This window comes from Actinomadura oligospora ATCC 43269, assembly GCF_000518265.1.
Classification (GTDB): Bacteria; Actinomycetota; Actinomycetes; order Streptosporangiales; family Streptosporangiaceae; genus Spirillospora; species Spirillospora oligospora.
Map to the genome: position 1 here is coordinate 496,790 of NZ_KI912411.1, position 56,468 is coordinate 553,257.

Below are 56,468 nucleotides of genomic sequence, written 5' to 3' on the forward strand. Positions count from 1 at the left end.
CGACGCTGCGGTTCAGCATCGTGCTGTAGTTGATGCCCGGGACGATCAGCGCGGACCGCCGCCAGTCGGTGGCGAGGGCGGTGAGCGCCGCCCCCTGGATGCCGCCCTGGCTCGCGCCCGCGTACGCCAGCCCGCCGCCGATGAGCGGACGGCCGCCGTCCGGCGAGCGGAACGCGGCGTTCGCCGTGAAGCCCTGCGGGTGGACGAGCTCGCGTCCGAGGAACAGGAAGTCCAGGTAGCTCTGCTGCTGCCGGTCCGGGACGGTGTTGAACCGCGTGACGTTCAGCAGCACGCTCGCGACGTTCGCGATGTCGCCCTGGGACATCCCGATCCAGTCGGTGGCGCACAGCATGATGTCGTGCTGCTGCGCCGCGCGCCGCAGCTTCTCGCTGTCGATCTCGGACGCGCTGCCCATGAGCCCGTGCCCGTACAGAACCGGCTGGGCCGGCTTGGTCAGCGCGCTGCGCGGGATGTTGCAGCGGAAGTTCGCCTTCTGCACGTTGCCGGGGATCTGCGCGGGCAGGCCGTCGCGTCCGTAGTGCATCGAGGAGCCGGGCGGGCCGCCGGGCAGGTCGAGGTAGCTGGGGACGTCGACGGTGCCCTCGACGCGCCGGGCCAGGTACGGGTCCTGGTCGGTGGTGAAGTCGGTGACCTTGCCGACCGTGAACGTGGGCGCGCGCTTGCCGAGCCCGCGGAACGCGTCGTCCCGCATGTGGACGGCCCGTTCGGTGAGGTTCCGCGTGGACGCGACGGTGAAGTCCCAGGCCAGGTAGAGCCCCGCGGTGGAGACGTGGTGGCCGTTCAGCTCCCGCGCGGTCTGGCGGAGGGCGGCGCCGCGCTCCTTCTCGGTGCCGCCGATCGGGTGGCCCGCCAGCATGCGCCGGACGGCGGGCGTCGCCTGGATCGTCTTCCCGTCCGCGTCCTTGAGGTCGCGCAGGAGCACCAGGTAGCGGTGGCCCTCGCGGAGGTTGCGGGCGGGACGGACCAGGAGCAGCCGCCGGGACTCGGGCGCGTTGGCGTCCAGTTCGGCGAAGTACGGCCGGCGTTCGCCGGTCGCGGCGTCCATGAGGACGATCGGCGCGTCCGGGGCGAGCGAACGGGCCATGTCGGTGATCGGGGCCGCGCCGGTCCGGGCCGGGTCCAGACCCGGCACGCGGGTGAGCAGCGCCGAGCCCGGGGAGAAACCGTCGTTGCGGTTCCATTCCCTCGGGTCGGCGGGGAGCACTCCCCCGGCGCGCGGGGTCGCGAGCGGCGACAGGTTCACGCGGCGTCCGGTCGCGGTGGCGCGGTCGGGCACGGTGAACCAGTTGTTCGGGAACGGCAGCATGCACGCGGCGGTGTCGGCCGGGTCGCACACGTGCGCCGCCGCCACCGAGGTCCCCGCCTCGGCCGCGGTGGCGGGGACCACCACGGCCGGGGCCGCCGCCGTGAGCAGCGCGACCAGCGCGGCCCCGATCCTCATCGGGCCGCCTGGATCCGACCGGCGATGATGCGGGCGTAGTTCGCCTCGCCCTGCCTGTTCGGATGCAGCGGCGCCGCCGCCGACGTCGGCACGAACCCCTCCAGCCACTTGGCGGACGCCGACTGGCAGGCGTCGTGGCCCGCGCTCGGCGTGACCAGGTCGACGTAGGTCACGCCGTGCGCGGCGGTCTGCCGCGCGATCACGCCGTTCATCCGGTTGACGCCGCCCTGGAGCCAGTCGGCGTCCACGGGCAGGACGGGCACGACGGGCCAGCAGCCGCCGGGCTTGATGTACAGGCCGTAACCGGTGACCACGACGCGGGCCTGCGGCGACCGCTGGCGGATGCCGTCCAGGACGGCCGAGAGCTTCGGTTCGAACGCGTCGATGCGCGCGGCGACCTGGTCGACGCCGCCCTGCGTGTACTTGGTCTTGCAGGGCGTCCCGGTCGGGAGCAGGTTGACGCAGTCCTGCGCGACGCCGACGAGGCCGGCGTCGTTGCCGCCGATCGTCAGCGTGACGAGCCTGGTGTCGGCGGTCAGCGCGTCGAACTGCGGCGGGGCGGTGCCCGCGGGCTGCCCGAGCACGCTGAGGTTCTGCGGCTCGGTCATGTGCTTGGACGCGGCGCCGCTGCACGTCACGTCGGTCAGTCCGGCGACGCCCAGCGTGGACGCGAGCTCGTGCGCGTAGTTGTGCGTCGAGCGCGCGCAGGCCAGGGGGCCGGTGATGTCGGGGATCAGCGGCCCGGACGCCATCGAGTCGCCGAGCGCGACGTACTCGGGCGCGGCCGCGCGGGCGGCGGGCGCGAGCGCGAGCGCCGCGAGCGCGGCGGGGACGAGGGTGACGAAGGTCCGGCGGAGCAGGGGACGGGCTCTGAGTGGCACGGGGTCCTCCTTGGGGGGCGATGCAATACTCAGCCCGCCGGACCCGATGACCATCAGGGAAATATCCAGAGATGGGCGGGAGATCCTGTGACGGAGACCAAACCGGCCGGTAACCCCGCGTCACCCGGCGGACGGACCCCGGCGTCATCCGGCGGGGAAGGCGCCGCGCCGTCGGGCGGAAGGAGCGCCGCGCCGTCGGGCGGAAGGAGCGCCGCGCCAAGGCTCGGCGGGGTTCCGGCGGACTCGCTGCTCGGCGCTCAGGTGCCCGCGCTGGCGCGCCGGATGGTGGCGACGTTCGCCGACCGGTTCCCGACCTACTCGGCGCTGCCGCGCGAGGAGCTCGCCGGGGACATCACCCGGGTCGTCGAGGGCAACCTGCGGGTGTTCGTGCGGACGCTGCGGACCGGGCGGCTTCCCGCCTCCGCCGACCTGGTGGAGATGACGCGGTCGGCGGCCCGCCGGGCCGAGGAGGGCGTGCCGCTGGGCGCGGTCCTGTCGGCGTACCACCTCGGCTGGCGGATGGGCCTGGACGCACTGGTCGCCCGCGCCGGACCCGCCGACCTGGACGCCATCGTCGAGGTTCAGCGGATCCTGTTGGACGTCCTGCAGCTGGTGTCGGCGGCCGTCGCGGACGCCTACGTCGAGGAGCACCAGGCCCTGCACGGCCAGGACCAGGCGGCCCGGCACGAGGTGCTGTCCGCGCTGCTGGACGGCCAGGACCCGCGCGAGGCGGCCCGCCGCGCGGGCGTGCGCCCGGCCCCCGCGTACGCCGTGCTCACCCTGGCCCTCGGCGCCCACCCGGACGAGACCGACTCCGGCGTGAGCAGCAGCGTCGCCGCGCGCCGCAAGCTCCGGCGCATCCAGGCGGAGATCGACCACCACGGCCGGGACCGGGCGCTGCACGCGCTCAACGCGCACGGCGGGACGGCGCTGCTGCCCGTGGACGACCCGGAGACGGCGCTCGCCGACGGCTGGGAGCGGCTGACCAGGCTCGTCGCCCGCATCTCCGACCGCGCGGGGACGGCCGTCCACGCCGGGGTCGCCGCCACGGCCGCCGCGTCCGTCGCCGACGCCGCGCGGCAGTCGGCGGACATCCTGGAGATCGTCCGGATCACCGGGCGGGCGCCGGGCGCGTACCGGATCACCGACGTGCTGCTCGACTACCAGCTGTCGCGTCCCGGGCCCGCCCGCACGCACCTGGCCGGGCTGCTCGCCGTCCTGGACGGCCATCCGGTCCTGCTCGAGACGCTGCGCGCGTACGTGGCCAGCCAGTTCAGCAGGCGGCGGGCCGCGCCGCTGTTGCACGTCCACCCGAACACCGTGGACTACCGGCTGCGGCGCGTCGCCGTCCTGACCGGCCTGGATCCGACCTGTCCGGGGGATCTTCCGCAGCTGCGGGCGGCGCTCGTCGCCCACGACTTCACGCCGTCCTGACCACCTTCCCCGGGACGATCGCCGCGACGGTCACCAGGACGCAGACGCCCGCGATCGCCGTGACGACCGTGACCACCCCGGTGCGCGGGGCCGCCAGCGGCAGGAGCAGGATCGCGGCGGCGCCGGTCAGCGCCACCGGCGGGCGCAGCACCGGCTCGTCCAGGAGCGGCGTGTGGACCGTCCAGAGCAGCAGGACGAGCCCGGCCGCGGCGACCATGATCAGCGGACGGCCCACCGCTCCCCCGTCGAGCGCGCCCCCCGACCCCGTCGGACGCCGCGAGCACGCTCTCTCGCCGAACAGGATGATCGCGAACAGGCCGTACCGCTCGGCGATGTGGTGCGGATGCCAGGCGGTCGGCGCCGCCCGCTCCGCCCAGGCGGGCACCGCCAGCTCCAGGACGACCAGGGCGGCGAAGCAGGGCAGCCGCGCCCATGACGGCAGGACGTCCGTCCGGCCCAGGACGAGCCAGAGGATCCAGCCCGCCTGCGCGGACGTGATTCCGGACGCGTAGCGGAACGCCGTTCGCCGACCGTCCGGATCCTCGACGCCGGCCCGGATCCACTGCGCGACCAGGGCCAGGCGCATGACGAGGTACCCGATCGCGACGGCGCGGTAGTCGGAGTGCCCGGCCGCCGCCGGGACGCCCGCCGCGAGCACCAGAACACCGGCCATCTGCACCATGGTCAGCGCCCGGTAGGCGGCGTCGTCGGTGTCGTACGACGACGCGAACCAGGTGAAGTTCATCCAGGCCCACCACAGGGCAAGAAGACCTGCAGGAACGGGACGATTCCCGCCCCGGCGCGTCCGTCCGCGACGTGGCCCGCGAGCTGCGCGGTGACCGCCGCGACCGCCATCACGAACGTGAGATCGAACAGCAGTTCGAGCTGGCTGGACGCGCGGTGCGGTTCGTCGACGGCCCGCGCGGCCATCCGGACCCGGATCCGGTCCACCGGCTCCGCCCGTGTCCGGGGCTCTGTCGGGATCTGGCGTTCCGGCGATGTCAGGGGCCCTGTCGGCGGCGCGCTCTCTGTCGGCGGCACGGTCTCTCCCGTCGGTCATACGTCCGTCCTGCTGACAAAGACCGGGCAGGGGGCCCGTCTGTGACGGCCGGACGCGGATCTCCCGGATCCCGTCCGGATCTCGAAGATCTTCCGGCGGAGTTGTCACAGGGCCCGGGGCCGTCCGGTCATAGCTGACGACCGGGCGGCGGAGACCGCCCGGAACCGAAAGGGGCAGTCATGAAGATCGTGGTCATCGGGGGCACCGGCCTCATCGGCGGCAAGCTCGTGGCCAGGCTCGGCGAGCACGGCCACCAGGCGGTCGCGGCCTCGCCGAACACCGGCGTGAACACGCTCACCGGCGAGGGCCTGGCCGACGCGCTGGCCGGCGCGTCGGTGGTGATCGACGTGTCCAACTCGCCGTCCTTCGAGGACGCGGCGGTGCTGGAGTTCTTCGAGACCTCCACCCGCAACCTGCTCGCCGCCGAGAGGGGCGCGGGCGTCGGCCACCACGTCGCGCTGTCGGTGGTCGGCACCGGGCGGCGGCCCGACGTCGGTTACTTCCGGGCCAAGCTCGCCCAGGAGAAGCTGATCGAGGACTCCGGCATCCCGTTCTCGGTCGTCCACGCGACGCAGTTCTTCGAGTTCGCGCACCGGATCGCCGACGAGGCGACCGTCGACGGCTCGGTCCGGATCCCGCCGGTGCGGTTCCAGCCGATCGCGGGCGACGAGGTCGCGCAGGCCGTCGGCCGGACCGCGGTCGGCGCGCCGCTCAACAAGGGCGTCGAGATCGCCGGGCCCGAGCAGTACCGGATGGACGAGTTCTTCCGGAAGGCCCTCGCCGCCTGGGGCGACCCGCGCGAGGTCGTCACCGACCCGAAGGCGCGCTACTTCGGCGCCGAGATGCGCGACCGGGACCTGGTCCCCCTCGACGGCGCGACCCTCGGCGAGATCACCTACGCAGGGTGGCTGCCGGACAACCCGGCCAAGTGACCCGTCCCGCACCCGATCAAGGAGGTTCCCCCATGTCCCATGAAACCGCCCAGCCCGCATGGATGACCGCGCTCACCGTGGTCCAGGACGTCGCCCCGCCGCCGGTCCCGGCGGGCGCGCACGCGATGACCGTGACCATCGAGTACCCGCCCGGTGACGCGGGCGCCCGCCGCACCGGCATCCCGGGCCCGCGTTCGGGTATGTACTGGAAGGCGAGATGCGGTTCGAGCTCGAAGGACAGGGCGAGCGGGTCGTCAGGGCCGGTGAGGCTTTCTGGGAGCCCGGCGGAGACGTCATCCACTACCAGGACGGCAACGCCCGCGACGACGTTCCGGTCCGCTTCCTGGTGACGATGTTCTGCGACCCCGAGAAGCCCATGGTCGTGCTGGTGGACGAGGCCGAACTAGCCCAGCGCGCGCACCTGAGGGGTCCGCGCGGCGCCTGAACGCCGTGACCGCCACCCACCGACGGGACGTCCGTCCGGACGAGATCCCGCGGCGCGTGGGTCGCACCGGATCGGGGAGGTCCACTTGTCCACGTCTGCGTCCATGTCCGCGTCTGCGTCCGGGCCTGCGACTGTGTCCGCGCTGACGGCGGAGTTCGACGACGTGGCCGGATGGACGGCCGACGCCGTGGAGCAGCTCGGTCCGGCCTACGCGATCCCGGCCGCGTGCCGGGGCAGCGCGAACCCGGCCGCGCTGGCATGGCTGGCCGAGGCGTGCGAGCTGTCCCCCGGGACGCGGCTGCTGGACGTCGGGGCGGGCGTCGGCGGCCCGGCCGCCTGGGCCGCCGAGCGGTTCGGCGTCCGGCCGATCCTGCTGGAGCCGATGCCCGCCGCCGGACGGGCCGCCGCGCGGCTGTTCGGCCTGCCGGTCATCGCGGCGGACGGCACCCGCGTCCCGCTCCGGGACGGGTCGGTCGACGCCGCCTGGTGCCTGGGCGTGCTGGACGTCGTCCGGGACAAGGCGGCCCTGCTCCGCGAGGTCCACCGCGTCCTGCGTCCGGGCGGGTCGCTCGGCCTGCTGGTCGTCGTGGCGCGGGGCCGCCTCGTCCTGCCCGCGCCGGAGGGCAACGTCTTCCCGACCCGGCGCGAGCTCGGCGGGCTGCTCGCCGCGACGGGGTTCGCCCCGGTGCAGGAGATCGACCGGCCGGACGCGCCGCCCTCCTGGAAACGCCGGGCCGACCGGGTCGCCGCGGTCGTCGCGTCCCAGCACCGGGCCGACCCGGCGATGGCGCTCGCCGACCGGCAGGGCGAGCGGCTCGGCCGGCTGTTCGCCGCCGGGCAGATCGCCGTCCGGCTGGTGCACGTCGTCCGGCGGCCCGCGCCCCGCCCGGTGCCGCCCGAGTCCCGTCCGGCGCCCCCCGGCCCGGAGGCCCTCGTCCGAACCATCTGTGGAGGAGAGAGATGAGCCGTCCGAGCGGCGACAACGAGTTCGTGGCCGCCGCCCGCGCCGGGGACCTCTCCGGGCTGGAGAAGATCCTCGCCGAGGACGCGGTCAGCCACTCCGACGGCGGCGGGGCCGTCCGGGCGTCCCGGTTCCCGGTGGTGGGCGCCGGACGCGTCGCGCGGTACGTCCGGGCGTTCGCCCATCACTTCTGGACGGGCGTGGACGTGCGCGTGACCAGTGTGAACGGGCAGCCCGCGGCGCTGCTGTTCGGAACGGCGAGCCGTTCGCCGTCCTCGCCCTCGGTGTCTCCGAGGACGGCGTCCACCAGGTCCTCTGGCAGATGAACCCCGCGAAGATCGCGTCGGTGGCGGGCCGCGCCTGACGGGCCGCGGCCCGGTCCCCGGCCGGAGCGTGGCCGGGGACCGGACCGGCTTCAGTGGACGTGCGGGCCGCCGGTCATCTCGGGCTTCCCCGGAGGGACGAGCCACAGGGCCAGGACGGCGGCCACGCCCGCGGTGATCGCGAACACGGTGTACGCGCGGGTGAAGCCGCCGACGGACGGCGCCGCGCCGATGCCGGAGGCGGCGATCGTGGAGGCGAGCGCCACGCCGATCGCCGCGCCCAGTTCGTGGAAGGTGTTGATGACGCCGGAGACCAGCCCGGCCTCGGAGTGCGTGATGTGCGCGAGGGCCGAGGTGGTGGCGGTGACGAACACCGGGCCCACGCCCGCGGCGGCGATCGTGATGCCGGGCAGGAAGTGCAGGGTGACGCTCCCGGACGACGGGAGGAGGGTCAGGAGGCCGGTGCCGATCGCCACCAGGCCGAGCCCGGTGACCGCGACCGGACGGCGTCCGACCGTCCCGACGAGGCGTCCGGCGAGGTGGGCGCCGACGCCGGTGGCGAACGCGGCGGGCAGGAACAGCAGGCCGGTCCTCAGCGCGCCGATCCCCCGCAGGTGCTGCAGGTAGAGCGAGCCCAGGAAGAACATCGAGATCAGCAGGCCGGACGCGATCAGCATCAGGAATCCCCCGACGGCGACCGGGCGGCGGCCGAGCATGCGGACGTTCATCAGCGGGTTCCGGACGTGCCGTTCGACCAGGGCGAAGACCGCGTAGAGCAGGACGGCGGCGGCGAGCGGCAGCAGCGTCCCGGCGGTGGACCATCCGGCGTCGCCCGCGTGGACCATGCCGTAGATGAACGAGCCGGTGGCGGCCGTGACGGTCGCCGCGCCGAGCAGGTCGAGGTCGCGCGTGGCGGCGGAGCGCGCGGCGCCGAGCGTGGCGGGCAGGACGGCGAGCAGGACCAGCCCGACCGGGACGTTCACGAAGAACACCCAGCGCCAGCCGGGCCCGGCGGTCAGCGCGCCGCCGAACAGGACGCCCGCGGCGAAGCCGATCCCGCCGAGGGACGCCCAGACGCCGAGGGCCCTGTTCCGCTCGGGCCCGTGGAAGGCGGTGGTGACGGTGGACAGCGCCGCCGGGGACAGCAGCGCCGCGCCGATGCCCTGGACGACGCGTCCGCCGATGAGCAGGGCGGAGTTCCCGGCGAGGCCGGTGGCGAGCGAGGCGGCGGTGAACAGCGCGAGCCCGGTCAGCAGGACGCGGCGGGCGCCGAACGCGTCGGCGACCCGTCCGCCGAGCGCCATCAGGCCGCCGAAGAACAGCGTGTAGGCGGTCACGGCCCAGGTCAGGGCGGTGCGGCCGAGGTGCAGGTCGGCGCCGATGTCGGGCAGCGCGACGTTGATGACCGTGACGTCCAGGATGAGCATGAACTGGGCGATGCTCAGCAGCGCCAGCGCCCGCCAGCGGCGCGGGTCGGGCGCGTGACCGTGCGCCGGGTGGCCACCGTGCTCATCGCCATGGGCCGCGTGGGCCGCGTGGGCAGCGTGCTCCGTGTGCGCGCCGTGCGGCAGGTGCGGATCGGAATGGGCGTGCGGGTCGGGGGTGGCGTGGGGGTGAGCCACGGACTTCTCCTCAGGACGGGACGAACATAAGCCGAACAGCGCTGTTCGACTTAACGTACCCCGTCCCGAGGACGAACTCCAACAGTGTTGTTCGACTTACGGGTAGGCTGGGCGCATGCCGAGTGCGGGAACCACGCGCCGCCGCGCGGACGCCGAACGCAACATCGCCGCGATCCTGGACGCCGCGGCCGACCTGCTCACCCGCGCGCCGGACGCGAGCGTCGGCGAGATCGCCAAGGCCGCGGGCGTCGGGCGCGTCACCGTGTACGCGCACTTCCCGTCGCGCGAGGACCTCGTCCGGGCCGTCCTCGCGCGGGCCATCGAGGAGAGCATGGCGGCGGTGACCGGGGCCGCCGACCCCGGCGGCGACGGGCCGCCGGAGGAGGCGTTCGCGCGGCTGGTCCGCGAGAGCTGGCCCGCGCTCAGCCGGTACGGGCGCCTGCACGAGGCGGCGCGCCGCGCGCTGCCCGCCGAGGAGGTCCGCGAGCACCACGACCAGCCGATGGAGGCCGTCCGCGCGCTGGTCGAGCGCGGACGCTCCACCGGCGCGTTCCGGACCGACCTGACCACGGGCTGGCTCGTCACGACCGTCTACGCGCTGCTCCACGCCGCCGCGGACGACGTCGCCGCGGGCGCCCTCGACCGGGACCGGGCCGCCGGCGTCCTCCAGACGACGCTGCTGTCAGTCCTGCGCCCCGCTCCCCCGGAGACCGGCCCGCGCGGAACCTGACCCGCCCCTCCGGGCCGACTGGACCAGGACGGCGGCGATCCCGGCGGCCAGCCCCACGCCGAAGGTGAAGGCGAACAGGGTCGGCACGGACGTCAGCGGTCGGGCGCCGGGCCACAGCGCGTTCCGGAACGCGACGGCGAGGTGGGTCGCGACGGCCCCGACGACCAGCGACGACTCGGACACGCACCGCCCGCGCGACCGGGCCGGACGGGCGAGGAACCCGGCGACCGCGTTGGTCAGCAGGCAGAACGCCAGGAAGCCGACCAGCTCCACGGCGAACATCCAGAGGACGAGCAGCGGGCTCGTCCACGCCTCGCCGATCGCCTGTGAGGCCGTGATCCCGGCGGCGGCCAGCGCGCTCGCCGCCACGAACACCGTCAGAGCGTGCCGCCGCACCCGGTCGGCGACCTCCGGACGAACGGCCCAGCGCGGCGCCCGCACGCGGTCCCCCAGGAGGAGGACGTCGCCGAGCCAGTCGTGCCGCCACCGGCCGGACGAGCCGCGCGGCGCGCGCCCCCGCCACAGCAGCGCCAGTGCAAGCCCGGTGACCAGCGAGTTCGCCACGAGGCCGCCGATGAGGAACGACGTCCGGCCGTTCCAGTCCGCATGGCCGACGCGGCCGATGACGGCGGCCCATTCGGCGACGAGGGTCAACGCGACGAGCGTGAGCATCGCCCCGGCCGCACGGGCCGTCTGCTGCGCGCGGTCGGGCCCGCCCGGCGCGCGCCAGACGGGCAGCCGCAGCAGGACGACCGCCGCGAGCATCGGCACCGCGAACACGCAGAACGACACGACCGCGTCGTACGGATCGTCCTGCCAGGGGCTCACCGCCCTGACCGTCTTGTCCTGGGTCGCGACCACCGACAACGCCTCGAACAGGCCCGCCGCCACCAGGCTCAGCCCGATCACGGCCACGCTCACGGGCGCGGTCGGCCGCGCCCTCTCACCGGAGGATTCCATGGCGCCATAGTACGCGCCTCGTAGTACGCGTTGTGTAGTAACTCCGCGCGGGATCCGCCGGACTGGCGGGACGGGCGGCCGGTGGGTGATACTTGGCGCGTAGTAACAGCCGTCGGAGGGGAATCCGTGCAGGTCAACGACTCGCAGACGCTCGTGCTGTGCGTGCTGGCGGACGGCCCGATGCACGGCTACGCCATCAACAGCGCGATCGAGCGGCTCACCGGGAACCGGCTCGGGCCGGGCAGCCTGTACGGGGCGCTGACCCGGCTCGAGGCCAAGGGCTTCGTCGAGCACCTGGAGGGCGAGGGCCGCCAGCGGCCCGTCCGGCTCACCGCCGGGGGGCGGCGCGCCCTCGAGGAGGAGCTGCGGGCGATGGCCCATGTCGCCGCCGTCGGCCTGCGCAGCCTCGGGGTGTCCCCGGCATGACCGCCGCGCGCGTCCTGGCGCGCCTGTACCCGGAGGCGTTCCGCGAGCAGTGGGGGCCGGACCTGGAGGCCGAGATCGCCGCCGCCGGGTGGCGGTCCTGGCCGGACACCCTGCTCGGCATCGCGGACATGTGGCTCCACCCCGGGCTCTGGCCCGCCGACTCGCGGGCGGAACGGCGGCTGCGCACGACCACGCTCGCCATCTCCCTCACCGCGCTGTGCTGGTTCGTCGCCCACGTCGGCGTCGAGACCGACGACTCGCTGGCACGCGGCGCGGGCCACTCGACGGCGCTGTCGGCGGGGATCGCGGTCATGCTCGCCGGGCTCGTCCTGATCGCCCCGCTGCCGAGGCCGAGCGTGGCGCTCGTGCGCGCGCTGGTCCGCGCCGCCGTCCTCCGGTTCACGCTTCCGGTGGCGCTGGCCGGGGCCGTCGTCGCCGTCGTGCGGCTCGGCGGCGCGCACCATCCGCCGCTGCTGCTGCGCGGTGTCGCGCTCGCCGCCTGGTGGACGGCCCTGGCCGTCGGCGCGGCCCGCGCGAGCCTGGTCGCGGCCGACCTCGGCGCGCGGTTCGTCGTTCCGCCGCGTCCGGGACGGCTCCGGCTCGGCGTCTGGGTCCTCGTCGCCGGTGCGGCGACCGAGGCGGGCGCGCTGCTCGGCGGTGCCCTCGGTTCGCGGGCCGACCCGGCGGCGCTCGGCGTCTCCGCGCTGTCGCTCGCGTTGCTCCCGGCGTTCGTCCCTGTGGTGCGCGCCTGCCGTCCGGAAGGGTAGCGCCAGCACTACCGCCGGACGGAAACAGGAGCTACCGACAGCCGCGTCGCGCACCCCGATGCTGGAAGCACAAGCTGCTGAAGGCGAGGTTCGGGGATGTCGGTCATGGAGTTGGAATCCACGCGGTCAACGCGGTCAACGGCGGACGGGCTCGACGCGCTCGGCTCCGACCGGTGCCGGGTGCGCCTGGCCCGGGGGACGCGGGGCCGCGCCGCGCTGGAGGTCTACGTCCACGGAGGCCTGTACGACGTGACCGTGGCGGACGGGTTCGCCCCGTCGCTGCTGCGCGGCGCGGTGCGGGGACGGGGGTGGGCGGTCGCGTGGGGCCAGCTCCCACCGGGCGGCGCGCCGGTGCGGGTGACGTTCACCGGCCGCCGCGTGGACCTGCCCGCGGACGTCCGGGTGTTCGGGGACCGGTTCTGGGTCGCCGTGGCGGACGTCCGGGCGCGGTCGGTGGTCGTCTCGGCGGCGTCCGAGCGGGTGACCTCGCGGCTGCGGACCGTCCGCCGGAGGTCACCGCGCCCGTGAAGGCTCAGTCGCGCAACCCGGCCCCGGTGACGCGGGAGCGCGACGGCCCGATGACCGGCACGAGCGTGGCCAGCAGCGCGATGAGCGCGCAGACTCCCGTGGCGGCGGCGAGCGGCTGCCAGGGCACGACGAGTGAGGCCGCGCCGGTCACGCGCCTCAGCGCCACCCACGTTCCGGCGAGGCTGACCGCCGAGACCGCCAGGGCCGACACCACGCCCACGCACACCACCACAACGGCCTCACCGGCCGCCACCAGCGCCACCTGGAGCGGCGTCGCGCCGGACAGCCGCAGGACGGCCTGGTCACGCGACCGGTCGGCCGCCGCCATGGCCAGGGTGTTCGCCACCGCGATCCCGCAGTAGGCGAGGGCGATGCCCAGCGTCACCAGGATGCCGAGCCTGCTGCTCCGGCCCTTGCCGGACGTCCCGTCGTCGGCTGCCCACGCGGGGACGGTCTCGACGCCGAGCCCTCGAGTCACGGCGCGAAGCTCGCGGGCCACCGCGGAGCGATCCGCGTCCGACTGGACGATCACGTCGACGCGTCCGATCGGGGACGGGCCGCCGTGCGCGGACGTCAGGTAGGTCGTCCCGTCGTCCAGCCCGCTCTTCAGGGCCGCCGCCACGCGCACGGACGTCCGCGTGCCGTCGGCGAGCCACAGGTCCACCCGGTCGCCGGGCCTCCGACCCCATTCCCTGTCCACGACCAGCGCGTCGTCGCCGAGGTTCGTGATCGTGCCGCTGCTCACCTCCAGCCGTTCGGTCCTGCCGAGATCGCCCGCCCGGACGACCTGCGCGTCGAACCGCCGGAGCCCTCCGCCGTCGCCGATCGCGTACACCGGCGTCCGCCCGATGGGCACCGCCTCGACTCCCGGGACGGAACGCACCCGGTTCAGCACCGCGTCACTGACCCCGCCGCCTCCGCTGGGCCTGACGACGAGGTCCGCGCGGACGTGCTGCCGGGCCTCGGCGGCCTTGGTCGCGTCCACCGAGGAGCCCGTGCCGAGCAGGGCACCGGAGAGCCCGACCGTGATCAGGACGGGCGCGGCGACCGACGCCGTCCGGCGGGCCGATGCGAGGGTGTTCTCCCGCACCAGCAGCCCGGTGGCGCCGGCGGATCGGGTCAGGGGCCAGGTGAGCAGCCGTGTCAGCCGGGGCACGACGACGGGCGCGAGCAGCGCCGCGCCGATGATCAACAGCATGATCGCCGGGGTGTGGCCCTTCCGGTTGGCGGCCGAGGCCGGGTCGTTCACGGCGGTCGTGGCCATGGTCGCGACGCCGGAGCCCAACGCGGCCAGCCCGAGCAGCCACCGGGCGGGCGTCATCGCGCGTCCCTCGACGCTCGCTTCCCGCAACGCCTCCGCCGGACGTATCCGTCCCGCCCGCCGCGAGGCCGCCGTCACGCCGAGCAGCGACACCGTGAGGCCGGTCAGGAACGCGATCACGAGCGGCCAGGCCGTCACCGGGACGTCGAACCACGACGGCGCGAGCCCGCACCGCACGAGCCAGCGCCCGAGGAGCCGCGCGGCCACCGGCGCCAGGGCGCAGCCCGCTGCCGAGGCGAGCAGGCCGACGAGCAGCGACTCCGCCGTCAGCAGCCGCCGGACCTGCCGCGGTGTCGCCCCGATGACCCGGAGCAGCGCCAGCTCGCGCCGCCTCCGCGTCACGGCCAGCGCGAACGTGGACGCGACGACGAACACCGCGACGAACCCGGCGATGCCCGCGGCGATGCCGAGCAGCACGTCGGTGTCGTTCAGCGCGCGGCGCTCGCGGTCCGGGTCGGGGTCGGCGTCGTGCCGGGACGCGCCGGTGAGCACCTCGGCGGACGTCGCGGCGGCGCGCCGCGCGGCGTCCGCCGGACCCGTGACCGCCAGGCCGTCCACGCGTGGGGACAGCCTCGCCGCCTCGCGGTCGGCGAAGAACACCGCGTGCTCGAACCCGACCGGCGCCGTGACCCCGGAGACCGTGTACGTCCGGACGGCGGAGCCGGTCATGACGCCGACGCGATCGCCTGGCCGCGCGCCCTCACCGGCGAGCACGATCTCTCCGGACGTGCGCGGACCGGTCCCCGCCACGAGCCGGTACCCGCCGAACCGCGCCACGGACCAGGGGTGCCCGACGCTGGTCGGCCCGTCGCCGACCACGTGCGCGGGGAAGACGCGGTCCTGGACGACCGGAACGGCCGCGCTCACTCTCGCCACGAGTTCAGGGGGCAGCCCCTTCGATGCCTCAAGCGTCTGGTGCTGCGTCCTGCCCTCCGCCGTCACGGTCAACGTCCGGACGGGCCGGACGACCGCGTCGGCCTCCGCGAACCGCTGCGGCCTGGGCCGCTGCGCCGGGTCGAGCGTCGCGGCGAGCGCCAGGCCCACGGCGGCGGTCATCGCCACGCCCAGGGCGAGCGCGACGAACGTCCCGGCCAGGGAGAGGCGGCGCGTCCGCAGCGTGGACAGGGCGATGCTCAGCATGCGCGCGCCTCCAGCCGGGTGACGTGCGCGGCCACCCGCTCGGGCTCGGCGCCGACGAGTTCTCCGGCGAGCCGTCCGTCGGCGAGGAACACCACGCGGTCGGCCCGGGACGCGGCGACCGGGTCGTGCGTGACCATGATGATCGTCTGCCGCCGCTCGTCGGCCAGGCCGCGCAGAAGGTCCAGGACGGTGTGGGACGTGGCGGTGTCGAGCGCCCCGGTCGGCTCGTCGGCGAACAGCACGGCGGGGCGGGTGACCAGCGCGCGGGCGATCGCCACGCGCTGCTGCTGGCCGCCGGACAGCTCGCCCGGCCGGTGCCCGGCCCGGCCTGCCAGCCCCACGTCCGCCAGCACGGCCCGGACCTCCGCCGCCTTCGGCCGCCGTCCCGCCAGCCGCAGCGGCAGGCCGACGTTCTGCTCGGCGGTGAGCGACGGGACCAGGTTGAACGCCTGGAACACGAAGCCGATCCGGTCGCGGCGCAGCCGGGTCAGCGCGGTCTCGCCCAGCCGGTCCAGTTCCGCGCCCGCGACGACGACGGTGCCGGAGGTCGGCCGGTCCAGGCCCGCCGCGCACTGCAGCAGGGTCGACTTGCCCGAGCCGGACGGTCCCATGACCGCGGTGAACGAGCCCGCCGCGAAGGCCGCCGTCACGCCGTCGAGGGCCGTGACCGCTCCAGGGCCGGACCCGAACACCCGGCGCACCGAACGAAGTTGAACCACGTCATCCATGCCCGGAAGTCAACCGGCGGCCCGGGGGCCGCACAGCGCCACCAGTGCCACTCTTCGCGGTGGCACAGGCACCACCTTCGTCCACCCGCCCGGCGTCGTCCGAGGCCCCCGGGACGGGCTGTCCTAAGGCCGGCCTTCGGCTCAGGGCCGGGACGGGCGGCGCGCGATGCCGAGGACCTGCGGGGACGCCGGGAACGGCATGCCGGTGTCGGCGCGTCCCAGCCGGTCGAGGCGTTCGAGGTCGAAGCCCGCCCTCCGGACGGCGGCGACGGTGTCGCGGCCCGTCCGGCAGCCGCCGACCATCCGGGGCCACAGGGTGGCGTCGAGGACGTCCTGCACGCGTTGCCGTCCCGGGGTCCCGGCGCGGACGTGCTCGAAGAACCTCAGCTCACCGCCCGGACGCAGGACGCGGGCCAGTTCGGCCAGCGCCGCGGCCTGGTCGGGGACGCTGCACAGCACCAGCGACGTCACCGCCACGTCGAACGACGCGTCCACGGCGGGGAGCCGCGCGGCGGTGCCCGGCACGACCTCGATCGGGATCGGGGAACGTCCGGCGGCGTCCTCGGCGACCTCCCGAAGGCGGCCCTCCGGCTCCACCGCCAGGATCCGGCCGACCTCGGGCGGATAGTGCGGGAAGGTGGACCCGGTTCCCGCGCCGACCTCGATGACGTCGCCGCGGACGCCCCTGAGCAGTTCGGCCCGGGTCGGGGCGAGGTCCCGGTCCAGCATCGGGATCATCCGCGCGTAGTACCGGGCGAACAGCGGATGGCCCCGCTCCCCCTGCGACATCGTCTCTCCTCTCGGCGCTCCCCCGCCGACCATCCCGCTCCGCCCCGCGCGGGCGCAAGTCGACTCGCGAGCGCCCAGGGCGTGTCTCAAAGCCACCTGCCCAACTGCGCGCGCCGACTTTGAGACGAGCGCCTAGCGGACGGTGACGTGACCCGGTTCGCCTTCGGTGGTGCGTCCGACGAGCGCGGCGGGCAGGCCGCGTCCGCGCAGGTCGGCGATGAGGGCGTCGGGGTCGTCCGGGACGACGAGGAGGAGCCCGCCGGAGGTCTGCGCGTCGTGCAGCAGGACGGCGAGCTCCGGCGGGAGCCCGTCGGCGATGGCGACGAAGCCGGACAGATACGTCGTGTTGGCCTTCGTCCCGCCCGGGACGAACCCGGCGGCGGCCAGATCCAAGGCGCCCGGCAGCAGCGGGACGCTCTCGGCGCGGATCTCGGCGGCGATTCCGGCGGCGCGCGTCATCCGGTGCAGGTGGCCGAGCAACCCGAACCCGGTGACGTCGGTGGCGGCGCGCACCCCGGCGGCGAGCGCCGCCTCGGACGCCCCGGCGTTGAGCGTGGTCATGGACGCGACCGCGGCGGCGACCGTCTCCGGATCGGCCGCGCCGCGCTTCACCGCGGTCGACACGACGCCCGTCCCGATCGCCTTCGTCAGGACGAGATGACACCCCGCCGCCGCCCTGTCGATCGCGAACAGCCTGTCGGGACGCGCCATGCCGACGACCGCCATGCCGTACTTGGGCACCGGATCGCTGATGGTGTGGCCCCCGACGACGAGGCAGCCACCCGCCGACGCCGCGTCCGCGCCGCCGCGCATCACCTCGCCGAGCGTCTCGACGGGCAGGTCGTCCCCGGGCCACGCGGCGAGGTTCACCGCCATCAGCGGACGGCCGCCCATCGCGTACACGTCGGACAGCGCGTTGGTGGCGGCGATCCGCCCCCAGTCGTACGGGTCGTCCACGATCGGTGTGAAGAAGTCCGTGGTGAGGATGAGCGCGCGCTCGTCGTCCAGCCGCAGGACGGCCGCGTCGTCCCCCTCCGCCGCGCCGACCAGCAGGTCGCCGGACGCGGGTTCCAGCCCCGGCCCGAGCGCGGCGAACAGCCCCTCCAGCTTGGCGAGGGGGAGCTTGCAGGCGCATCCCGCGCCCGGCGACAGCGACGTGAGCCTGACTTCCTGCTCGGCGGGTGCGGTCATGCGACGTCCTCCACCAGTCTCGGGAGTCCCGTTCCCGGACGCTACCAACCGGGCGTCCGCCCCGGAAGGCCGGACGCTGGACGTCACCGCGGGGGCCGCGAGCGCCGCGGGCCCACCGGCAGTGTCGTGCGCGGCCTACCAGGCGTAGGCCTCGGGGGCGGGCTTGGGGCCGTTCAGGCCGGGCGGCGGGAAGAGCTCGTCGAGCTTCGCCAGGGTGCCGTCGTCGAGCGTGATCTCAAGGGCGCGCAGCGAGCCCTCCAGCTGCTCGAGCGTCCGGGGGCCGATGATCGGGCCGGTCACGCCGTCCTGCGCGAGCAGCCAGGCCAGGCCGACGTGCGCCGGGTCCTCACCGAGGTCGGCGGCCAGCTTCTCGTACTCCTCCAGGGCGGCCCGGTGCTGCTCGAACGTCTCGGCCCACTGGCCCGTGCCGCTGCGCTCGGCGACGCCCTCGCGGTTCTTGCGCACGACGCCGCTGAGCATCCCGCCGTGCAGCGGCGACCACGGGATCACGCCCACGCCGTAGTGCCTGGCCGCGGGCAGCACCTCCAGCTCCGCCCAGCGCGACATCAGGTTGTAGATCGACTGCTCGCTGACCAGGCCGAGGAAGTGCCGCGTCCGGGCGGCCTCCTGCGCCTGCGCGATGTTCCAGCCCGCGAAGTTGGACGACCCGAAGTACAGCACCTTCCCCTGCTGGCGCAGGACGCCGAACGCCTCCCAGATCTCCTCCCACGGGGTGCTCCGGTCGATGTGGTGCATCTGGTACAGGTCGATGTGGTCGGTCCCCAGCCGCTTCAGGGACTTCTCGACCTCCCGCCGGATGTGCAGGGCCGACAGCCCGCCGTCGTTCGGCCCGTCCCCCACCCGCATGTACACCTTCGTGGCGAGGACGGTGTCGTCACGCCGTCCGCCACCCTGGGCGAACCAGCGTCCGATGATCTCCTCGGTGACCCCGTCGCCGTGGACCCGGCCGTACACGTTCGCGGTGTCGAAGAAGTTGACGCCGTGCCCGCGGGCGGCGTCCATGATCTTGTGGCTGTCCTCCTCGGACGCCTTCATGCCGAAGTTCATGGTGCCGAGGACCAGCCGGGACACCGACAGGCCGCTGCGTCCGAGACGCGTGTACTCCATCTGACTCACCCTTCGAGATCAACCGTTAGTCGCATCAAGTGCGATGCACTGAACGTACAACTTGCAACATTGATGTTGCAAGTAGCCGATGAAGGGGGACTCGCCCGTATACTTTGGACATGGCAGCTCAGGGGCAGGCGGCCTCGGCGAACAGCGGACCGAAGGACGGGGTGTCCGCTCGGCGTCCGCTCCGCGCGGACGCCGAGCGGACGGTGAGGGCGATCCTCGAGGCGGCCGAGCGGACCCTGGCCCGCGACCCGGCGGCCACGATGGAGCAGATCGCCGAGGCCGCCGGGGTGGCCCGGACGACCGTGCACCGGCGCTTCGCCACCCGCGAGGCGCTCATCGAGGCCCTCGGGGTATGGGCCGTCCAGCGGCTGGCCGACGCGGTCGAGGCCGGGCGTCCCGACACCGCGCCGCCGCTGGTCGCGCTCTACCAGACGACCGCGAACGTCCTCGCGGTGAAGCTCGACTGGGCGTTCGCGACGAGCCAGGCGTCGTCGCCCGTCCCCGAGGTGGCGCGCATGAACGCCGAGATCGGCGAGACGTGCGAGCGGCTGCTGCGACGGGCGCGGGACGCGGGCGTCCTCCGTGAGGACGTCGACATCACGTGGGCGCGCCGCGCGTACTACGGCCTCATCCACCAGGCGACCCTGCACCGCACGGAGGACGACGACACCGGCACCCTGGCGACGCTGGTCGTCGACACCCTCCTGCGCGGCACCGGCACCGCGAACCCCGGCCGCCTCTGACCGTCCCCGCTCGCGCGGTCGCGGGGGCGAAAGCGCATGCGGGCGGGGCGGGCGGTCAGTCCGCCGTCCAGGGGCGAAGTTTCTCCGGGTTCCGGACGGCCCAGATGCGCGCGATGCGACCGTCCTCGAAGCCGAAGGTGAAGACCGCGACGATGGCTCCCTCACGCAGCGCCACCAGGCCGGGCAGGGCGTTGACCGTCTGCTCGCGCAGTTCCATGTCCGGCGCCATCGCGAGGACGTCGAGGAGGTAGCGGGCGATCGGCTCGGCTCCCTCGACCGGCTCCAGCAGGGCCGAGACGACTCCGCCGCCGTCGCCGACCGCGACCGCGTCGTCGGCGAGGACGGCGATGAGCGCGCCGATGTCCCCCGCCTCCCACGCCCGCCGGAGGTCCCGGACGATCGGGGCGCTGCGCGGCGGCGGGGTCGCGGGCGTCCGCTCCGCGTCCAGGCGGCGGCGGGCCGAGACCGCGAGCTGACGGCACGCCGCCGGGGTCCGGCCGACGACCTCGGCGACCTCCGCGAACGGGTACCGGAACACGTCGTGCAGGACGAACGCGACGCGCTCGGCGGGGGTCATCGCCTCCAGGACGACCAGGAACGCCATGGTGATCGACTCGTCCAGGGTGACGCGGTCGGCCGGGTCGGCGGCGCCGTCGCCGGGCCGCGCGTCGATCCGTCCCGGCACCGGCTCGGGGAGCCACGCGCCGACGTAGCTCTCGCGCCGGACGCGCGCGGAGCCGAGCACGTCCAGGCAGACGCGGCCCGCGACCTTGGTCAGCCAGGCCGCGGGGTTCTCGATCGCGTCCTGCCGCTCGCGCGGCATGGCGTACCAGCGCGTGTAGGTCTCCTGGACGACGTCCTCGGCGTCCGCCAGGGAGCCGAGCAGCCGGTACGCCAGGCTCACCAGGTGGCGGCGCTCGCTCATGACCGCGTTCAGGCCGTCGTCGCCGCCGTCGGCGCCCGGCCCCGGCTCTCGTCCGGCGTCCGGCCCGCTTCTGCCGTCCATGGTGTCGCCGTCCCCTTCGGTCGGTCTCGTCCGTCATCGGTACGACGAGACGGCCGTCCGGAATGTGAGGTCGGCCGTCCCGCCTCACATTCCGCGCCGCCACGTCGTCGTACCACCGAACGGCCACTTCACCCGAAAGACAGGGAAACACGACATCATGACCACTCTGAACAGGCTCAGCGAGCTCGCCGGCGACTACGTCCCGGACGCCGGGCGCTCGCGCCTCGGCTTCGTCGCCCGGCACACCGTCGGCGGCAGGGTGCGCGGGCGCTTCGGCGAGTTCGAGGGCAGCGCGCGCCTGACCCCGGGCGACCCGGCGGGCTCCCACGTCCGCCTCACGATCCGCTCCGGGAGCCTGGACACCGGGAACGGGCAGCGCGACGGCCAGGTGCGGCGGATGTTCCTCAAGGCCGACCGGCACCCGGACCTCACCTTCGCCTCCACGGAGGTGCGGATCCTGGACGACTCGGCCTTCCGGATCACCGGCGACCTGACCATCCGCGGCACGACCAGGCCGATCACCATGGACTTCCGGGTGACCGCCGCCGACGCCGAGGGCGCGGTGACCGCCGTCGGCCGGACCACGCTGGACGCCACCGACTGGGGCGTGAAGAACGCCATGACCAGGCCGTTCGTCAGCGCGAAGGTCGAACTGGACATCGAGATCACCGCGGTCCGGCGGCCCTGACCGGCCCGGAGGGCGGGGACGGGCGCGCCGCCCCCGCCGTCTCAGGCCGCGATCACTCGGACTGCCCGCCGTCCTGCCCGCCGTCCTCGCCGCCGCCCTGGCCGCCGCGGTCGCCGTGACCGTCGTGGTCGCCGCCCGGGTGGCGACCGGCGTGCCCGTGGTCGCCGTCCTCGCCGGACGGGGGCTCCACCACGAAGGCGGCCGTGCGGGTGTCGCCGCTGCGGGCGCCCTCCACGCGGACGGTGTCGCCGTTCCTGATCGAGTCGATCTTCTCCCCGTGGCCGACCCGGGTGCCGGAGTTCAGCGTCCACGTCCAGCCGGTGCCGTCGTCGCTCCGGACGGTCAGCGAGGTCGCGGACACGGCCGTCACCTTGCCGCTCTGCACGTCCCGCAGGACGTACGCGCCGTTCTCGTCCTTCACGGTGACCTCCCCGTGCAGCGCGGCGAAGTGTCCCCCTCCCGGGCCGTGCCCGGAACCGTGGTCGCGGCCGTCCGCCTGGTGCTGCCCGGACGTGCCGGACTTCCCGTCGTTCGCGGAGCCGTCGGCCAGCGCGGGGAGCCCTGCGGCCATCCCCGCGACGGCTCCGGCCGCGAGCGCTCCCGTGACGACGCCGATGGCGAGCCTCTTGCGCATGGTTGCCTCCTGATCGTGCGGTCGGTTTTCGGACCACAGGGAAGGAACCGCAGATGAGAGCCCGCTTCGTGGTTCATGAGAGGACGATGAACGAACGGCAAAGTCCGGCATTCGGCCCCTATAGGGTGCTGCCATGAGCAGCATGCCGTCGCTGGACGGACGCCGGTTCCGCGCCGTGGCCGACACGGTGGGCGGAGAGGTCGGGACGACGACCGAGTTCGCGTACCACGAGCGCGACGGCGAGATCTGGGCCGAGTACGCGGGCGGGACGATCCGCCGCGGCTTCCTGGTCGGCGTCCGGGACGGGGACAGGATCGAGTTCCGGTACGCGCAGCTCAACACGGCGGGCGAGACCTCCACGGGGCACTGCGTCTCGGCGCTGCTGGCGCTGCCGGACGGACGGCTCCGGCTCGAGGAGACCTGGGAGTGGGAGTCGCGCCCCGGATCGGGCACCAGCGCCGTCGAAGAGGTCGCCCTCCCCTCGGCGTAGCCCCCGGGTGACCGTCAGGTCGCCCTTTCCCGCACTGACCGTCGGGTCACCTTCCCCGCTGACCGTCAGGTCGCTTTTCCGCGCTGACCGTCAGGTCGGTTTCCCGCGGAGTTCCTGGGTCGCGTCGCGGTACGCGGCGGCGACGTGGGTGAACATCTCCAGCATGATCGCGGCCTGCTCCGGGCCGAAGTGCCCGGCGACCTTCCCCAGGTGGCGCTCCGAGGTGGCCGCGGCGGTGTGGTACGCCGCCATGCCCTCCTCGACCGGCTCGACGATCACGGCGCGCCGGTCGTGCGGGCTGCGCGTCCGGCGGACGTAGCCGCCGCGCTCCAGCCGGTCGACCAGGCGGGTAGCCGACGCCGACGGCAGGTCGAGCTCGGCGGAGATCGCCCCGACCGGGAGCGGGCCCCGCATCTCCATGAGGATCAGCGCGGCCACGTCCACCGTCTGCAGGCCGAGCCGGTCGGCGACCGACTGGTTGTGCAGCATGAACGCGATCACGAACTCTCGGTACAGGTCCGCCGGACCGCTCTGACCATGGGGCACTTTCCCAGTCTACTCCCATGCGATGTATCTTCGGATCGGAGATACATCGAAGGGGAGACAACCATGCACGTCATCGTGATCGGCGCCGGGGTCGGCGGACTGGCCGTGGCCCGGCGGCTCCTGGCGGACGGGCACACCGTGCGCGTGTTCGAGAAGGCCCCCGAACGCCGGACGGGCGGCGCGGCGCTCACCATCTTCGGCAACGGCGCGGCGGTGCTGTCCGACCTCGGCATCGACCTGGAGGGCGTCGGCGGGCGCATCGACCGGATCGACGCGCGGACCGCGTCCGGCAGGCTCCGCACCAGCATGGACCTCGCGCACACGGCGGAGACCTTCGGCTTCCCGACCCGTTCGATCTCCCGGCGGCGGATCGTCGACCTGCTCTCCGACGGCCTGCCGGACGACCTGATCCGCTACGGCACCGGTTGCGTCGGCGTGACGCACGACGCCGACTCGGCCACCGCGAGGTTCGACGACGGCACGACCGCCGTCGGCGACCTGGTCGTCGGCGCGGACGGCATCCACTCGGTCGTCCGGCGGCAGCTGTGGGGCGACGACACGGTCAGGCCCGCGTCGTTCGGCACCTGGCAGGGGCTCAGCCCGATCGACATCGACATCACCGACACGACGCTGCACTACATGATCACCGGGAAGGAGGGCGCGTGCGGGCTGATCCCGGCCGGTCCGGGGCTGCTCCAGTGGTGGTTCGACGTGCGCTGGAAGCCCACTGACCCGCGTCCGGACGCCCCGCTCGACATGCTGCGCCGCCGCTTCGGGCACTGGGCCTACCCCGTGCCCGAGGTGCTCGCCTCCGCGACCGAGGACGACCTGGACTTCTTCGGCCACCGCTGGAACAAGGTCCGGCGCGTCTGGGGCGAGGGCCGCGTCACGCTGCTCGGCGACTCCGCGCACACCATGCCGCCCACCCTCGGCCAGGGCGCCAACCAGACCTTCGAGGACGCCTGGGTGCTCGGGCGCGAGCTCGCCGACGAGAGCAGGAGCGTCCCGGACCGGCTGCGCGCGTACGAGCTGGCCCGCTACCCGAGGGTCAACCTGGTCTCCCAGATGGCCAAGCGCAACCCGGCGAACATCCGGATCCCGCCGATCCTCGGGAGGCGCGTCCCGGAGACGGCCCAGACCAAGCTGCTCGGCCGGTTCAGCAACCGGCTGAACGAGGGGCCGCTGCCGACCGGCGGGCGCGTCCCGTCGGACGCGGCGCGCGCCTGACCGTTCAGAAGGGCAGGACGGACGAGGGCGCGGGGACGGCGAGCGGCTCGGCGGCGGGCGTGAGGCGTCCGGTGTCCGGGTCGCGGCGGAAGACGGTCACGGTGCCGGAGCGCTGGTTGGCGCAGAAGAGCAGGCGGCCGTCCGGCGTGAGGGCGATGTCGCGGGGCCAGACGCCGCCGCAGGAGACGACCTCGACGGGTTCGAGCGCCGCGCCGCCCGCGACCGTGGCGTGGACGGCGATCGTGTCGTCGCCCCGGTCGGTGCTGTAGACGTGAGCGCCGTCCGGGGAGACGCGGACGGCGGCCGAGGAGTTGGCGGTGGGGTTCGCGGCGTCCCGGCGGGCCGGGAGTTCCGCGCCCGGTTCGAGGCGTCCGGACGCGGCGTCCCAGGCGCAGACGATGAGCGTGCAGGACAGCTCGTTGATGAGGTAGGCGTGCCGTCCGGACGGGTGGAAGACCAGGTGGCGCGGGCCCCGGCCGTCCGGGACGCGCGCCGTGCCGTGCGGGTCGAGGCGGCCCTCGACGGGGTCGAAGGCGTAGACGTGGACGCGGTCCGCGCCGAGGTCGGTGCAGAGGACGAACCGCCCGTCCGGGGAGATCGCGGCCATGTGCGCGTGCGATCCGGGCGGGTGGGCGATCGCCTGCGACGGCCCCGTGGCGGCGATCCGCCCGGACGGGCTCGTCGGGAAGACCGACAGGACGCCGTCGCCGTAGTTCGCGACGAACACGTACGGCGCGTCCGGGTGGACGGCGACGTGGCACGGCAGCGCTCCCCCGCTCGACGCCTCCGCGACCGGCTCGCCCAAGGCGAGGGCGTCGTCGAGCGGCACCGACGCGACGCGTCCGATGTCCTCCTCCAGGACGGTGTGCAGCATGCCGTGGCGCGCGTCGAGCGCGACGTAGGACGGCTCGACCAGCGGCAGCGACCGCTCGACGATCATCGCGCCGGACGGGTCGTACCGGGCACGGTGCAGGGCGACGCCGGGGACGGGTCCGGAGCTCCCGATGATCAGGCCGCCGGAGGTCTGCGGAGTGTGGTTCACGTGTCGTCCCCGCTCTGTGCGCGCGTGCCGCGGTCGGATGACCCGGTCAGACGATCAAGGTAGGCCCGGACGGGCCCGAAGGTCAGCATGCCGCTCGCGGCCCCGGCGAGTTCCCCTGCGGCGGGCTCGAGGTCGGCGCGCAGGCGGCGCATGGCGGCCCGGTCGTCCAGGCGGAGGGCGATCTCGGCGTGCAGGCAGGAGCGCGCCTCGAAGAGCAGGTCCCGGGGCGAGGGCGGGATGGCTCGGGCCGCTCGACGGGCCTCGTCGCGGCGTCCGCTCAGGAGGAGGAACAACGGCTTGGCCCAGGGTTCGTAAGGGCCCCAGTCCATGTCGGCGAGGTCGGCCAGCCCAGGCGCGTTCACGGTGAGGCGCAGGCCGAGGAGGGCGAGCGGCAGGAGGCCGTGCTCGACGCCGCGCATGCCGGTGCCGTGGAGGCGGACGGCGGCGCGCCGGTAGGCGTTCTCGGCGTCCGGCGACCCGGCTTCGGCCAGGCGAAGCGCCGCGTACCAGTCGATGAAGACGCCCGCGAGCGGGAGGTCGTAGCGCTCCGCGAGCGCGTTCACTGCGTCCGCGTGCCGGTCCGCCGCGTCGAAGTCGGCCAGTGCCGAACGCGACTGGACGAGGATGAGGTGTGCGAGGACCTCGTAGGGCACGAGGCCGTGTGCGCGCGCGAGGACGAGCAGTTCGTCGGCGATGTCCGCGCGGTCGGCGGCCAGGCCCGCACGGTGGAAGGTCTGCAGGTAGCGGGCGTTGAGCGCGAACGCCAGGAGCGGCGGGTCGTCGACGGAGCGGGCGAGGCGCTCGGCCTCGCGGGCGGCCGTGTCGCCGGGTCCGCCGGGGTCGGCGCGCAGTTCCATGCCGATGGTCGCGAGGAGGCGTGCGCGTTCGGCCGGATGCTCGTCCGGCGGGAGTGCCCCGAGCAGGCGCTCGGCGGTCGCGGCCGTCCGTTCGGCGAGTTCGGGGTCGTCGTTGGCCGTCCAGTTCGCGGGCAGGTCGAACGCGCCGAGCACGCGGGCCGCGAGCAGCGGGTCGGCGAGGTCCTCGGCGGCTTCGAGGGCGATCGCCCGCTGCCGCCGGGCCTCGGCGAGGTCGCCGGTGAGCGCCAGCGCGCGGCAGAGTCCCATGCGGATCTCCAGCCGTTCGCGGGGTTCCATGCCGTCCGCGTGGTCGAGGGCGGCGCGCCACCAGCGCAGCGCGCCGCGCGGTTCGACGCGTCGCTCGGCGCGTTCGGCGGCGGCACGGGCGCGACGCGCGGCGGACGGTCCGCCCGGGCCGCGCAGCAGGTGGTGCGCGATGGCCTCCACGTCGTCCGGACGGTCGCGCTCGATCAGCTCGGCGACGCGCGCGTGCCAGCGGACGCGCCGCGCGTCGGGCAGGCCGGAGGAGAGGGTCTCGCGGATGAGGGGGTGCGCGAACGCGAGGCGTCCGCGTCCCGGTTCGGCGAGGAAGCCCGCGCGCAGCCCCCGCTCGACCGCGTCCAGGACCTGCTCCTCGTCGCCGGCGAGCGCGATGAGGATGTCCAGGTCGATCGCGTCACCCAGGACGGACGCCCTGGCCAGGACGGCGCGCGTGCCCTCCGGCAGGCCGTCGAACCGGTGCCGCAGGACGTCGCGGACCCCGGCGGGCACCTCGTCCAGCGTCCCGTCCGCCTCCCACAGGCGGACCAGCTCGCGGACGAAGAACGGGTTCCCGCCGCTGCGCGTCCGTATCGAGGCGACCGCCTCGTCCGGGATCGGGCCGCGGGCGACGGCCCGGACGAGCCGGTCGGTGTCGGCGGCGCCGAGCCCGCCGAGGTAGATCCGGGCGGGTTCGGCGCGCGCGACCCGGGCCAGCGTCTCGGCCAGCGCGCCGGGGATCTCGCCCGCCCGGAACGTCCCGGCGACGAGGATCCGGGCGGGGCCGAAGTCGCTGGTCGCGAGGACGGTCAGCAGGGCGAGGGTCTCCTCGTCGGTCCAGTGGAGGTCGTCGAAGACCAGCAGCAGCGGACGCTCGGCCGCCAGCCGGGCGAGGTGGCCGGCGATCGCCCGGTGCCGCAGGAAGCGCGCCCTGAGCGGGTCGGCCTCCTCATCCTCGGGGACCTCCGGCGGGGGCTCGTGGCCCGCGGCGACCAGGTCCTGGACGATCTGCTGCCACGGCCACCCACCGGGAGCCCCCGGAACCTCGGGCGCCGCGCCGCGCGCGGTCGTCCAGCCGCGGGCCGCGAGCCGCTCGGCCAGGACGCGCGTCAGCGCGGTCTTGCCGGTGCCCGGACCGCCCGACACGAGCGCCAGGCGCGGACGCCCGGCCTCGGCCGTCTCCTCCAGCGCGGCCAGCTCGTCCGACCGGCCGACGAACGCCTCGGTCGGCATGTCGGCGGGAACCTCGGCCCGGGCGGTCTCCGGCGGGAGGAGGTTCGGGGACTGCGCGAGGATGTCGACTTCGAGTCGTCGCAGGTCATCGCCGGGGTCGAGGCCCAGTTCGTCCCGCAGGACGGCGCGGGCCCGCCGCAGCGCGGCGAGCGCGTGGCCCTGCCGTCCCGACCGGTACAGCGCGAGCGCCAGCAGCGCCCAGCCGTCCTCGCGCAGCGGATGCGCCTCGGTGTGGGCCTCCAGGTCCGGGACGGTCTCGGCGGCGCGTCCGAGGTCGAGGGCGGCGCGGGCGCGGCGTTCGACGGCCAGCAGCCGCAGCCCGGTCAGCTGCGCGATCTCGGCGCGGGCCCAGTCCTGGTCGGCGAACTCGGCGTAGGCCGGGCCGCGCCACCAGCCGAGCGCCTCGTCCAGGCGGGCGTGGGCCTCGGCGGCGGGGAGCCCCGCGGACGCGGCGACCGCCTCCCGGAACCGTCCGGCGTCCACGGCGCCGGGCGCGGCGCGCAGCGCGTACCCGGGCGGGACGGTCACCAGCAGCCGTGACGGCGTCCGGGGCGGACGGTCCGGTTCGAGCGCCCGGCGGAGCGTCCCGACGAAGGTCTGCACCGCGCCGAGCGCCTTGGCGGGAGGGTCGTCCCACAGGTCCCCGACCAGCCCGGACACGGACACCACCCGTCCGTGCGCGACCAGAAGCCGCGCCAGGACGGCCCGGGGCCGCGCGCCCCGGACCTCGACCGGCCGTCCGTGGGCGTCCGTGACCGCCAGCGGTCCGAGGACGCCGAACGTCACCTCCCCCACGTCCACCACGCTATCGACGGCCGCCGATCACCTCGCCAGCAGGGCGCGCAGGGCCCCGGCCACCTCGGCGGGCGCTTCCTCGGCCATGAAGTGCCCGCAGGTGACGGTCCGGTGCTCCAGGTCGTCCGCCCACGCGCGCCACAACGCGGCGGCGTCGAAGCCGAGCGCCGTGCCCCAGTCCTGCTGCAGGACGGTCACGGGCATGGCCAGCCGCCGTCCCGCGTCGCGGTCGGCCCGGTCGTGCTCGACGTCCACGCCCGCCGTGGCCCGGTAGTCGGCCACGATGGACGGCACGGCCTCCCGGCTCGCCTTCAGGTACACGGCGCGGACGTCGGCGGGGATGGCCTCCGGGTCGTTCGCCCAGAGGTCCAGGAAGTGGCCGAAGAACGCGTCCGCGCTGGCGGAGATCATCCGCTCGGGCAGGCCGGGCGGCTGCGCCATCAGGTACAGGTGGAAGCCGACCGCCCCGCCGACGCCGCGCAGGACGTCCCACGAGTCCAGCGTCGGCAGGATGTCCAGGGACGCCAGGTGCGTGACGGCGTCCGGGTGGTCGAGCCCGGCGCGCATCGCGACGTGCGCGCCCCGGTCGTGCCCTGCCAGCGCGAACCGCTCATGGCCCAGCTCGCGGGCGAGCGCGACGATGTCGGCGGCCATCGTCCGCTTGGAGTAGGCCGTGCCGTCCGGATCGGCGGGCTTGTCACTGTCGCCGTATCCGCGCAGGTCAGGGCAGATGACGGTGTGGTCGGCGGCCAGGTCGGCGGCCACGTGCCGCCACATCAGGTGGGTCTGCGGGAAGCCGTGCAGCAGCACGACCGGGCTCCCGGACCCGCCGACGGCCGCGTTCAGCGCCACCTCGCCGTCCACCTGGACGCGCCGGTACGCGAATCCCTCGATCTTCATGACGTCCCCGTTCCTCTCGGTTCTCACGGACGTCACCCACTCTCGCCGCCTCCGATCAGCCGCCGATCAGTCCCCGATCAGCGCGGGCCTGAGCCGCCCTCCCCGGCGGTCCCTCAAGGCCGGAACGGCCTCGCGCCCTCCGAGATCCCTGGGGGTCTCGGAGGGCGCGATCAGGTGGGGTCCCGGTGCCCGGAGCGGGCTCGTCAGTTGGTCTTGCCCCAGACGTAGGCGCCGGCGCCCATCAGGAGGAGGCTGATGCCGCAGAAGACGGCGCGGATGGTGTTCCAGGTCGTCCAGCGGCCGGAGTAGTCGCTCCACACCTTGGCGGCCTCGGTCAGGTCGCTCGGGACCTTCACGTTCGCGAGGTCGTTGTTCATCGGGACGTTGATGGCGGCCGTCGGGACGAAAGCGCCCACGAAGTAGACCGCGGCGGCGGCGAAGAACAGCCAGGCGGCGGGCTTCTCGCCCATCGTCCAGAGCAGCACCCCGGCAGCGATCGCCACGACCGGGGCGAGCATGAACGAGGCCAGGAACGCGGGGTTCTGGATCTTCTGGTTGATGGCGTTCATCGCGGCGATCGCCGACGACGCCTTGGTCGCGTTCAGTCCGGGCATGACCCCGACCGAGAACCCGAAGAACGTCCCCGCCATCGCGGCGGTCATCAGGATCGAGAGGGCCGCGGACGCGGTGGCGAACTGGAAGCGCATGGTGGGAGGTCCTTTCGGGTTCTTTCGGTGTGGGGTGTGCGTGGGGTGTTCGGTCGTGCGGTCAGGCGGTCGGTCGGGGCGTCAGGCGGCCCAGGCGCCGGTGGCGGCGGCCTCGCGGACGAAGTCGCGGAAGTCGCGCGGCTCGCGGCCGAGGGCGCGCCGGACGCCGTCCGCCGGGCTCGCGTTGCGGCCGTCGAAGAGCGTGGTGAACAGGTAGTTCATGAGGCCGGCCACCTCGTCCGGGACGCCCGCGCCGGTGAGCTCGGCGGCGAAGTCCTCCGGGGTGAGGGTGCTGAAGCCGACCTCGCGGCCGGTCAGCTCGGAGATCTCGCCCATCGCCTCGGCGAAGGTCAGCGCGCGCGGGCCGGTGAGCTCGTAGACCTCGCCGGTGTGCCCGTCCTCGGTGAGGGCGGCGACGGCGACGTCGGCGATGTCGTCGGCGTCGACGAACGGCTCGGGCACCTCGCCGACGGGCAGCGCCAGGTGGCCGGCGCGGATGTACTCGGAGAACTCGGTCTCGTCGAAGTTCTGGAAGAACCAGGCCGCGCGGACGACCGTCCAGTCGACGCCGGAGGCGCGGACGATGTCCTCGCACTCCTCGGCCTCCTTCTCGCCGCGCCCGGAGAGCAGCACGATCCGCCGGACGCCCGCGCCCGCCGCGGCCTCGCAGAAGGCGCCGACGGCCTCGGGCGCGCCGGGGACGGCCAGGTCGGGGGCGTAGGCGAGGTAGACCGCGCGGACGCCGTCGAGGGCGGCGGTCCAGGTGGTCTCGTCGGTCCAGTCGAAGGGGACCTCGGCGGAGCGGGAGCCGACGCGGACGGGGACGCCGCGTCCGGTGAGCCGCTCGGCGACGCGCCGGCCGGTCTTGCCGGTGCCGTTCAGGACCAGGGTCAGTGCGTGGTGCGTGGTGTTCGTCATGTCCTCTAGTCAACCGGTGAGGATGATCACCGAACATCGTTGAGGCTCCCGGCCGCATAAGCAAGCGTCTAGGGTGCCGGCATGGACACCCTGGCCGATCTTCTCGACGGTCCCCGGGCGCGGGGCGCGTTCCTGTTGCGCATGGTGATGGAGCCGCCCTGGTCGGTGAGGGTCGAGGACGGCGCGCCGCTGTGCCTGATGATCGTGCGGTCGGGCGAGGCGTGGGTGACGCCGGAGGACGGCGAGCCGGTGCGCTGCGTCCCTGGCGACGTGGCGGTCATGCGCGGCCCGGACCCCTACGTCGTGTCGGACGCGCCCGGCTCCCCGCCGCAGTGGATCATCCATGACGAGGAACGGTGCACGGCGCTGTTCGGCGCTCCCCCGGCCGACTCGATGACGTTCGGCGTCCGGATGTGGGGGAACCGGCCGGACGGCCCGACGACGCTGCTCGTCGGGACCTACCTGGCGCAGGGCGCGGTCGAGCGCAGGCTGCTGGCCGCGCTGCCGGGGCTGGCCGTCCTGCCGTCCTGGGAGTCGCCGCTCGCCGCGCTGCTCGGCGACGAGATCGTCCGGGACGCGCCGGGCCAGCCCGTCGTGCTCGACCGGCTGCTCGACCTGATCCTCATCGCGGTGCTGCGGTCCTGGTTCTCCCGTCCGGGCGCGCGGACGCCCGGCTGGTTCGCGGCGCACGGCGACCCGGTGGTCGGTCCGGCGCTGCGGCTGCTGCACGACGAGCCCGCGCGGCCGTGGACGGTCGCGGACCTCGCCGCCGAGGTCGGGGCGTCCCGGGCGGCGCTCGCCAAGCGGTTCGGCGACCTGGTCGGCGAGCCGCCGATGTCGTACCTGACCGGGCTGCGCCTCGCGCACGCCGCCGACCTGCTGCGCGGCGGCGACCAGACGCTGGAGGCGATCGCGCGGAAGGTCGGCTACGGCAGCGCGTTCGCGCTCAGTTCGGCGTTCAAGCGGGAACGCGGCGTCAGCCCGCAGGAGTTCCGCGGCGGCGCGTACCCGGAGGCGCGCGTGGACGCTCCTGCGGACGGACTTTGAGACGCCCCCACCGGCGCGCGTCCGGACGGAGCGTGAACGTCCGGGAACGTCTTGATCGAGAAATGCGTTATCCCGAGGAGAACCGTGTCCCGCTGTGACATGATGCGGGATTCCGTTCGACCGATCACGAGGAGTGAGATGACGACCAAGCCGGCCGAGGACGAACTGGTCACCGTGTTCACGCGGGCCGACCTCGGCGGTGACGGGAGGCTCGACCTGATGGAGTTCGGCCTGGTCCTCGACAGCATCGGGCTGTCGTGGAACAAGGCCGCGACCCAGGACAGGTTCGAGAGAGCCGACACCGACCATGACGGCTTCATCTCCCTCGCGGAGCTGCGCGTGCTGCTGTCGGCCCAGGTCTGGGACGACGCGGCCGTCTGACGCTCCGCCACCGCCGGAACAACGAACGGGCCGTCCCCCCTCGGAGGGGGACGGCCCGAAGTGTTCCCAGCGCTGCTCAGGCGGTGCGGCTCAGACGGCGCGGCCTCGCAGTTCGCGGTAGCGGCGGACGAGCGCGGCGGTCGAGGCGTCCGGGGTGTCGCCGGACGGCCGCTCGGCGGTGAGCGCCGGGGTGAGCTGGTTGGCCATGACCTTGCCCAGCTCGACGCCCCACTGGTCGAACGAGTCGATGCCCCAGACCGTCCCCTCGACGAACACGATGTGCTCGTACAGGGCGATGAGCTGGCCCAGCGTGGACGGCGTCAGCTTCGGCACGAGGAGGGTGTTGGTCGGCCGGTTGCCCGGCATGACCTTGTGCGGGACGACGTCCGCGGGCGTGCCCTCGGCGGCGATCTCCTCGGCGGTCTTGCCGAACGCCAGCGCGGAGGTCTGCGCGAGCAGGTTCGCGACCAGCAGGTCGTGCATGCCGGGGGCGTCGTCGCCGGCGCGCGCGTCCTGGAACGGCTCGGCGAAGCCGATGAAGTCGGCCGGGACGAGCCGGGTGCCCTGGTGGAGCAGCTGGTAGAAGGCGTGCTGGCCGTTGGTGCCCGGCTCGCCCCAGAAGATCTCACCGGTCTGGGCGACGACGGGCGCGCCGTCCGCCCGCACCGACTTGCCGTTCGACTCCATCGTGAGTTGCTGGAGGTAGGCCGGGAAACGGGCGAGCCGCTGGCTGTACGGCAGGACGGCGCGGGTCTGCGCGCCGAAGAAGTCGGTGTACCAGATGCCGAGCAGCGCCATGAGCACCGGCATGTTCTTCTCGAACGGCGCGGTGCGGAAGTGCTCGTCGACCGCGTGGAAGCCGTCGAGCATCTCCCGGAACCGGGCCGGGCCGACCACGACCATCAGGGACAGGCCGATGGCCGAGTCCATGGAGTAGCGTCCGCCGACCCAGTCCCAGAAGCCGAACATGTTGTCGGTGTCGATGCCGAACTCGGCGACCCGCTCGGCGTTGGTGGACACGGCGACGAAGTGCTTCGACACCGCCTTCTCGTCACCGAGCCGCTCGACCAGCCAGCTCCGCGCGACGCGCGCGTTGGTCAGCGTCTCCAATGTGCCGAACGTCTTGGACGCGACGACGAACAGGGTCGTCTCCGGGTCGAGCCCCGCGAGCGTGCCGGTGATGTCGGCCGGGTCGACGTTCGACACGAACCGCGCGTCGATCCCGGCGTCGGCGTAGTCGCGCAGGGCCTCGTACGCCATGGCCGGGCCGAGGTCGGAGCCGCCGATGCCGATGTTCACCACGGTCGTGATCCGCCTGCCGGTGAAACCCGTCCACTCCCCGGACCGGACGCGGTCGGAGAACTCGCCCATCCGCTCCAGGACGGCGTGCACCTCGGCGACGACGTCCTGGCCGTCCACGGTCAGCTCGGCGTTCGCCGGGAGCCGCAGCGCGGTGTGCAGGACGGCCCGGTCCTCGCTCACGTTGATGTGCGCGCCGGAGAACATCGCGTCGATCCGGTCGCGCAGGCCCGACCTCTCCGCCAGCGCGACCAGCCGGCGGATGGTCTCGTCGGTGGCGCGGTGCTTGGAGAAGTCCAGGTACAGGTCCCCCGCCGTCACCGTCATCCGCTCGGCGCGCGCCGGGTCGTCCGCGAAGAGCTGCCGCAGGGTGCGGGTCGCGAGCTCCCCCTGGTGCTCCGACAGCGCCGCCCATTCGGATGTCTCGGTGATATCAGCCATAACCCCTCATCTCCTCAGCCTGCCCGGCGGCGCCGGCCGTGCCCCCGTCCGGACGCCCCGAACTCTCCCTGCGATCATAGGGAACCGGTGCGTCACCCGAGTAAAGCCGCTGCCGGTCCCGTGTGTTCCCGGTTCCCGGCGCGAACCGGGACGACGGCGGCGGCGCAGGTAGAGCAGGGCCGCGCCGGTCACCACCAGCGGCCAGAGCAGGTAGCGGCCGGACATCAGCAGCAGGGCGGCGACGGCGGCGAGCGCGACGGCCGCCGCGTACCAGCCGAGGCTCCGCCGGGGCAGCAGGCGCAGGGCCGCGGCGACCCCGATCGCGTACACGGCGACGAACGAGCCGGTCGTGAGCAGGACGAGCGGACGCGGCCCGAGGCCGGTCGCCCCGACGACCGCCAGCGCGCCGAACGACAGCGCCGAGTTCGCGGCGAGGCTGCGCCGCGGGACCTCCCCGGCGACGCTGCCCCGGCCGAGCCACGCGGGCAGCCCGCCGTCCCGGCCGAGCGCCGACCCGAGCTTGGCGGCCCCGGCGTAGTAGGCGTTCATCGCCCCGAGGGTGAGCAGCAGCGCGGCGCCCGCGGCGAGCCAGCGGGCCCCGCCGCCGAGGCCGCGCGCCATCAGGTCGCCGAGCGGGGCGGCCGAGTCCGCCGCGCGCGGGCCGAGCACGGTGATGATCGCGAACGCGAGCAGCAGGTAGAGCACGCCGACGACGGCCACCGCCGCGCCCGTCGCGCGTGGCAGGTCGCGCTCCGGACGGCGGAACTCGGCGGCCAGGTGCGTGATGGCCTCCCAGCCCGCGAAGCTCCACACCAGCAGCGCCGCCGCCGGTCCGATCGCCGTCCAGCCGTGCGGCGCGAACGGCGTGAGGTTGCCGGTTCGGGCGTGCGGCAGGGAGAGCGCGACCGAGACGAGCAGCAGCGTGACCAGCAGCCCGGCGAGCGCGAACTGCAGCCGTCCGGACGCCTGGAGGCCGACCGCGTTCGCGCCGGTCACGACGGCCATGAGCAGCGAGGCGGTGATGAGGACGGTCGTCCGGCCGCCGCCCGCGGCCTCGGCGACGTACGAGCCGCCGAAGAGGGCCGCGGCGGCGGCGCCCGGCGGGACGGCGAAGTAGAAGCACCAGCCGACCACGGTCGCGGCGCGCGGACCGAACGCCAGTCGCGCGTAGGTGGAGACGCCGCCCGCGTCGGGGTGGCGCGCGCCGAGCGCGGCGAACGTCCCGGCCAGCGGCACCGACATCACCACCAGCAGCGCCCAGGCGAGCAGCGACGCGGGCCCCGCCGCGCGGGCGGCGAGCGCGGGCAACGCGATCACGCCCGTCCCGAGGACCGCCCCCACGTACATCGCGGTCCCCTGGCCGAGGGTGAGCCGCCCGCCGGACTCCCCGCCCGCGCCCGTGCTCGCGCCCGTGCCGGTTTCCGCGTCCACGCCCGGAGGGGAGGCGTTCAGTTCGGTGTCTTCCACAAGACCCCAGGGTCGGGCGGAGGGCCCGTGGCCACCAGGAACAGAAGCGCCGTCCTGCGTAGAATTCCCGCCATGTCGGAACACATCGTCGGGCTGGCCGTGACGGCGGGGACGCCGGTGTTCGAGCTGGCCATCCCCTGCGAGGTCTTCGGGGTCGACCGCAGCGACCTGGTCGACCCCTGGTACGAGCTGCGGACCTACGCCGCCGAGCCGGGTCCGCTGCCGTCCACCGGCGGGCTCAGCCTGTACGCCGGGCACCACCTGGACGATCTGGCGGAGGCGGACACGGTCGTGGTCGCGGCGCTGTCCCGGCGGGCGCAGCTCGCCCCGCCGCCCGACCTGGTCGCGGCCGTCCGGGAGGCGCACCGGCGCGGACGCCGGATCGTCGCGCTCTGCACGGGCACCTACATCCTGGCCGCCGCGGGCCTGCTGGACGGACGCCGCGCCACGACGCACTGGATGAACGCCGGTGACTTCGCGCACCGCTTCCCGGCCGTCGAGCTCGACTCCGGGCCGCTCTACATCGACCACGGCGACGTGATCACCACGGCGGGCTCGGGCGCGGCGATCGACGTGTGCCTGCACCTGCTGCGGCAGGACCACGGCGCGGCCGTCGCGGCCGAGGTGGCGCGGCGGATGGTCGTCCCGCCGCACCGGGAGGGCGTCCAGCCGCAGATCACGCGTCCGGCCGTGGGCGGCGACCGGGACGGCGACCTCGCGCCCGCGCTGCACTGGGCCGCCGAGCGCCTGGACCGGCCGCTGACCGTCGCGCAGCTCGCCCGGGTCGCGCACATGAGCGAGCGCACCCTCATGCGCCGGTTCCGCGACGCGCTCGGCGTCTCACCGCTGCAGTGGCTGCTCCAGCAGCGCGTCCGGCTCGCGCAGGAGCTGCTCGAGACGACGGACCTGCCGGTCGAGGAGGTCGCCCGCGAGACCGGGTTCGGCAACGCGGCCAACCTGCGCTACCACTTCGTCCGGGTGGCCGGGATGTCCCCGCAGTCGTACCGGCACGTGTTCCGCTACCGTCCGGCCGCCGCGGCAGAGGCGGAGCAGGCTCCGAGCGCGCTCGTCCCCCAGGGCTGACCTGCGCCGTCCAGCCCGCGGCGTCCGGCCCGCGCCGGTCGGGCCGTGTCATTGGCGGGAATCATCGGAGGACGGTGAACCAGGCCGTCGCGGCCGTCCCGCCACGGTGCACGGCGACCGCGGTGACGCGGTGCGCGCCGGGCGGCAGCGCGCCGGTGACGAACTCGTGGTCCTGGTTGACGGCGTAGTTGAAGGTGCCGCGCCGGTCGGCGACGCAGGCGCGCGGCGCGCGGCGCGTGCCGTCCAGGGTGAGCCGCACCGCCTCACCCGGACGCCAGCCCGAGCCGTGCACGACGAACGTGGTCGAGCCGTCCCCGTGCGGCTGGTTCACCACGAGCCTCGGAGTCGTCCCCGGACGGTCCCTCTCGCCGCCCACCGGCGGGGGCGGGTCGCCCTCGCCCTGCTGCGCGAGCACCGGCGCGCGGTTCGGCGGCGGGGGCTTCGGACGGTCGCCGCCGGGGGTGAGGTACCGGCCGAACAGCGCGCCGACGCCGATCAGGACGGCCGCGAGGGCGGCGGCGGTGAGCGGTGTCGCGAGCCTGCCCGCCCGCCTGCGGTTCTCCTCCGTGCGCGGCGTGTCCGAGGCGAACGCGACGTCACGCGACACCGGTTCGGCGGCGGCCGGGGCGGGTTCCGCGTCACCGCGACCGTCCGCGAAGCGGGACAGCGGCGTCAGCCTGACCGTCGGACCCGCGCGATGCGCGTCCACGACGGCGAGCGCGGCCTCGGGCAGGTAGCCGCGCGCCGGGTCGGGGCCGATGTCGGAGCGCAGGTCGGGCGCGACCATCGCGATGATCTCGGCGGGGGTGGGGCGGGCGCGCGGCGCGCGGGCCAGGCAGCCGCCGACGAGTTCGGCGAGCCCGGGCGGCAGCCCGGACACGTCCGGGTCCTCGCCGATCAGCTGCGCCACCAGCTCCAGGACGGTCCGCCCGGGGTAGGGGCCGTGGCCGGTCGCGGCGAACAGCAGCGTCGCGCCGAGCGAGTACACGTCGCTGGCGGCGGTGACCTCGCGGGTGCCGCGCGCCTGCTCGGGGGCCATGAACGCGGGCGTGCCGACGGTGGCGCGGCTGAGCGTCATCCCGGCGCCCTCGGCGGCGCGGGCGAGCCCGAAGTCGATGACGCGCGGGCCGTCGGTGGCCACCAGCACGTTGGACGGCTTCAGGTCGCGGTGGACCAGGCCCGCGGCGTGGATCGACTCCAGCGCCTCGGCGCACCCGGCGGCGAGCCAGCGCACGGCGTCCACCGGCAGCGGCCCGGCCGTCCGGACGAGCCGCTCCAGCGACGGCGCGGGGACGTAGGCGGTGGCGAGCCACGGGACCGGCGCGTCCGCGTCGGCGGCGATCACCGGCGCGGTGTAGACGCCGCTCACCCGGCGGACCGCGCCGACCTCGCGCGCGAACCGCTCCCGGAAGTCGGCGTCGTCCGCGAGCCCGGCGTGCACGGTCTTCACCGCGACCAGCCGTCCCGCCGCCGACCGGCCGAGGTACACCCGGCCCATCGAGCCCGCGCCGAGGCGGGCGAGCAGGGGGTAGGGGCCGACCGTGCCCGGATCCCCCGCGCCCAGGGGGTCGAGCGGACCGGTGCTCACGTCCATCACGCCTCCCGGCAGCACCTCGGCCCCATGGTGCGCACGGGGAGGTCACGGGCCGGTACCGGCGCTTCGGCGCGGCCGACTGCGGCCACCGCCGAACCGCCGGGCCCCCGGAGACGTGCGACGGCGGCCGTCCCGGGAGGTCCGGGACGGCCGCCGTCGCGACGGGGTCAGGAGATGCTCTGCGGGACGTTCCAGGGGTTGTCGTCGCGCAGCGGCGGGGGCAGCAGGTCCTGCGGGCAGTTCTGGTAGGCGACCGGGCGCAGGAAACGCTCGATCGCCGCCGTCCCGACCGAGGTCGTCGCCGGGCCGACCGTCGCCGGGAACGGGCCGCCGTGCTGCATCGCGGACGTGACCGACACCCCGGTCGGCCACTGGTTCCACAGCAGGCGTCCGGCCCGGTCGGCGAGGGCCCCGGCGAGAACGCCGAGTTCCGCGGCCTCCTCGCCCTCGGCGTGCAGGGAGGCGGTGAGCTGGCCGGGAAGCGCGGCGAGCGCGTCCGCGACGTCCTCGATCCGCTCGTAGAGCACGGCCAGCCCGAGCGGCCCGAAGCACTCCTCGGACGCGGCGTCGAGGTCGGCGGTGAAGGCCGCCAGGTCCATGGCGAGCAGGCGCGGCGCGGTCGGGTCGTCCGGCCACACCAGGGTCCGCGCGCCCGGACGGCCCGCCAGGGCGCGCGAGGCGCCCTCGAAGCCGCCCGCGATCCGGTCGTTCAGCATCGGCGCGGCGGACGCGCCGCCCATCCGGCGGGCGATGGTGTCGAGCAGGTCGCCGTCCGCGGGGAGGAACACCAGGCCGGGGTTGGTGCAGAACTGGCCCGCGCCCTGGGTGACCGACCCGGTGTAGCCGTCCGCGATCTCGTCCGTGCGCGCCTTGGCGGCGGCGGGCGTGACGACGACGGGGTTGACGCTGCCGAGCTCGCCGTAGAACGGGACCGGCACCGGACGCTCGGCGGCGATGCGGGCGAGCGCGAGCCCGCCGCGCTGCGACCCGGTGAACGCGGCGGCGGTGATCTTCGGGTGCCGGAGCGCCGCGACGCCCGCGTCCTCGCCCTCGATCAGCGCGAACGCGCCGTCCGGGGCGCCCGCGTCGTGCAGCGCCGCCGTGATGATCTCGGCGGTGCGCCGGGACAGCCGGGGGTGCCCGGGGTGCGCCTTCACCACGACGGGGCAGCCCGCCGCCCACGCCGAGGCGGTGTCGCCGCCCGCGACGCTGAACGCGAACGGGAAGTTGCTCGCCGCGAACACCAGGACCGGGCCGAGCGCGGCCCGGTAGCGGCGCAGGTCCGGGCGGGGGCCGCTGGGCCACTGCGGGTCGGGGCGGTCGATCCGGACGTCCAGGTAGCGGCCGTCGTCCACCTGCTCGGCGAACAGCTTCAGCTGGAAGGTGGTGCGGGTCAGCTCGCCGTTCAGCCGCGCCGGGCCGAGGTGCGCCTCGGCGTCGGCGAGCTCCACGAGCTCGGCGCGGTGCGCCTCGAGCGCGTTCGCGACCGCGACCAGGGCCGAGGACCGGCTGCGGGGCGCGGCGGCCCACTCCGGCGCGGCCTCGGCCGCCGCCGTGACCACGGTGTCGACCACGGAGTCGACAGCGGTGTCGCTCACGGGTTTCTCCCTTCGGGGTTGGAGTCCGGGACGGCGTCCCCGGCGGAGCGGTTCTCCGCCGAGTGCCGGTACCCGTAGAAGGCGTACACGACCAGGCCGATGAGCATCCACACGGCGAACCGGACCCAGGTGACCCAGTCGAGGTTGGCGATCAGCCAGATCGCGAAGGCGATGCCGATCAGCGGGACGAGCGGCACCAGCGGCGTCCGGAACGAGCGCGGCAGGTCCGGGCGCGTCCGGCGCAGCACCACGATCGCCACCGACACGACGATGAACGCCATCAGGATGCCGATGTTGGTGAGGTCGGCGGCCTCGCGGATCGGCAGCACCCCGGCGATGACCGCCGACCCGGCGCCGACCAGCCAGATCACCCGGGTCGGGACGGCGCGGGTGGCGTGGTTGCGGGCGAACCAGGCGGGCAGCAGGCCGTCCCGGCTCATCGAGAACCAGACGCGGGTGACCGCCAGCATGTTCGCCAGCGCGGACGTGGTGATGCCGACGACCGCGCCGACCGCGACGACGGTGCCGAGCCAGGCGAACCCGACCGAGGCGAGCGCGCTGGAGAACGGGCTCTTGGTGTCGATCTCGGTGTACTTCACCATGCCGAGCAGCACCAGGCAGACCGCGATGTAGATGACGGCGGCGATGACCAGCGAGATCACGATCGCGCGCGGCAGCACCTTCTTGGCCTCGGCGCTCTCCTCGGCGGCGGCGCTCATCGCGTCGTAACCGTACACGGCGAAGAACGTGGTGGCCGCGCCGGAGACCGCGCCGCCGATGCCGAACGGCAGGAACGGCGTGTAGTTGCCGCCCGAGATGTGGAACGCGCCGACGACGATGACCAGCGCGACGATGCCGAGCTTCACCACGACCAGGATCGTCTCGAAGCGGGCCGACTCCTTGGTGCCGCGCGACAGGACGAACGCCAGCAGCAGGCACAGCAGCGCGGCGAACAGGTCGACCTTGTGCCCGGATCCGGTGCCGGGCGCGCCGAGCATCCAGTCCGGCAGGTCCAGGCCCATCTGCCCGAACAGGTAGGAGAGGTAGCCGGAGATCGCGATGGCGACGACCGCGACGATCGCGGTGTACTCCAGCAGCAGGTCCCAGCCGATCGCCCAGCCGACCAGCTCGCCGAGCGCCGCGTAGGAGTAGGTGTAGGCCGAGCCGGCCTTCGGGATCATCCCGGCGAACTCGGCGTAGCAGAGCGCGGCGGCGGCGCTGGCGACGATCGCGATGAGGAACGAGATCATCACGCCGGGCCCGGCGTCCTCGTGCGCGACGACGCCCGCGAGCGAGAAGACCCCGGCGCCGACCAGGCCGCCGAGGCTGAGCGCGACCAGCTGCCACAGGCCCATGGTGCGGCGCAGGCCGCCGGCCTGCTCCTCTTCGGACGTGTCGACCGGCTTCAGCCGGAACATACCGGCCCGCGACATGGGCTTCGGCCGCGGGTCGAGCCCTGTTTCGGGCATGAGTCGAGACATGCGGGGCACCTCCGGGGAGGTCGAGGGGGTGTTCACGGGGTGGGAGGCCCGCCGGACGGCGGCGACGCGCGCCGTCCGGCGGTTCAGGACCTCCGGGAGGGTTCGGGAACCCGTCGGGTCCGGAACCCCGGAGAGGGGCTCGTCAGAGGACGAAGCCCTCGGGGAAGGGGTCGCTCGGGTCGAGCGTGTAGGTGGCGGTCCCGGTGATCCAGGCCCGCCCGGAGAACTCGGGCAGGACGGCGGGCAGCCCGCCGACCTCGGTCGTGCCGGTCACGCGTCCGGTGAAGTGGGTGCCGATGAAGGACTCGTTGACGAAGTCGTTGTCCAGGGCCAGTTCGCCGCGCGCGTGGAGCTGGGCCATGCGCGCGCTGGTCCCGGTGCCGCACGGCGACCGGTCGAACCATCCGGGGTGGATCGCCATCGCGTTCCGGCTGCGCTCGGCGTTCGAGCCGGGCGCGAGGAACTGGACGTGCTTGCAGCCGCCGATCAGCTCGTCCTCGGGGTGGACGGGACGGTTCCGCTCGTTGATGGCGTCCATGAGGGCGAGGCCGGCCTTGATGATGTCGTCCTTGCGCGAGCGCTCGAACGGCAGGCCGACCGACTCCAGGTCGAGGATGGCGTAGAAGTTGCCCCCGTACGCCATGTCGTAGCGGACCGTCCCGTAGCCGGGCACGTCGACCTTCGCGTCCAGTTCGAGCGCGAAGGACGGGACGTTGCGCAGGGTGACCTTCTCGGCGCGGCCGTCCTTCACGGCCACGCGCGCCTCGACCAGCCCGGCCGGGACGTCCAGCCGGACGACGGTCTCCGGCTCGGTGACCTCGACCATGCCGGTCTCGACCAGCACGGTCGCGACGCCGATCGTCCCGTGCCCGCACATGGGCAGGAACCCGCTCGCCTCGACGTAGACCACGCCCCAGTCGGCGTCGTCGCGCAGCGGCGGCTGCAGCAGCGCGCCGCTCATCGCGGCGTGCCCGCGCGGCTCGTTCATCAGGAAGCCGCGCAGCCCGTCCAGGTGCTCCATCGCGTGGCGGCGGCGCTCGGCCGTGGTCGCGCCGGGGATCGGCGCGACGCCTCCGGTGACGACGCGGGTCGGCATCCCCTCGGTGTGGGAGTCGACCGCGGAGATCGCGCGGGCCGCGCGCATCAGGCGGCCTTGCGCTGCTCGAGGGCGGCGATGGCGCGTTCCATGTCGGCGACGACCCCGGCGCGGTGCTCGGGGGTGAGCGGGCCGCGCGGCGGACGGCACGGGCCGCCGTACCGGCCGACCATCTCCATGCCGAGCTTGATGGCCTGGACGAACTCGGTGCGCGAGTCCCAGCGGAACGCGGCGACCAGCGGCTCGTACAGCGCCCGGGCCTCCTCCAGCTTGCCCGCGGTGGCGAGCTCGAACAGCTCGGCGGACTCGGCCGGGAACACGTTCGGGAAGCCCGCGAACCAGCCGGTCGCGCCCATCAGCAGCGCCTCGAGGGTGACGTCGTCGGCGCCCGCGACGACCTCCAGGCCGGGGGCCTTCTCCTTGATCTCCAGGATGCGGCGGACGTCGCCGGAGAACTCCTTGACCGCCACGATCCCGTCGATCTGCGCGATCTCGGCGAGCAGGTCCGGGGTGAGGTCGACCTTGGTGTCGATCGGGTTGTTGTAGGCCATCACCGGCAGCCCGGCGGACGCGACCGCCTCGTAGTGCGCGATGACCTCGCCGCGGTTGGCGCGGTACATGGTCGGCGGCAGGCAGAGGACGCCGTCCGCGCCGTCCTCGGCGGCGAGCTCGGCCCAGTGCCTGGCCTGGTGCGCGCCGGGGCCGTGGACGCCGACGACGACCACGCCGTCCTTGCCGACGGCCTCGATCGCGGTCTTGGCCGCGCGGCGGCGCTCCTCGTCGGTCAGCGACGAGTACTCGCCGAGCGAGCCGTTCGGGCCGACGCCGCGGCAGCCGTTGTCGACCAGCCAGCGGCAGTGCTCGGCGAACCGGTCGTAGTCCACCGAGAGCCCGGCGGGCGCGGCCGGGTCGTCCTTGTACGGCAGGGCGGTAGCGACGATGACGCCGCCGAGGCTCTCGTACTTCTTCTCACCGCTCACGGGTGCTGTTCTCCTTCTTTCTCAGGGGGCCCTGCGGGGGGCGCGGCCAGCTCGCCGAGCCGGATCGGCTGGGCGACCGGACGGCGATGGTGGCTCGCGGACGCCAGGCCGGGCACGGCGCGGTCGGGCGACCGTCCGCACAGGTCGGCGACCGCAGGGCCGCAGATCCTGGCCTGGCAGGGGCCGAGCCCGGCACGGGTGCCGAGCCTCACGGCGCGCGGGGCGCCGGTGGCCGGGTCCTCGGCCGCGGCGCGGAGGGTCCGGTAGTCGGTCTCCTCGCAGCGGCAGATCAGGGTGTCGGGACGCAGCCAGTCCGGCCAGCCGGTCCCGACGGGGTGGGCGGCGGCGAGCCGCGCGGCGAACGCGCGGCCCTGGTCGCGGCGGCGCACGACGGAACGGACGGCCCGGTCGGACGGGTCGCCGCCCGCGGCCGTCCAGCCCGCGAGCAGTCCCTCGGCGCGGGAGGCGGGCGCGCCCGCGATCCCGGTGATCTCACCGGCCGCGTACACGCCGGGGGCCGTCGTGCGCTGCGCCTCGTCCACGTGGACGAAGCCGTCGCGCAGCTCGCATCCGGCGGCGACGGGCAGTTCGAGCTGGGGGCTGAAGGCGTGCGTCACGCACACCGCGTCCACGGCGACGGTGCGCTCGGTGCCGGGGACGGGCGTCCAGTCGGCGGTGAGGCGGGCGGTGACGACCTCCTCGACCCGGCCGTCGCCGCGCGCCTCGACGACGGTGCGCCCGAGGCGGTAAGGGACCCGGTGCCGTGCGAGCAGTCCGGTGTATTCGGCAAGCTCAGCGGCCTTTCCGGTCTGCGACGCGAGCTCCCACGGCCGCGTGGACCAGCCGCGCAGCACGGTCGCGGCGGGGTTGGCCTCCAGCACCTCGCGGACGTCCGATCCGGCTTCGAGCAGGGACGCGGCGACCGGCAGCAGGAACGGCCCGGATCCGGCGACGACGACCTGGTCGCCGACGACGACCCGCTCCCCCTTCGCGAGGGCCTGGGCGGCTCCGGCGGTGAACACGCCGGGCAGCTGCCAGCCCGGGAACGGCAGGACGCGGTCGTGCGCGCCCGTCGCGAGGACGAGGGCGTCGGGCATGAGGACGTGCCGCTCGCGTCCCGTCCCGTCGGCGGGGCCGCGCAGCACGTGGACGCGCGGCGTGCTCGTGCCGTCGTCGGCGCGTTCGAGGGACCAGACCGACGAGTCGGGCCACCACTCGGCGCGCGGGTGGGTCAGGACGTGCTCGCGAAGCCGGTCGAAGTCGTCCCAGCCGTGGTGCAGGCGACCGTTGTTCTCGGCCTCGTACTCGGCCGGGAGCATGCGGTGGTACTGGCCGCCGGGACGGTCCGACGCGTCCAGCAGGGTGACGCGGGCTCCGGCGCGCAGCGCGGCGGCAGCGGCGGCGAGCCCGGCCGGGCCCGCGCCGACGATGACGACGTGCCTGCTCAACGCTCCTCCCCCGCCTCACGTGACTGGGTGGTGACGACGTCGCCGTCGCACACGCGACGGCGGCACGCACGCACGTCGCGTTCGCCGTTGACGGTGACCAGGCAGTCGAAACAGACGCCGATGCCGCAGAACACGCCGCGCGGGGCGCCGGACGGCCCGGACCGCCAGGCGCGGCGTCCGTCCGCGAGCAGCACGCCCGCGACGCTCTGGCCCGCCGCGCCGGTCACCGGGACGCCGTCCACGGTGATCGTCAGCGGGGTCGCGCGGCGGCGGACGGCGTCCGTGCTCGCGGGGACGATGCGGGGGCTCACGCTGCTCCTTCCGAAGCGTCGGCGCCGAGGACGGCGGGCCGGTCGGCCCGGAACGGCTCCGGGTCGAGGGACGGCGCGGACCCGGTGGCCAGCTCGCGCAGCAGGAGCGCGGTGCCCACCGAGAGGCCGATGCCCGCGCCCTCGTGCCCGGTGGCGTGCCAGAGGCCGGGCAGGCGCGGGTCGGGTCCGATGACCGGCAGGTGGTCGGGGACGTAGGGCCGGAACCCGCCGTACGCGCGCATCACCTGCGCGCCCGCGAGGCCCGGGTACAGTCGCAGCGCCTTGCGGGCGATCTCGGCGAGGACGTGCGGGCGGATCCGGTCGTCGAACCCGACGCGGCGGCGGGCCGAGCCGAGCAGGACGGTCCCGGCGCGGGTGGACTCGACGACGGCGGAGGTCTGCAGGTCCTGCGCGCCGCTGCCGACCGCGCCGACGTAGTCGGCGTCGTAGACCTTGTGGAAAACGGTCGGCGGAAGCGGCGTGGTGACCAGCACCTCGCCGCGCCGCGGCCGGACGTCGACCGGCGCGCCGAGCCGGGACGCGGTCTCCCCCGACCAGGGCCCGGCGGCGTTCACGACGAGGTCGGCGGGCAGGACGCCGCCGGAGGTGCGGACGCCGGTGAGGCGGCCTCCCTCGACGCGCGCGCCGAGCAGCTCGCAGCCGGTGCGGAGTTCGGCGCCGTGCCGCAGGGCGTCCGCCAGGAGCGCGGTCGCCGCGCCGGACGGCTGGACCTGCGCGTCGTCCGGGTAGTGGACGGCGGCGGCGACGTCGCGGGTGAGGTGCGGTTCGGCGGCGGCGAGGGTCCGCTCGTCCATCGGCTCGGCGATGACGCCGACCGCGCGCTGGCCCTCGGCGAACCGCGCCAGCTCGCGGGCGCCGTCCTCGGTCGTCGCGACGACGATGCCGCCCTTGGCGTCCCACTCGACGCCCCCGCGGTTCGGCAGGCCGTCCAGGATCTCGGGCCACAGCCGCCGGGACAGCTTCGCCAGCTCGAGCTCCGGGCCCGGCCCCTTGTCGGAGACCAGGATGTTGCCCTCGCCGTGCGCGGTGGTCGCCGCCGCGGGGCCGCCCCGGTCGAGGACGGTCACCGCGAACCCGGACCGTGCCAGCTCCCGCGCGCAGGCGGCGCCGACGATTCCGGCGCCCACGACCACAACGCGCATGCGTTCCCCTCCAGCTCGTTCGTTAAACCGAACGCTTCGGAGGTTATGACGCGCGTTCACGCCCTGTCAACGGTCCCGCGCGACCGAGTTCACGGAGTTTCCACCAGACACGGCGGCCCGGCCTTCGCGGAGTGAAGCCGCTGGTCAGAACGGTACTGGAGGAGGAGCACCGAACGAACGGGCCCGGAGAGGGCGGTGTAGCTGTGCGGGAGGAGGCCGTCGAAGCCGACGTAGTCGCCGGGGCCGAGCTCGACCTCCCGTCCGTCGACCCGAACGCCCAGCCGCCCCGCCTGGACGATGGTGTGCTCGATGCCGACGTGGCCGAGCGAGTCCTGCCGGGAGTCGGCCCTGACCTGCTGGTCGTACACCTCGACGATGGCGTCGCCGGACTCGATGCCGCGCAGCGGGCGCAGGTCGACGCCCGCGCCGGACAGCACCTCCACCTGCGCGGCCCGGACCACGGTGAGCCCGCTCGGCCGGTCACTGTCCAGCAGGTCGGAGATCGGCACCTCAAGGGCCCGCGACAGACTGAACACGGTCTCGATCGTCGGATTGCCCGCGCCCGCCTCCAGCTGCGACAACGTCGCCTTGCCGATCTTGGAGCGGCGGGACAGCTCCGACAGCGACAACCCGCGTTCGGCGCGCGCCCGGCGGAGGTTCTCCGCCAGCATGTCGCGCACTGATTCGCTCACCCGCGTTCCCTTCGTCGTCCGGCGGGGCGGACAGTGCCCTACCGGCGTTCGCTTTACCGAACGAGTATAGGGCGGGGCCGCCCGGACGCCCTCCCGAGCGTCCGAGCGGCCCTCACAACACGGCCTTCGAGCCGTGGCTCACGACCGTGGCTCACACGGCCGTGCGGCCGGTCACCAGGGCAGGGGGCCCTTCGCGTCTGTGTAGGTGCCGGTCGGGCCGTCCGGGCCGATCTGCGCCATCCGGACGATGATCTCCGCTCCCTCCTCGACGGTCTGGTGCCCCGCGTGCTGGTTCAGGTCGGTCGCGGTGTAGCCGGGCTCGACCGCGTTGATCCGCATCTCCGGGAAGGCGGCGGCGTACTTCACGGTGATCATGTTGACCGCCGTCTTGGACGTCGGGTAGGCCACGCCGGGGTAGCCAGCGTGCGGCGTCCCCGGGGTGGTGGTCTTCGCCAGCGACGCGAGGCCGCTGCTGACGTTCACGATGACGGGCGCGTCCGACCGCCTCAGCAGCGGCAGGAACGCGTGCGTCACGCGCACCACGCCGAACACGTTGGTGTCGAAGACCGTCCGGAGGGCGTCGGCGGTCAGCTCCCCGGGGCCGGGGACGCTCCCGTCCGGCTCCCGCCACTCGATGCCCGCGTTGTTGACCAGCACGTCCAGCCCGCCGTCCGCCTCGACCGCCTTGGCGGCGGCCTCCACGGACGCGTCGTCGGTCACGTCCAGCTGGACGAACCGCGCGCCCAGCTCCGCGGCGGCCCGGCGGCCCCGCTCCGGGTCCCGCGCGCCCACGTAGACGGTGTGTCCTGCCTCGACGAGCCGCCGCGCGGTCTCGTGGCCCAGGCCCTTGTTCGCTCCGGTGATCAGTGTCGTCGTCATGCCTCCAGGCTTCCCCCGGACGCCGGGTCCCACCAGTCGACCCGTTTTCCTGGGAATGCCAGTACCAGGAAGGCGGTCCCGAGTGCGGGCACACTGGGATCATGACGACCACGGACTTCGGCCGGACGATGCGGATCTGGCGCGACCGGGTCCAGCCGGACGCGGCCGGGCTCCCGGCGGGCGGGCGGCGGCGCGCGAGCGGGCTGCGCCGCGAGGAGCTGGCGATGCTCGCCGGGATCTCGGCGGACTACGTGACCCGGCTCGAGCAGGGCCGCGCGTCCCACCCGTCCGGGCAGGTCGTGGAGGCCCTCGCGCGGGCGCTGCGGCTGTCGGCCGAGGAGCGGGCGCACCTGTTCCGGCTCGCCGGGCTCGTCCCGCCCGGCCCCGACACCGTGCCACGCTTCCTCACCCCGGGCGTCCACCGGCTGCTGGACCGGATGGCGGGCACGCCCGTCGCGGTCCACGACGCCGCCTGGACGATCCTGCTGGCGAACGCGCCGTACTCGGCGCTGATGGGCGACCCGTCCGGATGGCACGGGATCGAGCGCAACGTGGTGTGGCGGCACTTCCTCGGCCCCGGCGGGTGGGCCCGGCACACGCCGGAGTCACTCCTGGCGTTCCACACCGCCCTGGTCAGCGACCTGCGGAACGCGGCGGCCCGCTACCCGGCCGACCTGGCGCTGCGGGAGCTGATCGCCGACCTGCGGGCCGGTAGCGCGCGGTTCGCCGAGCTGTGGGACTCCGGGGTCGTCCAGCGGCACGAGCTCCAGTCCAAGGTGATCGACCATCCGGTGGTCGGGGTGGTCACGCTCGACTGCGACATGTTCACGGTCACCGGGACCGACCTGCGCGTCATCGTCTACACGGCCGAGCCGGGCACCGAGGACGCCGAGAAGCTCGCGCTCCTCACCGTCCTCGGCACCCAGTCGCTCACCGGCTGACGGCCGCGCCCCCGCCGGGGGCGCGGCCCGTTCGGTCAGGCGCGCTTGGCGACCAGGGTGAGCAGATCGTACTTGGCGACCGACTCCCCCTTCTGGTTGGTGACGTCCACGTCCCAGCGGACCTCGCCGTGCTCGGCGCCCTCGCGCGGGATCAGCTGCTTGGCGGTGAGCGTCGCGGTCATCTCGTCGCCGGGGTAGACCGGGGTGAGGAACCGCAGGTTCTCCAGCCCGTAGTTCGCCAGGACGGGCCCGGGGTCGGGGTCGACGAACAGCCCGGCCGCGAACGACAGGACGAGGTAGCCGTGCGCGACGCGCCCGTCGAAGAACGGGTTGGCGGCGGCGGCCTCCTCGTCCATGTGGGCGTAGAAGGTGTCGCCGGTGAACTCGGCGAAGTGCTCGACGTCCTCGAGGGTGACCCGGCGCGGGCCTGCGATGACGGTGTCGCCGACGCGCAGGTCCTCCAGGTGCTTGCGGAAGGGGTGGTCGGTCGTGACCGTCCGCTCGGCGCCCGGCACCCAGCGGCCGGTGATCGCGGTGAGCATCGCCGGGTCGGCCTGGACGGCGGTGCGCTGCATGTGGTGGACGACGCCTCGGACGCCGCCCATCTCCTCGCCGCCTCCGGCGCGCCCGGGGCCGCCGTGGACGAGCATCGGCAGCGGCGAGCCGTGCCCGGTCGACTCCTTGGCGTCCGCGCCGTTCAGCACGAGCAGGCGGCCGTGCCAGGGCGCGGCGCCGAGGACGACCGTCCGGACGAAGTCCGCGTCGGCCGACACGACCGACCCGGCGAGGCTGCCCCGGCCGCGCGCGGCCAGCTCGACGGCCTGCTCGGCGCCCTCGTAGGGGATGAGCGTGGAGACCGGGCCGAACGCCTCGATCTCGTGCGGCTCGGCGCGGGCCGGGTCGTCGGCGCGCAGCAGGATCGGGGACAGGAACGCGCCGCGCTCGGCGTCGGCGTCGACGACGTCCACGTGGGCGGGGTCGCCGAACAGGATCGTCCCGGCGTCCAGCAGGCCCTTGAGCGAGCGGCGGACCTCCTCGCGCTGCTCCAGCGTGGCGAGCGCGCCCATCCGGACGTCGGGGTTCGCCGGGTTCCCGACGGTGACCTTCGCCAGCCGCGCGCGGACGGCCTCCGCGACGTCCTCCATCCGGTCGGCGGGGACCAGCGCGCGGCGGATCGCCGTGCACTTCTGGCCCGCCTTCACGGTCATCTCGCTGACCAGCTGCTTCACGTACAGGTCGAACTCGGGCGTGCCGGGCGTGGCGTCCGGGCCGAGGATCGAGACGTTCAGAGAGTCGGCCTCGGCGTTGAACCGGACCGCGTGCCGGACGACCGCCGGGTGCACGCGCAGCCGGGCGGCGGTGTCGGCGGATCCGGTGAACGCGACGACGTCCTGCTCGGTGAGGTGGTCGAGCAGGTCGCCCGCCTCGCCGGTGAGCAGCTGGACCGAGCCCTCGGGCAGGATGCCGCTCTCCACGATCAGCTCGACCAGCCGCGCGGTCAGGTAGGCGGTCTGCTCGGCGGGCTTGACCAGGCTGGGCATGCCGGCGAGGAACGCGGGCGCGAGCTTCTCCAGCGGCCCCCACACGGGGAAGTTGAACGCGTTGATCTGGACGGCGACGCCGTGCAGCGGCGTGCAGATGTGCTGCGCGACGAACGTCCCGCCCTTGCCGAGCGGCTCGACGGCCCCGTCCACGTAGACGGTGTCGTTGGGCATCTCCCGGCGGCCCTTGCTGGAGAAGGCGAACAGCGTGCCGAAGCCGCCGTCCACGTCGAACTTGGAGTCGCCGAGCGTCGCGCCCGTCCGGGCCGACAGCGCGTACAGCTCCTCGCGGTGTTCGCGCAGGTGGGACGCCAGGGCCTTGAGCAGCGCGGCGCGCTGGTGGAAGGTCAGCTCGCGCAGGGCGGGCCCGCCGACGCGGCGGCCGTACTCCAGGGCGGCGGCCCGGTCCAGGCCCGCGGTGGAGATCCGGGCGACCTCCTCGCCGGTCACGGCGTCCCGCAGGGGCGCGCCCTCGCCGCCTCCCTCCTGCCAGGAACCGGACAGATAGCTGCGCAGCACGCTCACGGGACCTCCTCGTCCGCACCGGGGCGCGCCACGGCGCCGTCCCCCGCGTTACCGACCGAACGTTCAGTATTTTCACCCCGCCGCGGCGGCCCTGTCGAGCGACCCGGCGCGTCGGGCCGCCCGGCGGGCCGGGATCGTGGGCCGTCCTCGCTCCCTGTTCCCCCGGCGACCTGGCCAAACACCATGATCCCGGGCATGGCAGACTGGCGGCCATGAGCTACGCCGCCGATGACAAGCGCTATGACCGGATGGACTACCGACGGAGCGGGCGCAGCGGCCTCAAGCTGCCCGCGATCTCGCTCGGGCTGTGGCACAACTTCGGCGACGACCGTCCGGTGGACGTCCAGCGCGCGATCCTGCGGCGCGCCTTCGACCTCGGCGTCACGCACTTCGACCTGGCCAACAACTACGGCCCGCCCTACGGCTCGGCCGAGCGGAACTTCGGCCGCCTGTTCCGCGAGGACTTCGTCCCCCACCGGGACGAGCTGATCATCTCCACCAAGGCCGGGTACGACATGTGGCCCGGCCCGTACGGCGAGTGGGGCTCGCGCAAGTACCTGCTCTCCAGCCTCGACCAGTCGCTGTCCCGGATGGGCCTGGACCACGTCGACATCTTCTACAGCCACCGTTTCGACCCCGAGACGCCGCTGGAGGAGACGATGGGGGCGCTCGACCACGCCGTCCGCTCCGGGAAGGCCCTGTACGCGGGCATCTCGTCCTACTCCCCCGAGCGGACGGCCGAGGCCGCCGAGATCCTGCGCGAGATGGGCACGCCGCTGCTCATCCACCAGCCGTCCTACTCGATGCTGAACCGGTGGATCGAGGGCGGCCTGCTCGACGTCCTGGACGACAAGGGCGTCGGCTGCATCGCGTTCTCGCCGCTCGCGCAGGGCATGCTGACCGACAAGTACCTGGACGGCGTCCCGCAGGGGTCGCGGGCCAGCCAGGGCAAGTCGCTGTCGCCGGACCTGCTGACCCCCGAGTCCCTGCGGCACATCCGCGCGCTGAACGAGATCGCCCGGTCGCGCGGCCAGTCCCTGGCGCAGATGGCCCTGGCCTGGACGCTGCGCGACCGGCGCGTCACGTCCGCGCTGATCGGCGCGAGCAGCGTCGCGCAGCTGGAGAACAGCCTGGCCAGCCAGGAGAACCTCACGTTCAGCGCCGAGGAGCTCGCTGCGATCGACCGGGACGCGGTGGAGGCCGGCATCAACATCTGGTCGGCCTCCAGCGCGCGCTGATCCCGCTCCCCGCCTCTGTCACCCCTCCTCGGTGACCATGTTCCAGGCGGGTTCGGCGACGTCGCCGTGCGGGGAGTCGCAGAGCCGGGCGAGGGCGTCCTGCCACTCGTCCGGCCACCCGGCGTCGACGCCCCCGCGCCGCACCAGCCGCAGCGCGAGCAGGTGCGCCGCCGTGTGGCCACGCTCGATGAGGGCGTCGACGGCGGGCAGGACGTCCCGCGAGACCGCTCCCCCGCTGTAGTGGCCGCCGAGGATCAGTTCGCCGTAGGCCCGGTCCGCCTGGACGGGCCGGTCGCGCAGCAGGTCGGCGAGCGCGGTCAGTTCGCCTGTCAGGTCGGTCTCGGTCTCCCGGTCCGCGTTGATCAACGCGATGTGGAGGCTCGCGGCCGTGCCGAGCTGGAGCGGGTGCCGCGCGAGGGTGTCCACGGCGCGGCGCAGCAGCGGCTCGGTCCCGTCCTCGCCCGCGGAGCGGACCAGCAGGTTCCGCAGGCCGGAGACGAGGTGCCGCACCCGGTGGCGCATGAGCCCCTCCGGGGCCAGCCGGGCGAGGACGTCCAGCGCCTCGTCCCGGACGGCCCCGACCTCGACGAGCGCCGCGAGCACCATCGCCTCGGTGTCGCCGGACGGGTCGTCCGGGTCGGCCGCGGCGGCCAGCGTCGCCGCGTGGCCGCCGGGGTACCAGCGCGCCCAGGCGGCGAACGCCTTGCGGCCCCGGAACCGGACGCCGGGCAGGTCGGCCGCGTTCAGGCACGCCCTGATCAGCGTCGCCATGGCCGGGCGGGCGTCCGGCGCGTACTCGGAGGGCGCGGCCTGGAACAGCGTCCGCAGCATCTCCTCGGACGCGTGCGCGCGCGGGGCTTCGGCCAGGGCTTCGAGTGCGTGAGGGCCGTCCGGGAAGTGCCGCAGCGCGACGGCCACGGCGACCCGGACGTCGCGATGCAGGTCGGGGGCGCGCCAGGTGGCGAGCAGGGCGTCCAGGGCGCCCGGCGGACGATGCCGTTCGAGCAGCCGGGCCGCCTGCTTGCGCACGGTCACCTTCACGTCCGGTGAGGTCAGCGCGGCGGTGAGCGCGGGCCCGAGGACCGAGGGCCGGACGCGTCCGGCGCACCGCGCCAGGCCCGCGACGGCCACGGCGGACGCGGGGCCGCGCGCCATCTCGAACAGCAGGGGCAGGGCGTCGGGGTGGTTGGCGGCGGCGTCGAGCGCCGTCTCCGCCATCGCGCCCTCCGACTCCCGCACCCACATGCGCAGCACCGGGAAGTGGCCGGGCAGGCGTCCCAGCGAGGCGACCGCCCGCAGCCGGTCGGCGACGTCGAACGCCTCGTCGCAGGCCGCCCGGTCCAGGGAGTTCCTGGCGGCGCGCACCTGCTCCGGGGTCCAGCGTCCGGGACGGGTGTTCCTGAGGTCCGGAATCCAGGGGCGGAAGCGGTTGTGCGGGTCGCGGTCGAAGGTGAGCAGGTCCGTGCGGCGGTCCGTGACCACGCGCCAGACGCCGGGCAGCGCGATCGTCGCCGGGTCCTCGGCGAGAAGCCCCGCGGCCCGCTCGGGATCCCGGGCGAGGAGGAAGCGCGCCGCCACCGCACCGATGTTCTCGGGAGCGTGCAGCACGGCCCTGCGCAGGTCGTCGTCCAGGCCGGTCGGACGGCGCCGGAAGGACGCCGCGACCGCGACGAACACCTCGTGGTCGCCTCGTTCGCGAGCCGCTTGGAGATGCGGCGCGAACGCCTCCAGGAGGGCCGCCTCGCCACCCGGAGGCACCGCGCGGTCGAGTCGGTGGTCGTCGGGACGGGGAACCCGCCTGCCCCACCTCCGTCTCCTCCAGCGCGGCTGCTCCGGGGCAGGGGCGGGACGCAGGGCGTCGGCTCCGAAGCGTCCGAGCAGGTCGGCGAGCGCGCCGGTCGCCCAGGCGGTGAGCGCCGGATCGGTCCTGTGCCGCAGGACGCGGACGGCCAGGCGGCGGACGGCCCGCATCGTGTCCGTGGAAGTGTCGCGGGCTTCGACGACGGCCTTGGTCAGCAGGCGCAGCGGCTCCGCGCACGCGTCGGACAGGACACGCGGGCTGAGCGCGGTCACGGCGGCGAACAGCTCGGCGCGCACCGGATCCGGTTCGTTCCGGACGCGCCGGACGATCGTCGCCAGGTGCTCGGCCACGACCACCGGGTCGCCGGTTCGGGCCGCGTTCGCGAGCAGCAGGGTCCGGGCGAGGCCGCGCCGCCGGGGATCGCCGCCGGTGGACGCCTCGACCAGCGCGTCCACCGCCTCGTCGTGCGGCAGGTACGACGTGAGGCGCAGCGGGATGTCCGGATCGTCCAGGCGTGTCCGGGACGAGTGCCAGACCGACGCGTGCCACTCCAGGAGGCGGCGCGCCTCGCGGGCGGCCGTCTCCGGGGACAGCCAGGGCAGCAGCGGCATGACCGCCCACGTCCCCACTGATCCGCCCTGCTTCTCCGCCGCCAGCCGGAACACCGCGTCGCGGCGGTGCGGCGGGAGGTCCGCGAGCAGCGCGGCGCCGCCGTGCGACCACCCCATCAGGCGCCGGGCCACCACCTCGTCCGGGCAGAGCCGCGGGGAGATCGCCGCCGAGAGCGCCTCCGCCTCCGGCCGTTCCACCCACGACGCGAACCCTGCGGGATCCGCGCCGTGGAACGCGTTCACCACCTTCACCGACAGGGCGCCGGAGCGATACGACGGGCCGGTGCGGACGAGCAGGTCCACCGCTCTGTGCGAACGCGCCCGCGCCGCCGGGACGAACCCGGCGTTCTGCCGGCGCAGGACCCGCCAGCGGTTCCCCGTGTCCAGCTCTCGCTCGACATGGTCGAGGAACGCGTCCGGACGGCGTGCGGCCAGCGCCCGCCACATCGTGACGGCGTGCGCGAGCTCCGGGAGGAGCCGGGTGACGGTCCCGGTGGAGCAGGCGGGCAGCAGCATCGCCGCGTCGCGGTCGCCGTGCCGGGCCCGGACGTCCGGCAGGAGCCGGTCCGCGAGCGCCGTCCGGCGGGCGTACAGCAGCGTCCGGTAGACGGATCGCCGCAGGTCGGTGGGGGCGTCGTCCAGGGCTCGCGCCACGGCGTCGTCCGGGACGGGCAGGGTGCGGACGGCCCGGAGCGCGGCCTTCCGCAGGTCCATGTCGGGTCCGGCCAGGACGTCGGCCACGTGCCCGAGGTCGCGGGCGGCCATCGCCATGTGCAGCGCGACGCGCCGTCGGTACGGAACGGGACCGGACAGCTCGGCGAGCAACGCGTCCAGTTCGGGGGTCCCGGCGAGCCGCCGGGCGTGCAGGGCCAGCGCGCGCATGCGGCGCGGGTGGGCCAGGGGTTCAACGTCTGCCAGCAGCCGTTCGGCTGCCGTGGGGCTCAACGGCCCGGGCGGAGTCCGCCCTTCCTGTCGATCATGACGATGATGATGACGGACGGTCCCCGCCGCCGCAACCCCGGCCCCGCCCCGCGATCCCGCGTCCCGCGTCCCGACTCAGTGCGTGTGGTCGAACTCGGTCAGCGACGGGTCGGCGAGCAGGCGCCGGAAGTTCGCCTGGCTCTCCTCGTCCACGAACGTGTAGACGACCATGCGCGTGCCGGGCCGGGCGCTCAGGTCGAACGAGGTGGTGCGCGTCGCGATCCGTCCCGCCTTCGGGTAGAAGAAGTCCTTCTGGCAGGGCTGCGGGACCGCGACGTCCTGGTTGCGCCACAGCTCGGCGAACCGCGGGCTGGCCTCCACGAGCCGCTCGACCAGGCGCTGGAACTGCGGGTCGTCCCGGTTCCGGACGTACCGGTACCGGAACATCGCGACGGTCTCCTCGATCTGCTCCTCCAGGTTGGAGCAGGGGTTGCAGCACGAGGGCCGCGTGAAGAACTGCCACATCGAGTTCCGCTCGCCCTCCGGCGCGCCGGTCACCCACGGCACCAGCGCCGCGTACGCCTCGTTCCAGGCGAGCGCGTCGTTGCGCGGGTTCGACACGACGGCGGGCATCGGCCCGAGCCGGTCCATGATCGCCCGGACGTCCTCACTGAGCGCCGACACGATGTCCGGCTCCGGCGGGACGGGCACCTCCGACAGCCGGTACAGGTGCTCGCGCTCGACGGTGTCGAGCCGCAGCGTCCGCGACACCGCGTCCAGCACCTGCGTGCTGACGTTGATCGGACGGCCCTGCTCCAGCCAGGTGTACCAGGTGACGCCGACCCCGGCGAGCTGCGCGACCTCCTCGCGCCGCAGGCCGGGCGTCCGGCGCCGGGGCGCGGGCGGCAGGCCGACGTCCTCGGGCGCGATCCGCGCGCGCCGGCTCCGCAGGAACGCCGCCAGCTCGTCCCGCCGCCGCCGTCCCCCGTTCGTCCGCCGTTCCATCACCGTCGCCGTCACTCCCCCAGTCTCGCCGACACCGGCACCAG

General features: G+C 74.6%; 50 protein-coding genes and 1 pseudogene (1 of these 51 cut by a window edge). 18 read left to right on the plus strand and 33 right to left on the minus strand.

Annotated elements, in window-relative coordinates; all coding sequences use genetic code 11:
- Window positions 1-1,462, minus strand: the 5' portion of a protein-coding gene (locus tag P696_RS0139195; protein ID WP_026416600.1) for a hypothetical protein. The gene continues 530 nt to the left of window position 1, outside the view; the window shows 1,462 of its 1,992 coding nt (coding positions 1-1,462); it begins with the start codon at window positions 1,460-1,462; its stop codon lies off the left edge, out of view.
- The gene (locus P696_RS51130) at window positions 1,459-2,343 is read right to left on the minus strand and encodes an SGNH/GDSL hydrolase family protein (protein ID WP_051468851.1); all 885 of its coding nucleotides are present in this window, start codon (window positions 2,341-2,343) and stop codon (window positions 1,459-1,461) included. Before P696_RS51130 ends, P696_RS0139195 begins: the two co-directional genes overlap by 4 nt.
- Window positions 2,344-2,430: 87 nt before the next feature.
- Between P696_RS51130 and P696_RS51135 the strand changes: the two genes are divergently transcribed.
- The gene (locus tag P696_RS51135) at window positions 2,431-3,777 is read left to right on the plus strand and encodes a PucR family transcriptional regulator (RefSeq protein WP_211245973.1); all 1,347 of its coding nucleotides are present in this window, start codon (window positions 2,431-2,433) and stop codon (window positions 3,775-3,777) included.
- On the opposite strand, the pseudogene P696_RS51140 reads toward P696_RS51135, so the two are convergent.
- A pseudogene (locus P696_RS51140) lies at window positions 3,764-4,707 on the minus strand (low temperature requirement protein A). The gene P696_RS51135 and the pseudogene P696_RS51140 overlap by 14 nt on opposite strands.
- A gap of 309 nt (window positions 4,708-5,016) precedes the next feature.
- On the opposite strand from P696_RS51140, the gene P696_RS0139215 reads away from it, so the two are divergent.
- The 4 genes from P696_RS0139215 (at window position 5,017) to P696_RS0139230 (ending at window position 7,501) form a co-directional block, all read left to right on the plus strand.
- Window positions 5,017-5,769: an SDR family oxidoreductase gene (locus P696_RS0139215; protein ID WP_026416601.1), complete on the plus strand. Its 753-nt coding sequence runs from the start codon at window positions 5,017-5,019 to the stop codon at window positions 5,767-5,769.
- A 217-nt stretch (window positions 5,770-5,986) separates the two neighbouring features.
- Entirely contained in the window at window positions 5,987-6,214 is a 228-nt protein-coding gene (locus P696_RS57710) for a cupin domain-containing protein (protein ID WP_245627978.1), read from the plus strand.
- Between the two features lie 133 nt (window positions 6,215-6,347).
- Complete coding sequence (locus tag P696_RS51150; RefSeq protein WP_211245974.1) at window positions 6,348-7,178, plus strand: class I SAM-dependent methyltransferase; 831 nt, start codon at window positions 6,348-6,350, stop codon at window positions 7,176-7,178.
- The gene (locus tag P696_RS0139230) at window positions 7,175-7,501 is read left to right on the plus strand and encodes a sigma-70 family RNA polymerase sigma factor family protein (protein WP_026416602.1); all 327 of its coding nucleotides are present in this window, start codon (window positions 7,175-7,177) and stop codon (window positions 7,499-7,501) included. Before P696_RS51150 ends, P696_RS0139230 begins: the two co-directional genes overlap by 4 nt.
- Before the next feature lie 89 nt (window positions 7,502-7,590).
- On the opposite strand, the gene P696_RS0139235 is transcribed toward P696_RS0139230, so the two are convergent.
- Window positions 7,591-9,120, minus strand: coding sequence for an MFS transporter (locus P696_RS0139235; protein WP_245627979.1), 1,530 nt, complete (start codon window positions 9,118-9,120; stop codon window positions 7,591-7,593).
- Window positions 9,121-9,235: 115 nt separating this feature from the next.
- Here P696_RS0139235 and P696_RS51155 point away from each other — a divergent pair, with 115 nt between their 5' ends.
- Window positions 9,236-9,850, plus strand: a complete 615-nt coding sequence (locus tag P696_RS51155; protein WP_034489114.1) for a TetR/AcrR family transcriptional regulator — start codon at window positions 9,236-9,238, stop codon at window positions 9,848-9,850.
- On the opposite strand, the gene P696_RS0139245 is transcribed toward P696_RS51155, so the two are convergent.
- A complete protein-coding gene (locus P696_RS0139245; RefSeq protein WP_157430203.1) occupies window positions 9,803-10,810 on the minus strand; it encodes a hypothetical protein in 1,008 nt (335 codons plus the stop codon). The two genes, P696_RS51155 and P696_RS0139245, sit on opposite strands and share 48 nt — an antisense overlap.
- A gap of 126 nt (window positions 10,811-10,936) precedes the next feature.
- On the opposite strand from P696_RS0139245, the gene P696_RS0139250 reads away from it, so the two are divergent.
- From P696_RS0139250 to P696_RS0139260, 3 genes are all read left to right on the plus strand, one after another.
- On the plus strand, window positions 10,937-11,236 hold the full coding sequence (locus P696_RS0139250) for a PadR family transcriptional regulator (RefSeq protein WP_026416605.1): 300 nt from the start codon (window positions 10,937-10,939) through the stop codon (window positions 11,234-11,236).
- On the plus strand, window positions 11,233-12,003 hold the full coding sequence (locus P696_RS0139255) for a hypothetical protein (protein ID WP_026416606.1): 771 nt from the start codon (window positions 11,233-11,235) through the stop codon (window positions 12,001-12,003). The genes P696_RS0139250 and P696_RS0139255 overlap by 4 nt, the downstream gene beginning before the upstream one ends.
- A 105-nt stretch (window positions 12,004-12,108) precedes the next feature.
- Complete coding sequence (locus P696_RS0139260; protein WP_157430204.1) at window positions 12,109-12,531, plus strand: hypothetical protein; 423 nt, start codon at window positions 12,109-12,111, stop codon at window positions 12,529-12,531.
- A gap of 4 nt (window positions 12,532-12,535) precedes the next feature.
- Here the strand turns inward: P696_RS0139260 and P696_RS0139265 are convergent, their stop codons facing one another.
- From P696_RS0139265 to P696_RS0139285, 5 genes are all read right to left on the minus strand, one after another.
- The gene (locus P696_RS0139265; protein ID WP_026416608.1) at window positions 12,536-14,992 is read right to left on the minus strand and encodes an ABC transporter permease; all 2,457 of its coding nucleotides are present in this window, start codon (window positions 14,990-14,992) and stop codon (window positions 12,536-12,538) included.
- Entirely contained in the window at window positions 14,986-15,720 is a 735-nt protein-coding gene (locus P696_RS0139270) for an ABC transporter ATP-binding protein (RefSeq protein ID WP_026416609.1), read from the minus strand. The genes P696_RS0139265 and P696_RS0139270 overlap by 7 nt, the downstream gene beginning before the upstream one ends.
- A 141-nt stretch (window positions 15,721-15,861) precedes the next feature.
- Complete coding sequence (locus P696_RS0139275) at window positions 15,862-16,509, minus strand: class I SAM-dependent methyltransferase (RefSeq protein ID WP_026416610.1); 648 nt, start codon at window positions 16,507-16,509, stop codon at window positions 15,862-15,864.
- Between the two features lie 132 nt (window positions 16,510-16,641).
- A complete protein-coding gene (gene selD / locus P696_RS51160) occupies window positions 16,642-17,700 on the minus strand; it encodes a selenide, water dikinase SelD (RefSeq protein WP_034489120.1) in 1,059 nt (352 codons plus the stop codon).
- Window positions 17,701-17,835: 135 nt separating this feature from the next.
- Window positions 17,836-18,828, minus strand: coding sequence for an aldo/keto reductase (locus P696_RS0139285; protein WP_026416611.1), 993 nt, complete (start codon window positions 18,826-18,828; stop codon window positions 17,836-17,838).
- Between the two features lie 119 nt (window positions 18,829-18,947).
- Between P696_RS0139285 and P696_RS0139290 the strand changes: the two genes are divergently transcribed.
- Window positions 18,948-19,580: a TetR/AcrR family transcriptional regulator gene (locus P696_RS0139290; RefSeq protein ID WP_084338891.1), complete on the plus strand. Its 633-nt coding sequence runs from the start codon at window positions 18,948-18,950 to the stop codon at window positions 19,578-19,580.
- A gap of 55 nt (window positions 19,581-19,635) precedes the next feature.
- Here the strand turns inward: P696_RS0139290 and sigJ are convergent, their stop codons facing one another.
- The gene (gene sigJ, locus P696_RS0139295) at window positions 19,636-20,586 is read right to left on the minus strand and encodes an RNA polymerase sigma factor SigJ (RefSeq protein WP_026416613.1); all 951 of its coding nucleotides are present in this window, start codon (window positions 20,584-20,586) and stop codon (window positions 19,636-19,638) included.
- Window positions 20,587-20,743: 157 nt separating this feature from the next.
- On the opposite strand from sigJ, the gene P696_RS0139300 reads away from it, so the two are divergent.
- The gene (locus tag P696_RS0139300) at window positions 20,744-21,274 is read left to right on the plus strand and encodes a YceI family protein (RefSeq protein WP_026416614.1); all 531 of its coding nucleotides are present in this window, start codon (window positions 20,744-20,746) and stop codon (window positions 21,272-21,274) included.
- Between the two features lie 52 nt (window positions 21,275-21,326).
- Here P696_RS0139300 and P696_RS53445 read toward each other — a convergent pair whose 3' ends face one another.
- On the minus strand, window positions 21,327-21,908 hold the full coding sequence (locus P696_RS53445) for a DUF5666 domain-containing protein (protein WP_051468857.1): 582 nt from the start codon (window positions 21,906-21,908) through the stop codon (window positions 21,327-21,329).
- A 133-nt stretch (window positions 21,909-22,041) separates the two neighbouring features.
- Between P696_RS53445 and P696_RS0139310 the strand changes: the two genes are divergently transcribed.
- Complete coding sequence (locus P696_RS0139310) at window positions 22,042-22,398, plus strand: avidin-fold protein (protein WP_211245975.1); 357 nt, start codon at window positions 22,042-22,044, stop codon at window positions 22,396-22,398.
- 90 nt (window positions 22,399-22,488) lie between these two features.
- Here the strand turns inward: P696_RS0139310 and P696_RS0139315 are convergent, their stop codons facing one another.
- Window positions 22,489-22,944 (minus strand): MarR family winged helix-turn-helix transcriptional regulator, encoded by a 456-nt coding sequence (locus P696_RS0139315; protein WP_026416616.1) that lies wholly within the window; start codon window positions 22,942-22,944, stop codon window positions 22,489-22,491.
- 63 nt (window positions 22,945-23,007) lie between these two features.
- On the opposite strand from P696_RS0139315, the gene P696_RS51170 reads away from it, so the two are divergent.
- Window positions 23,008-24,171, plus strand: coding sequence for an FAD-dependent monooxygenase (locus tag P696_RS51170; protein ID WP_034489123.1), 1,164 nt, complete (start codon window positions 23,008-23,010; stop codon window positions 24,169-24,171).
- A 4-nt stretch (window positions 24,172-24,175) separates the two neighbouring features.
- On the opposite strand, the gene P696_RS51175 is transcribed toward P696_RS51170, so the two are convergent.
- The 5 genes from P696_RS51175 to P696_RS0139345 all read right to left on the minus strand — a co-directional run bounded on the left by P696_RS51175 (window position 24,176) and on the right by P696_RS0139345 (window position 30,881).
- Window positions 24,176-25,213: a lactonase family protein gene (locus tag P696_RS51175; protein WP_051468859.1), complete on the minus strand. Its 1,038-nt coding sequence runs from the start codon at window positions 25,211-25,213 to the stop codon at window positions 24,176-24,178.
- A complete protein-coding gene (locus P696_RS51180) occupies window positions 25,210-28,356 on the minus strand; it encodes an ATP-binding protein (protein WP_051468960.1) in 3,147 nt (1,048 codons plus the stop codon). Before P696_RS51180 ends, P696_RS51175 begins: the two co-directional genes overlap by 4 nt.
- 27 nt (window positions 28,357-28,383) lie before the next feature.
- A complete protein-coding gene (locus tag P696_RS0139335) occupies window positions 28,384-29,256 on the minus strand; it encodes an alpha/beta fold hydrolase (RefSeq protein ID WP_026416617.1) in 873 nt (290 codons plus the stop codon).
- 203 nt (window positions 29,257-29,459) lie between these two features.
- Entirely contained in the window at window positions 29,460-29,963 is a 504-nt protein-coding gene (locus tag P696_RS0139340) for an anthrone oxygenase family protein (RefSeq protein WP_026416618.1), read from the minus strand.
- 81 nt (window positions 29,964-30,044) lie between these two features.
- On the minus strand, window positions 30,045-30,881 hold the full coding sequence (locus tag P696_RS0139345; RefSeq protein WP_026416619.1) for an NAD(P)H-binding protein: 837 nt from the start codon (window positions 30,879-30,881) through the stop codon (window positions 30,045-30,047).
- An 81-nt stretch (window positions 30,882-30,962) separates the two neighbouring features.
- Between P696_RS0139345 and P696_RS0139350 the strand changes: the two genes are divergently transcribed.
- Both P696_RS0139350 and P696_RS0139355 read left to right on the plus strand, forming a co-directional pair.
- On the plus strand, window positions 30,963-31,928 hold the full coding sequence (locus tag P696_RS0139350) for an AraC family transcriptional regulator (RefSeq protein ID WP_026416620.1): 966 nt from the start codon (window positions 30,963-30,965) through the stop codon (window positions 31,926-31,928).
- 138 nt (window positions 31,929-32,066) lie between these two features.
- Window positions 32,067-32,309: an EF-hand domain-containing protein gene (locus P696_RS0139355; RefSeq protein WP_026416621.1), complete on the plus strand. Its 243-nt coding sequence runs from the start codon at window positions 32,067-32,069 to the stop codon at window positions 32,307-32,309.
- 90 nt (window positions 32,310-32,399) lie between these two features.
- Here P696_RS0139355 and pgi read toward each other — a convergent pair whose 3' ends face one another.
- Window positions 32,400-34,049, minus strand: coding sequence for a glucose-6-phosphate isomerase (pgi, locus tag P696_RS0139360; protein WP_026416622.1), 1,650 nt, complete (start codon window positions 34,047-34,049; stop codon window positions 32,400-32,402).
- Window positions 34,050-34,055: 6 nt separating this feature from the next.
- Window positions 34,056-35,516, minus strand: a complete 1,461-nt coding sequence (locus P696_RS51185) for an APC family permease (protein ID WP_211245976.1) — start codon at window positions 35,514-35,516, stop codon at window positions 34,056-34,058.
- A 72-nt stretch (window positions 35,517-35,588) separates the two neighbouring features.
- Here P696_RS51185 and P696_RS0139370 point away from each other — a divergent pair, with 72 nt between their 5' ends.
- Window positions 35,589-36,599 (plus strand): GlxA family transcriptional regulator, encoded by a 1,011-nt coding sequence (locus tag P696_RS0139370; protein ID WP_026416623.1) that lies wholly within the window; start codon window positions 35,589-35,591, stop codon window positions 36,597-36,599.
- Window positions 36,600-36,660: 61 nt separating this feature from the next.
- On the opposite strand, the gene P696_RS53450 is transcribed toward P696_RS0139370, so the two are convergent.
- From P696_RS53450 to P696_RS0139420, 10 genes are all read right to left on the minus strand, one after another.
- Window positions 36,661-38,193 (minus strand): serine/threonine-protein kinase, encoded by a 1,533-nt coding sequence (locus P696_RS53450; RefSeq protein WP_051468860.1) that lies wholly within the window; start codon window positions 38,191-38,193, stop codon window positions 36,661-36,663.
- Window positions 38,194-38,360: 167 nt separating this feature from the next.
- Complete coding sequence (locus tag P696_RS0139380) at window positions 38,361-39,791, minus strand: aldehyde dehydrogenase (NADP(+)) (protein WP_034489126.1); 1,431 nt, start codon at window positions 39,789-39,791, stop codon at window positions 38,361-38,363.
- Window positions 39,788-41,272, minus strand: a complete 1,485-nt coding sequence (locus P696_RS51195; protein WP_245627980.1) for an amino acid permease — start codon at window positions 41,270-41,272, stop codon at window positions 39,788-39,790. Before P696_RS51195 ends, P696_RS0139380 begins: the two co-directional genes overlap by 4 nt.
- A gap of 142 nt (window positions 41,273-41,414) precedes the next feature.
- A complete protein-coding gene (locus tag P696_RS0139390; protein WP_026416625.1) occupies window positions 41,415-42,416 on the minus strand; it encodes a proline racemase family protein in 1,002 nt (333 codons plus the stop codon).
- Window positions 42,416-43,348: a dihydrodipicolinate synthase family protein gene (locus P696_RS0139395; RefSeq protein WP_026416626.1), complete on the minus strand. Its 933-nt coding sequence runs from the start codon at window positions 43,346-43,348 to the stop codon at window positions 42,416-42,418. Before P696_RS0139395 ends, P696_RS0139390 begins: the two co-directional genes overlap by 1 nt.
- On the minus strand, window positions 43,345-44,796 hold the full coding sequence (locus tag P696_RS0139400) for an FAD/NAD(P)-dependent oxidoreductase (RefSeq protein ID WP_026416627.1): 1,452 nt from the start codon (window positions 44,794-44,796) through the stop codon (window positions 43,345-43,347). Before P696_RS0139400 ends, P696_RS0139395 begins: the two co-directional genes overlap by 4 nt.
- Window positions 44,793-45,107 (minus strand): (2Fe-2S)-binding protein, encoded by a 315-nt coding sequence (locus tag P696_RS0139405; protein ID WP_026416628.1) that lies wholly within the window; start codon window positions 45,105-45,107, stop codon window positions 44,793-44,795. Before P696_RS0139405 ends, P696_RS0139400 begins: the two co-directional genes overlap by 4 nt.
- On the minus strand, window positions 45,104-46,270 hold the full coding sequence (locus P696_RS0139410) for an NAD(P)/FAD-dependent oxidoreductase (protein WP_034489128.1): 1,167 nt from the start codon (window positions 46,268-46,270) through the stop codon (window positions 45,104-45,106). The genes P696_RS0139405 and P696_RS0139410 overlap by 4 nt, the downstream gene beginning before the upstream one ends.
- Before the next feature lie 89 nt (window positions 46,271-46,359).
- Window positions 46,360-46,962, minus strand: a complete 603-nt coding sequence (locus P696_RS51200; RefSeq protein WP_211245977.1) for a helix-turn-helix domain-containing protein — start codon at window positions 46,960-46,962, stop codon at window positions 46,360-46,362.
- A gap of 171 nt (window positions 46,963-47,133) precedes the next feature.
- On the minus strand, window positions 47,134-47,841 hold the full coding sequence (locus P696_RS0139420; RefSeq protein WP_026416630.1) for an SDR family NAD(P)-dependent oxidoreductase: 708 nt from the start codon (window positions 47,839-47,841) through the stop codon (window positions 47,134-47,136).
- A 101-nt stretch (window positions 47,842-47,942) separates the two neighbouring features.
- Between P696_RS0139420 and P696_RS0139425 the strand changes: the two genes are divergently transcribed.
- On the plus strand, window positions 47,943-48,782 hold the full coding sequence (locus P696_RS0139425; RefSeq protein WP_026416631.1) for a helix-turn-helix transcriptional regulator: 840 nt from the start codon (window positions 47,943-47,945) through the stop codon (window positions 48,780-48,782).
- A 35-nt stretch (window positions 48,783-48,817) separates the two neighbouring features.
- Here P696_RS0139425 and paaZ read toward each other — a convergent pair whose 3' ends face one another.
- On the minus strand, window positions 48,818-50,848 hold the full coding sequence (gene paaZ / locus P696_RS0139430; RefSeq protein WP_026416632.1) for a phenylacetic acid degradation bifunctional protein PaaZ: 2,031 nt from the start codon (window positions 50,846-50,848) through the stop codon (window positions 48,818-48,820).
- Between the two features lie 212 nt (window positions 50,849-51,060).
- Between paaZ and mgrA the strand changes: the two genes are divergently transcribed.
- Entirely contained in the window at window positions 51,061-52,086 is a 1,026-nt protein-coding gene (gene mgrA / locus P696_RS0139435) for an L-glyceraldehyde 3-phosphate reductase (protein ID WP_026416633.1), read from the plus strand.
- 18 nt (window positions 52,087-52,104) lie between these two features.
- Here mgrA and P696_RS0139440 read toward each other — a convergent pair whose 3' ends face one another.
- Together P696_RS0139440 and P696_RS51205 are read right to left on the minus strand one after the other, a co-directional pair.
- On the minus strand, window positions 52,105-55,380 hold the full coding sequence (locus P696_RS0139440) for a hypothetical protein (protein ID WP_026416634.1): 3,276 nt from the start codon (window positions 55,378-55,380) through the stop codon (window positions 52,105-52,107).
- Between the two features lie 174 nt (window positions 55,381-55,554).
- Window positions 55,555-56,439, minus strand: coding sequence for a helix-turn-helix transcriptional regulator (locus P696_RS51205; protein WP_211245978.1), 885 nt, complete (start codon window positions 56,437-56,439; stop codon window positions 55,555-55,557).
- Window positions 56,440-56,468 lie beyond the last annotated feature (29 nt).

Excerpts from the sequence above, each read along its gene's own strand:
- P696_RS57710 (WP_245627978.1), top strand. The coding sequence starts at position 5,987 with ATGCGGTTCGAGCTCGAAGGACAGGGCGAGCGGGTCGTCAGGGCCGGT.
- P696_RS51170 (WP_034489123.1), top strand. The coding sequence starts at position 23,008 with ATGCACGTCATCGTGATCGGCGCCGGGGTCGGCGGACTGGCCGTGGCC.
- P696_RS0139425 (WP_026416631.1), top strand. The coding sequence starts at position 47,943 with ATGACGACCACGGACTTCGGCCGGACGATGCGGATCTGGCGCGACCGG.
- P696_RS0139420 (WP_026416630.1), bottom strand. The coding sequence starts at position 47,841 with ATGACGACGACACTGATCACCGGAGCGAACAAGGGCCTGGGCCACGAG.
- sigJ (WP_026416613.1), bottom strand. The coding sequence starts at position 20,586 with ATGGACGGCAGAAGCGGGCCGGACGCCGGACGAGAGCCGGGGCCGGGC.
- P696_RS0139335 (WP_026416617.1), bottom strand. The coding sequence starts at position 29,256 with ATGAAGATCGAGGGATTCGCGTACCGGCGCGTCCAGGTGGACGGCGAG.
- P696_RS0139275 (WP_026416610.1), bottom strand. The coding sequence starts at position 16,509 with ATGTCGCAGGGGGAGCGGGGCCATCCGCTGTTCGCCCGGTACTACGCG.
- P696_RS0139410 (WP_034489128.1), bottom strand. The coding sequence starts at position 46,270 with ATGCGCGTTGTGGTCGTGGGCGCCGGAATCGTCGGCGCCGCCTGCGCG.
- P696_RS53445 (WP_051468857.1), bottom strand. The coding sequence starts at position 21,908 with ATGCGCAAGAGGCTCGCCATCGGCGTCGTCACGGGAGCGCTCGCGGCC.
- P696_RS0139265 (WP_026416608.1), bottom strand. The coding sequence starts at position 14,992 with ATGCTGAGCATCGCCCTGTCCACGCTGCGGACGCGCCGCCTCTCCCTG.
- P696_RS0139355 (WP_026416621.1), top strand. The coding sequence starts at position 32,067 with ATGACGACCAAGCCGGCCGAGGACGAACTGGTCACCGTGTTCACGCGG.
- P696_RS0139270 (WP_026416609.1), bottom strand. The coding sequence starts at position 15,720 with ATGGATGACGTGGTTCAACTTCGTTCGGTGCGCCGGGTGTTCGGGTCC.
- P696_RS0139260 (WP_157430204.1), top strand. The coding sequence starts at position 12,109 with ATGGAGTTGGAATCCACGCGGTCAACGCGGTCAACGGCGGACGGGCTC.
- P696_RS0139440 (WP_026416634.1), bottom strand. The coding sequence starts at position 55,380 with ATGCGCGCGCTGGCCCTGCACGCCCGGCGGCTCGCCGGGACCCCCGAA.
- P696_RS0139390 (WP_026416625.1), bottom strand. The coding sequence starts at position 42,416 with ATGCGCGCGGCCCGCGCGATCTCCGCGGTCGACTCCCACACCGAGGGG.
- selD (WP_034489120.1), bottom strand. The coding sequence starts at position 17,700 with ATGACCGCACCCGCCGAGCAGGAAGTCAGGCTCACGTCGCTGTCGCCG.
- P696_RS51195 (WP_245627980.1), bottom strand. The coding sequence starts at position 41,272 with ATGTCTCGACTCATGCCCGAAACAGGGCTCGACCCGCGGCCGAAGCCC.
- P696_RS0139215 (WP_026416601.1), top strand. The coding sequence starts at position 5,017 with ATGAAGATCGTGGTCATCGGGGGCACCGGCCTCATCGGCGGCAAGCTC.
- P696_RS0139285 (WP_026416611.1), bottom strand. The coding sequence starts at position 18,828 with ATGGAGTACACGCGTCTCGGACGCAGCGGCCTGTCGGTGTCCCGGCTG.
- P696_RS0139290 (WP_084338891.1), top strand. The coding sequence starts at position 18,948 with ATGGCAGCTCAGGGGCAGGCGGCCTCGGCGAACAGCGGACCGAAGGAC.
- P696_RS0139350 (WP_026416620.1), top strand. The coding sequence starts at position 30,963 with ATGGACACCCTGGCCGATCTTCTCGACGGTCCCCGGGCGCGGGGCGCG.
- P696_RS0139345 (WP_026416619.1), bottom strand. The coding sequence starts at position 30,881 with ATGACGAACACCACGCACCACGCACTGACCCTGGTCCTGAACGGCACC.
- pgi (WP_026416622.1), bottom strand. The coding sequence starts at position 34,049 with ATGGCTGATATCACCGAGACATCCGAATGGGCGGCGCTGTCGGAGCAC.
- P696_RS0139245 (WP_157430203.1), bottom strand. The coding sequence starts at position 10,810 with ATGGAATCCTCCGGTGAGAGGGCGCGGCCGACCGCGCCCGTGAGCGTG.
- P696_RS53450 (WP_051468860.1), bottom strand. The coding sequence starts at position 38,193 with ATGGACGTGAGCACCGGTCCGCTCGACCCCCTGGGCGCGGGGGATCCG.
- P696_RS0139340 (WP_026416618.1), bottom strand. The coding sequence starts at position 29,963 with ATGCGCTTCCAGTTCGCCACCGCGTCCGCGGCCCTCTCGATCCTGATG.
- P696_RS0139230 (WP_026416602.1), top strand. The coding sequence starts at position 7,175 with ATGAGCCGTCCGAGCGGCGACAACGAGTTCGTGGCCGCCGCCCGCGCC.
- P696_RS0139370 (WP_026416623.1), top strand. The coding sequence starts at position 35,589 with ATGTCGGAACACATCGTCGGGCTGGCCGTGACGGCGGGGACGCCGGTG.
- mgrA (WP_026416633.1), top strand. The coding sequence starts at position 51,061 with ATGAGCTACGCCGCCGATGACAAGCGCTATGACCGGATGGACTACCGA.
- P696_RS0139255 (WP_026416606.1), top strand. The coding sequence starts at position 11,233 with ATGACCGCCGCGCGCGTCCTGGCGCGCCTGTACCCGGAGGCGTTCCGC.
- P696_RS0139310 (WP_211245975.1), top strand. The coding sequence starts at position 22,042 with ATGAGCAGCATGCCGTCGCTGGACGGACGCCGGTTCCGCGCCGTGGCC.
- P696_RS0139300 (WP_026416614.1), top strand. The coding sequence starts at position 20,744 with ATGACCACTCTGAACAGGCTCAGCGAGCTCGCCGGCGACTACGTCCCG.
- P696_RS51155 (WP_034489114.1), top strand. The coding sequence starts at position 9,236 with ATGCCGAGTGCGGGAACCACGCGCCGCCGCGCGGACGCCGAACGCAAC.